Source organism: Serratia sp. ASV30, assembly GCF_016428815.1.
GTDB classification, from domain to species: Bacteria; Pseudomonadota; Gammaproteobacteria; order Enterobacterales; family Enterobacteriaceae; genus Chania; species Chania fonticola_C.
Map to the genome: position 1 here is coordinate 1 of NZ_JAELTL010000035.1, position 57,671 is coordinate 57,671.

47 protein-coding genes (1 of these 47 running past the window's edge) are annotated in these 57,671 nt (G+C 54.2%); 24 read left to right on the forward strand and 23 right to left on the reverse strand.

From position 1 onward, the window contains the following. Positions 1-334: 334 nt before the first annotated feature. On the reverse strand, positions 335-1,849 hold the full coding sequence (locus tag JHD74_RS15945) for a recombinase family protein (RefSeq protein ID WP_199063061.1): 1,515 nt from the start codon (positions 1,847-1,849) through the stop codon (positions 335-337). A gap of 38 nt (positions 1,850-1,887) precedes the next feature. On the opposite strand from JHD74_RS15945, the gene JHD74_RS15950 reads away from it, so the two are divergent. Continuing rightward, positions 1,888-3,480, forward strand: coding sequence for an ABC-F family ATPase (locus JHD74_RS15950; protein ID WP_199063062.1), 1,593 nt, complete (start codon positions 1,888-1,890; stop codon positions 3,478-3,480). A gap of 362 nt (positions 3,481-3,842) precedes the next feature. Here JHD74_RS15950 and moeB read toward each other — a convergent pair whose 3' ends face one another. After that, entirely contained in the window at positions 3,843-4,652 is an 810-nt protein-coding gene (gene moeB, locus JHD74_RS15955; RefSeq protein WP_199063063.1) for a molybdopterin-synthase adenylyltransferase MoeB, read from the reverse strand. A 2-nt stretch (positions 4,653-4,654) separates the two neighbouring features. Then, positions 4,655-5,893, reverse strand: coding sequence for a molybdopterin molybdotransferase MoeA (gene moeA, locus JHD74_RS15960; protein ID WP_199063064.1), 1,239 nt, complete (start codon positions 5,891-5,893; stop codon positions 4,655-4,657). A gap of 118 nt (positions 5,894-6,011) precedes the next feature. On the opposite strand from moeA, the gene JHD74_RS15965 reads away from it, so the two are divergent. The 6 genes from JHD74_RS15965 (at position 6,012) to gsiD (ending at position 13,309) form a co-directional block, all read left to right on the forward strand. Beyond that, a complete protein-coding gene (locus JHD74_RS15965) occupies positions 6,012-6,548 on the forward strand; it encodes a DUF924 family protein (RefSeq protein ID WP_199063065.1) in 537 nt (178 codons plus the stop codon). Positions 6,549-6,887: 339 nt separating this feature from the next. Beyond that, positions 6,888-7,847 carry an isoaspartyl peptidase/L-asparaginase family protein gene (locus tag JHD74_RS15970; protein ID WP_161739949.1) on the forward strand — a complete coding sequence of 320 codons (960 nt, stop codon included), beginning with the start codon at positions 6,888-6,890 and terminating at the stop codon, positions 7,845-7,847. Positions 7,848-7,866: 19 nt separating this feature from the next. Further along, positions 7,867-9,744 carry a dipeptide ABC transporter ATP-binding protein gene (locus JHD74_RS15975; RefSeq protein ID WP_199063066.1) on the forward strand — a complete coding sequence of 626 codons (1,878 nt, stop codon included), beginning with the start codon at positions 7,867-7,869 and terminating at the stop codon, positions 9,742-9,744. 25 nt (positions 9,745-9,769) lie between these two features. Next, on the forward strand, positions 9,770-11,305 hold the full coding sequence (gene gsiB / locus JHD74_RS15980) for a glutathione ABC transporter substrate-binding protein GsiB (RefSeq protein WP_024531261.1): 1,536 nt from the start codon (positions 9,770-9,772) through the stop codon (positions 11,303-11,305). A 165-nt stretch (positions 11,306-11,470) separates the two neighbouring features. Beyond that, positions 11,471-12,391, forward strand: coding sequence for a glutathione ABC transporter permease GsiC (gsiC, locus tag JHD74_RS15985; RefSeq protein ID WP_024531414.1), 921 nt, complete (start codon positions 11,471-11,473; stop codon positions 12,389-12,391). Positions 12,392-12,403: 12 nt separating this feature from the next. Next, positions 12,404-13,309 (forward strand): glutathione ABC transporter permease GsiD, encoded by a 906-nt coding sequence (gene gsiD, locus JHD74_RS15990; protein WP_025119541.1) that lies wholly within the window; start codon positions 12,404-12,406, stop codon positions 13,307-13,309. A 180-nt stretch (positions 13,310-13,489) separates the two neighbouring features. Here the strand turns inward: gsiD and fghA are convergent, their stop codons facing one another. Genes fghA through JHD74_RS16005 form a run of 3 tightly spaced genes read right to left on the reverse strand, consistent with a single transcriptional unit; the run spans position 13,490 to position 16,414 of the window. Further along, the gene (gene fghA, locus JHD74_RS15995; RefSeq protein ID WP_065686893.1) at positions 13,490-14,332 is read right to left on the reverse strand and encodes an S-formylglutathione hydrolase; all 843 of its coding nucleotides are present in this window, start codon (positions 14,330-14,332) and stop codon (positions 13,490-13,492) included. 15 nt (positions 14,333-14,347) lie between these two features. Further along, positions 14,348-15,472: an S-(hydroxymethyl)glutathione dehydrogenase/class III alcohol dehydrogenase gene (locus JHD74_RS16000; protein ID WP_024485753.1), complete on the reverse strand. Its 1,125-nt coding sequence runs from the start codon at positions 15,470-15,472 to the stop codon at positions 14,348-14,350. Positions 15,473-15,511: 39 nt separating this feature from the next. Continuing rightward, the gene (locus tag JHD74_RS16005) at positions 15,512-16,414 is read right to left on the reverse strand and encodes a LysR family transcriptional regulator (protein WP_024529303.1); all 903 of its coding nucleotides are present in this window, start codon (positions 16,412-16,414) and stop codon (positions 15,512-15,514) included. A gap of 105 nt (positions 16,415-16,519) precedes the next feature. Here JHD74_RS16005 and JHD74_RS16010 point away from each other — a divergent pair, with 105 nt between their 5' ends. From JHD74_RS16010 to mglC, 7 genes are all read left to right on the forward strand, one after another. Further along, positions 16,520-17,677, forward strand: coding sequence for a YbfB/YjiJ family MFS transporter (locus JHD74_RS16010; protein WP_199063067.1), 1,158 nt, complete (start codon positions 16,520-16,522; stop codon positions 17,675-17,677). Positions 17,678-17,950: 273 nt separating this feature from the next. Beyond that, positions 17,951-18,616, forward strand: coding sequence for a GTP cyclohydrolase I FolE (gene folE / locus JHD74_RS16015; protein WP_021180574.1), 666 nt, complete (start codon positions 17,951-17,953; stop codon positions 18,614-18,616). A 270-nt stretch (positions 18,617-18,886) separates the two neighbouring features. Next, on the forward strand, positions 18,887-20,068 hold the full coding sequence (gene yeiB / locus JHD74_RS16020; protein WP_024528552.1) for a DUF418 domain-containing protein YeiB: 1,182 nt from the start codon (positions 18,887-18,889) through the stop codon (positions 20,066-20,068). Positions 20,069-20,197: 129 nt separating this feature from the next. Next, positions 20,198-21,235, forward strand: coding sequence for an HTH-type transcriptional regulator GalS (gene galS / locus JHD74_RS16025; protein WP_024528553.1), 1,038 nt, complete (start codon positions 20,198-20,200; stop codon positions 21,233-21,235). 257 nt (positions 21,236-21,492) lie between these two features. Continuing rightward, entirely contained in the window at positions 21,493-22,485 is a 993-nt protein-coding gene (gene mglB, locus JHD74_RS16030) for a galactose/glucose ABC transporter substrate-binding protein MglB (protein WP_021180577.1), read from the forward strand. Positions 22,486-22,612: 127 nt separating this feature from the next. Next, positions 22,613-24,121 carry a galactose/methyl galactoside ABC transporter ATP-binding protein MglA gene (mglA, locus tag JHD74_RS16035; protein ID WP_024528554.1) on the forward strand — a complete coding sequence of 503 codons (1,509 nt, stop codon included), beginning with the start codon at positions 22,613-22,615 and terminating at the stop codon, positions 24,119-24,121. A gap of 11 nt (positions 24,122-24,132) precedes the next feature. Beyond that, positions 24,133-25,143, forward strand: a complete 1,011-nt coding sequence (gene mglC, locus JHD74_RS16040; protein WP_021805061.1) for a galactose/methyl galactoside ABC transporter permease MglC — start codon at positions 24,133-24,135, stop codon at positions 25,141-25,143. Between the two features lie 285 nt (positions 25,144-25,428). Here the strand turns inward: mglC and sanA are convergent, their stop codons facing one another. The 7 genes from sanA to JHD74_RS16075 form a co-directional block, all read right to left on the reverse strand. Continuing rightward, complete coding sequence (sanA, locus tag JHD74_RS16045; RefSeq protein WP_024485746.1) at positions 25,429-26,181, reverse strand: outer membrane permeability protein SanA; 753 nt, start codon at positions 26,179-26,181, stop codon at positions 25,429-25,431. Positions 26,182-26,346: 165 nt separating this feature from the next. Beyond that, on the reverse strand, positions 26,347-28,044 hold the full coding sequence (locus JHD74_RS16050; protein ID WP_199063068.1) for an NAD-dependent malic enzyme: 1,698 nt from the start codon (positions 28,042-28,044) through the stop codon (positions 26,347-26,349). Positions 28,045-28,199: 155 nt separating this feature from the next. After that, positions 28,200-29,084, reverse strand: a complete 885-nt coding sequence (cdd, locus tag JHD74_RS16055; RefSeq protein WP_024528556.1) for a cytidine deaminase — start codon at positions 29,082-29,084, stop codon at positions 28,200-28,202. A gap of 136 nt (positions 29,085-29,220) precedes the next feature. Then, a complete protein-coding gene (locus JHD74_RS16060) occupies positions 29,221-29,916 on the reverse strand; it encodes a CidB/LrgB family autolysis modulator (protein ID WP_021180583.1) in 696 nt (231 codons plus the stop codon). Beyond that, positions 29,913-30,320, reverse strand: a complete 408-nt coding sequence (locus JHD74_RS16065; protein ID WP_024528557.1) for a CidA/LrgA family protein — start codon at positions 30,318-30,320, stop codon at positions 29,913-29,915. Before JHD74_RS16065 ends, JHD74_RS16060 begins: the two co-directional genes overlap by 4 nt. Before the next feature lie 139 nt (positions 30,321-30,459). Next, positions 30,460-31,683 carry an MFS transporter gene (locus JHD74_RS16070; RefSeq protein WP_199063069.1) on the reverse strand — a complete coding sequence of 408 codons (1,224 nt, stop codon included), beginning with the start codon at positions 31,681-31,683 and terminating at the stop codon, positions 30,460-30,462. 135 nt (positions 31,684-31,818) lie between these two features. After that, a complete protein-coding gene (locus JHD74_RS16075; protein WP_199063070.1) occupies positions 31,819-32,892 on the reverse strand; it encodes a sugar ABC transporter substrate-binding protein in 1,074 nt (357 codons plus the stop codon). Positions 32,893-33,130: 238 nt separating this feature from the next. Between JHD74_RS16075 and JHD74_RS16080 the strand changes: the two genes are divergently transcribed. After that, a complete protein-coding gene (locus tag JHD74_RS16080) occupies positions 33,131-33,496 on the forward strand; it encodes an endonuclease domain-containing protein (protein ID WP_199063071.1) in 366 nt (121 codons plus the stop codon). Positions 33,497-33,744: 248 nt separating this feature from the next. On the opposite strand, the gene metG is transcribed toward JHD74_RS16080, so the two are convergent. Continuing rightward, positions 33,745-35,775, reverse strand: coding sequence for a methionine--tRNA ligase (metG, locus tag JHD74_RS16085; RefSeq protein WP_024528561.1), 2,031 nt, complete (start codon positions 35,773-35,775; stop codon positions 33,745-33,747). Between the two features lie 161 nt (positions 35,776-35,936). On the opposite strand from metG, the gene apbC reads away from it, so the two are divergent. After that, the gene (gene apbC, locus JHD74_RS16090; protein ID WP_024528562.1) at positions 35,937-37,049 is read left to right on the forward strand and encodes an iron-sulfur cluster carrier protein ApbC; all 1,113 of its coding nucleotides are present in this window, start codon (positions 35,937-35,939) and stop codon (positions 37,047-37,049) included. Between the two features lie 244 nt (positions 37,050-37,293). Here the strand turns inward: apbC and JHD74_RS16095 are convergent, their stop codons facing one another. Beyond that, positions 37,294-37,935, reverse strand: a complete 642-nt coding sequence (locus tag JHD74_RS16095) for a phosphatase PAP2 family protein (RefSeq protein WP_024528563.1) — start codon at positions 37,933-37,935, stop codon at positions 37,294-37,296. 243 nt (positions 37,936-38,178) lie between these two features. Between JHD74_RS16095 and udk the strand changes: the two genes are divergently transcribed. From udk to JHD74_RS16115, 4 genes are all read left to right on the forward strand, one after another. Then, on the forward strand, positions 38,179-38,820 hold the full coding sequence (udk, locus tag JHD74_RS16100) for a uridine kinase (protein ID WP_021180590.1): 642 nt from the start codon (positions 38,179-38,181) through the stop codon (positions 38,818-38,820). A gap of 126 nt (positions 38,821-38,946) precedes the next feature. Next, complete coding sequence (gene dcd, locus JHD74_RS16105) at positions 38,947-39,528, forward strand: dCTP deaminase (protein WP_024484888.1); 582 nt, start codon at positions 38,947-38,949, stop codon at positions 39,526-39,528. Between the two features lie 34 nt (positions 39,529-39,562). Beyond that, entirely contained in the window at positions 39,563-41,404 is a 1,842-nt protein-coding gene (gene asmA / locus JHD74_RS16110) for an outer membrane assembly protein AsmA (RefSeq protein ID WP_199063072.1), read from the forward strand. A gap of 156 nt (positions 41,405-41,560) precedes the next feature. Then, positions 41,561-42,565: a LacI family DNA-binding transcriptional regulator gene (locus JHD74_RS16115; protein WP_024528565.1), complete on the forward strand. Its 1,005-nt coding sequence runs from the start codon at positions 41,561-41,563 to the stop codon at positions 42,563-42,565. Positions 42,566-42,921: 356 nt separating this feature from the next. Here JHD74_RS16115 and araD read toward each other — a convergent pair whose 3' ends face one another. The 7 genes from araD to JHD74_RS16150 all read right to left on the reverse strand — a co-directional run bounded on the left by araD (position 42,922) and on the right by JHD74_RS16150 (position 50,761). Further along, complete coding sequence (araD, locus tag JHD74_RS16120; protein WP_024484885.1) at positions 42,922-43,614, reverse strand: L-ribulose-5-phosphate 4-epimerase; 693 nt, start codon at positions 43,612-43,614, stop codon at positions 42,922-42,924. After that, complete coding sequence (locus tag JHD74_RS16125; protein WP_199063073.1) at positions 43,608-44,477, reverse strand: L-ribulose-5-phosphate 3-epimerase; 870 nt, start codon at positions 44,475-44,477, stop codon at positions 43,608-43,610. Before JHD74_RS16125 ends, araD begins: the two co-directional genes overlap by 7 nt. After that, complete coding sequence (locus JHD74_RS16130) at positions 44,464-45,954, reverse strand: FGGY-family carbohydrate kinase (protein ID WP_199063074.1); 1,491 nt, start codon at positions 45,952-45,954, stop codon at positions 44,464-44,466. Before JHD74_RS16130 ends, JHD74_RS16125 begins: the two co-directional genes overlap by 14 nt. 16 nt (positions 45,955-45,970) lie before the next feature. After that, the gene (locus JHD74_RS16135; protein WP_024528569.1) at positions 45,971-46,960 is read right to left on the reverse strand and encodes an ABC transporter permease; all 990 of its coding nucleotides are present in this window, start codon (positions 46,958-46,960) and stop codon (positions 45,971-45,973) included. After that, positions 46,957-48,447 carry a sugar ABC transporter ATP-binding protein gene (locus JHD74_RS16140; RefSeq protein ID WP_199063075.1) on the reverse strand — a complete coding sequence of 497 codons (1,491 nt, stop codon included), beginning with the start codon at positions 48,445-48,447 and terminating at the stop codon, positions 46,957-46,959. The genes JHD74_RS16135 and JHD74_RS16140 overlap by 4 nt, the downstream gene beginning before the upstream one ends. A 195-nt stretch (positions 48,448-48,642) precedes the next feature. Continuing rightward, positions 48,643-49,560, reverse strand: a complete 918-nt coding sequence (locus JHD74_RS16145; protein WP_199063076.1) for a substrate-binding domain-containing protein — start codon at positions 49,558-49,560, stop codon at positions 48,643-48,645. Positions 49,561-49,693: 133 nt separating this feature from the next. Continuing rightward, positions 49,694-50,761: an alcohol dehydrogenase catalytic domain-containing protein gene (locus tag JHD74_RS16150; protein WP_024528572.1), complete on the reverse strand. Its 1,068-nt coding sequence runs from the start codon at positions 50,759-50,761 to the stop codon at positions 49,694-49,696. A 570-nt stretch (positions 50,762-51,331) separates the two neighbouring features. On the opposite strand from JHD74_RS16150, the gene dcuC reads away from it, so the two are divergent. Further along, a complete protein-coding gene (dcuC, locus tag JHD74_RS16155) occupies positions 51,332-52,687 on the forward strand; it encodes an anaerobic C4-dicarboxylate transporter DcuC (RefSeq protein WP_024528573.1) in 1,356 nt (451 codons plus the stop codon). Positions 52,688-52,766: 79 nt separating this feature from the next. On the opposite strand, the gene JHD74_RS16160 is transcribed toward dcuC, so the two are convergent. Continuing rightward, a complete protein-coding gene (locus JHD74_RS16160) occupies positions 52,767-54,353 on the reverse strand; it encodes a TerC family protein (RefSeq protein WP_199063077.1) in 1,587 nt (528 codons plus the stop codon). 668 nt (positions 54,354-55,021) lie between these two features. Between JHD74_RS16160 and galU (JHD74_RS16165) the strand changes: the two genes are divergently transcribed. The 3 genes from galU (JHD74_RS16165) to JHD74_RS16175 form a co-directional block, all read left to right on the forward strand. Continuing rightward, the gene (galU, locus tag JHD74_RS16165) at positions 55,022-55,921 is read left to right on the forward strand and encodes a UTP--glucose-1-phosphate uridylyltransferase GalU (protein ID WP_074028817.1); all 900 of its coding nucleotides are present in this window, start codon (positions 55,022-55,024) and stop codon (positions 55,919-55,921) included. Positions 55,922-55,967: 46 nt separating this feature from the next. After that, positions 55,968-56,864, forward strand: coding sequence for a UTP--glucose-1-phosphate uridylyltransferase GalU (gene galU, locus JHD74_RS16170; protein ID WP_199063078.1), 897 nt, complete (start codon positions 55,968-55,970; stop codon positions 56,862-56,864). A gap of 313 nt (positions 56,865-57,177) precedes the next feature. After that, positions 57,178-57,671 carry the 5' end (the start) of a polysaccharide export protein gene (locus tag JHD74_RS16175; protein WP_199063079.1) on the forward strand. 643 nt of this gene lie beyond the right edge of the window, so 494 of the gene's 1,137 nt are visible here — the first part of the coding sequence; the start codon lies at positions 57,178-57,180; its stop codon lies beyond the right edge, outside the window.

Below are 57,671 nucleotides of genomic sequence, written 5' to 3' on the forward strand. Positions count from 1 at the left end.
CCCCCCCCCCCCCCCCCCCCCCCCCCCCCCCCCCCCCCCCCCCCCCCCCCCTCCCCCATCCCACGCCGCCCACCGAGCTCTACACCCAGTTGGCATCGTCGGCAGCGTCAGATGTGTATAAGAGACAGCTGGAAAGGTATCGAACCTGAGATGTTAACATCAGAGTAAATGGTATCGATCTTTAACTGCGATTCAATAAGCGTGATTTGGTTATCGGTAGTGCCGGTTTCGTTATCGGCCTTGGATACTCTTGTATAAGCAAAAATTGTCATGTTTTCCTCCTTTCTGTAAATTATATCTTGCAGATAGGAGGAAATACATATTGTTAGTTAATTTATTTTGCTGTTTCTTCCTCTTCACGGAATCCAGCCAATAGCTTCTGTAGTGCAATGGTATCACTCATAAACTTGATTTCACCATCAACCATTAAGAAATTCTGCTTATGGCCTGAAAGGTGAAGAATTTTTACGACCCATCCGTTTCCTGAACGAGCGACAGTAATGTTTTTCAGTACCCTTTTTAGCAAAAGGTTTAGCTCTAAGCCATCAGTAATGCTAGAGAGTTTCTCATTTTGAACTGCGTCAATGCCACGCTGTTCTCGCGCATCTTTTGTAATCTGCTCGGTAATTTCCTTTACTCTATTTTCCATTGTACCGATGCTTTTGATTACAGACAGAGGAATGTTGTCCAGAGTTTGTAGCTTACTATTCAGATCGCTAATGCGCTTTTCAAGTAGTTGCCTTTCCTGATGGATTGACTGGTCGAGTGAAGGTTTTTTCTTGAACTCTAACCGACCAAGAATGGTAGTTAACGCACTATCTAATCCTTTGATTGAAATGTTTTGCGAGCACCGACCATCTTTAGCATTCAAGCATCCGTGATAAACGTACAGTTTTCCTTTTACGGTGTGTTTTCTTTTTATTAATGCGCCACCACATTCACAGCGTAATAGTCCGCTATAAGGGTTATCAGCACTACGGCGTCCCCGTTTGGATTTGCTTTGGTCTGATTGCAGTAACAGCCAATCCTCTTTGCTGATCAGGGAAGGGTAGTATCCTTCAACTAAATCAAGTTTGACTAGCTCCCTTTCTTTAGTCGTTTCACCCGTTTGATATGCACCATATAAAGCAGGGTTTTTTAACATTTTGGTTATTGATGCATGATTCCACTGAGAAGCACGGATGCCAGCAGTGCCTTGCTTATTAAGCGTTTTGGCAATCATGTTACTACCTTTGCCTTCCTGCTTGAGACGGACGATTTGCCTGGCAATCTCGGCTTTGTCGCCGAGTTCATACCCATCAGTAGTGCGTTGCAACCAAAAGGGCAAAACTTTATTGATGGGTTTACCAGCCAGTGCGGCTTGCCGTTGTTGGCCTTTGGTTTCTCTTAAACGTACAGCTTTTCGTTCCGATTCTTTGTGGGCGAGATCGGCAGCTACGGCGATACGGATAACGCTTTGTAGATCGTTAAGGCTGCTTTTGGTTAGTAGCAAACCATCAGACAGACTGACGACCTGAACTTCTTTGCGAAGAATTTCTTTGACCGTTTCCAGAGTGGCATCAATACCTCGTCTTGAAAGGCGATCTAGAGCTTCTATAATGATTGTTGAACCTGCGCTGATCTGGCCTTCTTCGATGGCTGCAAGCATGTCTACAAGAGAGGCACGTTTACCCTCACGAAAGGCACTGATACCAAGATCCTGAAAGTTTTTGCTGGAGAGTTTCAGGCCATTTTTGGTGGCGTAATCTTCAGCCATTTCCGTCTGTCTGCGCAGGCTGTCACCCAATTCTTGCCGCTTGCTTGAAAAGCGAACATAACTGTAGGCGATCCCGTTGTTCTGTTGTGGCATAATGTGTCCAAAATCACGTTTCTATAAGAGTATATCCTTTGCTATTAAGTAACAATATCACTATGCAGTTCGGCAGTAAGCCGTTGTTTGAAAACATCTCTGTCAAATTTGGCGGCGGTAACCGCTATGGTCTGATCGGAGCCAACGGCTGCGGTAAATCGACGTTCATGAAAATCCTCGGTGGCGATCTGGCGCCGAGCGGCGGTAACGTGTTCCTGGATCCGAATGAGCGCCTGGGTAAACTGCGCCAGGATCAGTTCGCTTTTGAACAGTTCAGCGTGCTGGACACCGTGATCATGGGCCACACCGAACTGTGGGCGGTGAAGGAAGAGCGCGACCGCATCTACGCCATGGCGGAGATGAGCGAAGAAGACGGCTATAAAGTGGCCGATCTGGAAGTGGCCTATGGCGAGATGGACGGCTACACCGCAGAAGCACGTGCCGGTGAGTTGCTGCTCGGCGTGGGGATCCCGGTAGAACAGCATTATGGCCCGATGAGCGAGATCGCTCCCGGCTTCAAACTGCGTGTCCTGTTGGCTCAGGCCCTGTTCTCCGATCCGGAAATCCTGCTGCTCGACGAACCAACGAACAACCTGGACATCGATACCATTCGCTGGCTGGAGCAGGTGCTGAACGAACGTAACAGCACCATGATCATCATTTCGCACGACCGTCACTTCCTGAACATGGTTTGTACTCACATGGCGGATCTGGACTACGGCGAACTGCGTGTCTACCCAGGTAACTACGACGAATACATGACGGCGGCTACCCAGGCTCGTGAGCGCCTGATGTCTGACAACGCCAAGAAGAAGGCGCAGATTAACGAATTGCAGTCCTTCGTTAGCCGCTTCAGTGCCAACGCATCCAAATCCAAGCAGGCTACCTCCCGTGCCCGCCAGATCGACAAGATCCAGTTGGAAGAGGTGAAAGCCTCTAGCCGTCAGAACCCGTTCATTCGTTTTGAACAGGACAAGAAACTGTTCCGTAACGCGCTGGAAGTGGAAGCGCTGGCCAAAGGCTTCGACAACGGCCCGCTGTTCAGCAAACTCAACCTGATGGTTGAAGTGGGCGAGAAAGTGGCGATCCTGGGTGCCAACGGTATCGGTAAATCTACTCTGCTGAAAACGCTGGTGGGTGACCTGCAACCGGATAACGGCACCGTGAAATGGTCCGAAAACGCCAAGATCGGTTACTACGCACAGGATCACGAATACGAGTTCGATGAAACCCTGAGCGTGTTCGACTGGATGAGCCAGTGGAAGCAGGAAAAGGACGATGAGCAGGCGGTGCGCAGCATTCTTGGCCGCCTGTTGTTCAGCCAGGACGATATCAAGAAGCGCGTAAAAGTGCTGTCCGGTGGTGAGAAGGGCCGTATGCTGTTCGGCAAGATCATGATGCAGCGCCCGAACATCCTGATCATGGATGAACCAACCAACCACATGGATATGGAATCCATCGAGTCACTGAACATGGCGTTGGAAATGTACGAAGGGACTTTGATCTTCGTTTCCCACGACCGTGAGTTCGTTAGCTCGCTGGCCACACGCGTTCTGGAAATGACCCCGAACAAGGTGATCGACTTTACCGGCAACTACGAGGACTACCTGCGTAGCCAGGGTATCAACTGATCCCTTCGAGTCGGCCCTCACCCCAACCCTCTCCCACAGGGAGAGGGAGCAGTCCAGAGTGCTTGGTTAGCCCGTACTGCTTCGGAACGTGATGAGTAGAGAAAGATAGGTATTACGCAGAAGAATTAACGAACTCAATCCGTTCCGTCTCCCATAAGGAGAGGGAGCAGTCCAGAGTGCTTGGTTAGCCCGTACTGCTTCGGAACGTGATGAGTAGAGAAAGATAGGTATTACGCAGAAGAATTAACGAAACTCAATCCGTTCCGTCTCCCATAAGGAGAGTGAGCAGTCCAGAGCGATTGGTTAGCTCGTACTGCTTCGGAACGTGATGAGTAGAGAACGATAGGTATTACGCAGAAGAATTAACGAACTCGATCTGTCCCCTCTCCCTGTGGGAGAGGGCTAGGGTGAGGGGCAGCATCTTTACCACACACCTCACACCGCGGATCCTTCGGCAGCTTCATCTCGCGAAACTGCATGCTCATCGCATCAAACATCAACAACTTCCCCACCAAAGGCTGGCCATAGTTTGCCAACAGCTTGATGGCTTCCATCGCCTGTAACGTACCGATAGTGCCGACTAAAGGGGCCATCACGCCAGCTTCAACACAGGTCAGCGCATTTTCCCCAAACAGCCTGCTCAGGCAGCGATAACAGGGCTGTTCCGGTTGATAGGTAAAGACGCTGAGCTGGCCCTCCATGCGGATAGCGGCCCCTGATACCAGAGGTTTACGCTGTGCATGGCACAGGCGGTTGAGCATATCGCGGGTCGCCACGTTATCGGTACAGTCCAGTACCACGTCGCAAGCGGCAATCTGCGCCGCCATTTGCTCGTCATCCAGCTGTGTGTCTAGGGTATCAATACGGATATGAGGATTGATGGCACTCAGCTCAATGCGGGCAGATTCGACCTTCGCCATACCAATGCGATCATCCCGGTGCAGGATCTGGCGCTGTAGATTGGAGAGGGAAACCGTGTCGAAATCAACCAGCGTCAGATGGCCGACGCCAGCGGCAGCCAAATAAGGCGCAGCCGCACAGCCCAGCCCGCCAAGCCCAACGATCAGCACGTGCGCCGCCTGCAGCTTTTCCTGACCGTCGAAGTCGAAACCCCGCAGTACGATCTGGCGGTTGTAGCGCAGCGCTTGTGCATCGGTTAATTCCGGCAGCATGTTCAGTTCCTCAGCAACGCATTGAAAGGTTCGATCTCTACTGTCTCACCAGCGGCCACCGAGCCACGTTCGCGCTCCAGCACGATAAAGCAGTTACCCTGGCTGAATGAGCTGAACACGTGGGAACCCTGATGGCCGGTGGTGCTCACTTCCAGCTCGCCTTGGGCATTGCTGGTGAAAATACCGCGCTGGAAATCGAGGCGACCCGGCGACTTTTTCAGTGGCGTCAGAGCGCGAGCTTTCAGGCGGGGTGGCAGTTGCCATTCGGTATGACCGGCCAGCTTGGCCAGCAGCGGTTGCACCAGTTGATAGAAAGTCAAAGCAGCAGAGACCGGGTTGCCAGGCAGGCCACAGAACCAGGCGTGCTGGAGCTTGCCGAAAGCAAAAGGTTTGCCCGGCTTGATGGCCAGCTTCCAGAAGCTGACTTTGCCCAGTTCATCCAGCATCTGCTTGGTGTAATCGGCTTCACCGACGGAAACGCCGCCGCTGCTGATCACCACGTCGGCCTCGCTATCCGCCTGGATAAAGGCCGCGCGTAATGCTTCCTGATTATCACGAATAATCCCCAGATCGATCACCGTGCAGCCGAGCTGTTCCAGCATCAGGCGTACGACAAAGCGGTTGGTGTCGTAGATCTGCCCGGCTTGCAGTGGCTGGCCGACCGGCTGCAATTCGTCACCGGTAGAGAATACCGCCACCTTCAATTTGCGCATCACCTGGACATCGGCCACGCCCAATGAGGCCAGTAATGGTAGCTGTGCTGCCCCCAGGGTGATCCCAGCGGGTAGCACGCTCGCCCCGCGCAGGATATCTTCCCCCGCCAAACGGATATTTTGCCCGGCGTTTACCGGGGCGTTGAAACGCACTCCAGCCTCGGTCACTTCAGCCTGCTCTTGCATGATCACCGCATCCGCACCGGCTGGAATGGGTGCTCCGGTCATGATGCGTACGCAGGTGTTAGCAGGCCAAGTATCCGTAAACGGAGCACCGGCAAAGGCTTTACCCGCTACCGGTAAAGGAGAGTTGCCGTTCAGGTCACTTAGACGTACTGCGTAGCCGTCCATTGCCGAGTTGGCGAAGGGCGGGACATCGATAGGGGAGACCACTGGGGCGGCGGTAATGCGCCCGGCTGCGCTGGTCAAGGCGATAGATTCGCTCTGTTGCAGTGGCGCGATCTGGGAGAGCATTTTCTCCAGTGCCTGCTCAAGAGAAATGAGGTCAGAAGTATGACAGTGATCCATAAACAAAACTCCGTAATCGGCGTGCGCGAATTTTTCGGCAAAGTAGGGCTATTATGGCAGATAACGCCGTGGTGGAGAAACCAGGTTAACGTATTGAAATCAATAACAGGAGACAGTTATGCACCAGCACGTACTGGATTTTTGGTTCGAAGAGATCGACCCAGTCATGTGGTTTAGAAAGGACGATGAGTTTGATCGTGTACTGCGCACCCGCTTTGGCCAACTGTGGCAGGCGGCGTCCCAAGGAGAACTGGCACATTGGCGTGCAACCATCAAAGGAAGACTGGCGGAAATCATCGTGCTCGATCAGTTCAGCCGTAATCTGTTCCGTAACACGCCACGCTCCTTTGCTTGTGACGGAATGGCGCTGGTGCTGGCTCAGGAAGCGATCGCCACTGGGCTATGTGAAAACCTGACGGTCGAGCAGCGCGGCTTCCTTTATTTACCTTTTATGCATTCCGAATCCGCGTTGATCCACCAGCAGGCGTTGGAGCTGTTTCGCCAATTAAATAATGGTGACCAGTTGGAGTTTGAAATACGTCATAAAGCCATAATCGAACGTTTTGGACGTTATCCCCATCGTAACGAGATATTAGGCCGGGAATCTACGCTTGAGGAGCAGGAATTTCTGCAACAACCGGGGTCGGGTTTCTAAATATTTTTCATTGGCGTGTAAGCGGGGAATAGCGGAGAAGGGCATGGCCACCGCTTATTAAACCTGAGCCAAATCGGGCTATTTCCTGACGCCGACAATAGGCCGGTTAAATCCGTCAGTGGTAAATGAAAAGCTAGATAACTCACTGTTTTTATAACATTTGGCTCTTTCAATGCACAAAATAGTCTAAGCAGGCTACGCTTAATGCTTGGCGACGAGTTTGTGCTTTACATCGATTGCCGGGCTAAATATAGTCGAAAAAGGCTAAATAATAATTTTCTCTCCATTTTCATGCGGTACCTGCTTGAATTACCGCGGATAGACACAGGTGTCAGGTCAATGAGCAAACCAGTGATTGCCATTCATGGTGGTGCGGGCGCAATTACCCGTGCGGCATTGAGTGCAGAGAAAGAACAAGATTATATCCAGGCGCTTTCCGACATTGTGGCTGCCGGGCAGGCTATTCTGGCCGCAGGCGGCAGCGCACTGGACGCGGTAACGGAGGCAGTCAGGCTGCTGGAAGAGTGCCCGCTGTTCAACGCAGGTAAAGGCTCGGTATTTACCCACCAAGGCACTCATGAGCTGGATGCCTGCGTGATGGATGGCCGTACCTGTGATGCCGGGGCGGTCGCCGGGGTCAGCCGGATACGTAACCCGGTACTTGCCGCGCGTACGGTGCTGGAAAACAGCACTCATGTGCTGTTTGGCGGGGAAGGGGCAGAAAGATTTGCCGCCAATCACGGCCTGGAAATGGTCGATCCCGATTTCTTCTTTACCCAGGAACGTTTTGACCAACTGCACCGTGCTCAGGCAGAGCAGGGCCGGGTGTTGCTCGATCACGACGGTGCGGCGGCGCTCAGCGGTGACCCACTGGATCCCGATCGCAAATTTGGCACTGTGGGGGCGGTAGCGCTGGATGCCTTGGGCAACTTGGCAGCGGCCACCTCAACCGGCGGCATGACCAATAAGGCGGCAGGGCGCATTGGCGATACGCCGATTATTGGCGCCGGTTGCTATGCCAACAACGCCACGGTGGCGGTCTCCAGCACCGGTACCGGCGAAATCTTTATGCGCACCGTCGCGGCCTACGACGTGTCTGCACTGATTGAATATGCCGGTCTAACCCTGCAACAGGCCTGCGATAAAGTGGTGATGGAAAAGCTGTTGGCACTGGGCGGTAGCGGCGGGCTGATTGCTATCGATCGTTTTGGCAACGTCGCACTGCCGTTTAACAGTGAAGGAATGTATCGCGGTTTCGGCTATGTCGGCGATGCCCCTTCCGTGGGTATCTACCGCTGAATGCTTGCCGGGAGGGCAAATGACCGATACGGCCATCCAGCCACAGGCAGAACGTGGGCTGATTTTACCGCCCGAGCGCGTCTTGGCGGTGAGCGATCTGTGCGTACAATTCCGCCAAGAAGGCGACGTCATTGAGGCGGTGCGCCATCTGGATTTCGACGTCGATCGTGGCGAAACTCTGGCAATCGTTGGAGAATCTGGTTCCGGCAAGTCGGTCACCTCACTGGCGTTGATGCGTCTGGTCGAGCAGGGCGGCGGTGAGTTGATCAGCGGCGCGATGCATTTTCGCCGGCGTAACGGTCAGGTGCTCGATCTGGCCAAGGCAAAACAGAGCACCTTGCGAACCTTACGCGGCGCCGATATGGCGATGATTTTTCAAGAACCGATGACCTCGCTCAACCCGGTGTTTCCGGTGGGGGAGCAGATCGCCGAATCTCTGCGTCTGCATCAGGGTATGGATCACCGCAGTGCCAAACGTGAAGCGCTGCGTATGCTCGATCTGGTGCGTATTCCCGAGGCCAAAAACGTCCTTGGCCGCTATCCGCATCAACTGTCTGGCGGGATGCGCCAGCGGGTGATGATTGCCATGGCGCTGTCGTGCAAACCGGCGCTGCTGATTGCCGATGAACCAACCACCGCGCTGGACGTCACCATTCAGGCGCAAATCCTGCAGCTGATCCGCGTGTTGCAGCAGGAAATGCACATGGGGGTGATCTTCATTACGCACGATATGGGCGTGGTGGCGGAGATTGCCGATCGGGTACTGGTGATGCACCAAGGCGAAAAGGTGGAACAAGGGGAGGTGCGCTCGTTGTTTGCCGCTCCGCAGCAGCCTTACACTCAAGCTTTGTTGGCCGCCGTACCGCAGCTGGGCGCGATGGCAGATAAAGACTTCCCGGCAAAATTTCCGTTAGCTGGCGTTGACGATAATGACCAGCCGCAAGACACCATACCCGCAGGAGCTACGCCGATCTTGCAGGTAGAAAATCTGGTCACGCGCTTCGATCTGCGCAGCGGCATTCTCAACCGCGTCACGCGCCGTGTGCATGCGGTGGAAAATATCAGCTTTGACCTCTATCCCGGCGAAACGCTGGGATTGGTCGGCGAATCTGGCTGTGGCAAATCCACCACTGGCCGTTCACTGTTGAAGCTGGTCGATAGCCAACGCGGCACCATTACCTTCAACGGCCAGCAGATCAACCGCTTGAAAGGCTCTGCCTTACAGCATTTACGCCGTGATATTCAGTTTATCTTTCAAGACCCTTACGCTTCCCTGGACCCACGGCTCACCGTTGGTTTCTCCATCATGGAGCCGTTGCTGGTACACAACGTCGCTCGCGGGGCGGAGGCCGAAAAACGGGTGGCCTGGTTATTGGAGCGGGTGGGGCTGAAGCCGGAACATGCGCGGCGTTATCCGCATGAGTTCTCCGGTGGTCAACGCCAACGTATTTGCATTGCCCGTGCGTTGGCACTCAACCCGAAAGTGGTGATTGCCGATGAGGCGGTCTCCGCGTTGGACGTATCGATCCAGGCGCAAATTGTCAATCTGCTGCTCGATTTACAGCGTGAATTGGGCATCGCATTTCTGTTTATTTCCCACGATATGGCGGTAGTGGAACGAGTCTGCCATCGCGTCGCGGTGATGTATCTGGGCCAGATTGTGGAGATCGGCCCACGCCGGGCGGTGTTTGAAAACCCGCAGCACGCCTATACCCGTAAGCTGATGGCCGCCGTGCCGGTGGCCGATCCCACCCATGCGCATAAACGCCAGCCGTTGCTGGTGGATGAAATACCCAGCCCGATCCGTGGGCTGGATGATGAACCCGTTACCGCACCTTTAGTGCAGGTAGGGCCAGGGCACTTTGTGGCCCGCCACCCTATTGCCGGTGCCTTTTAGCCTTGCCTCAGGAGAGTTAAGCACTATGACTAAGCACACATTCAAGCGTAATGTTTTGGCCGCCGTACTGCTGGCCGCCGCTGCTGGCCCGGCTTGGGCTGCCAAGGATGCGGTGATTGCCGTAGCGTCCAACTTCACCACGCTCGACCCGTACGATGCCAACGACACCTTGTCGCAGGCGGTCGCCAAATCCTTCTATCAGGGGCTGTTTGGCTTTGATAAGGATATGAAGCTGGTGAACGTATTGGCAGACAGCTACGACGTCAGCAAAGACGGCTTGACCTACACCATCAAGCTCCAGCCGGGGGTAAAATTCCACGACGGTAGCGCGTTCGATGCCGAAGCGGTCAAGGTTAACCTGGATCGCGCCAGTAACCCGGATAATCGCCTGAAACGCTACAACCTGTTCAAGATGATCGATAAAACCGAAGTGGTCGATCCCACCACGGTCAAGATCGTGCTGAAAGCGCCATTCTCGGCGTTTATCAATAACCTGGCGCACCCGGCTGCGGCGATGATTTCCCCGGCGGCCCTTAAGCAGTATGGCAAGGAGATCGGTTTCCATCCGGTGGGGACCGGCCCTTACCAGTTTGAAACCTGGAACCAGACCGACTATGTGAAAGTGAAGAAATTCGACGGTTACTGGAAAGCGGGCTTACCGAAGCTGGACAGCATCACCTGGCGGCCGGTAGTGGATAACAACACCCGTGCGGCGATGCTGCAAACCGGTGAAGCGACCTTTGCGTTCCCAATCCCTTATGAGCAAGCCAAGGTGCTGGAGAAGAACAGCAAGCTGGATCTGGTGGCCGCGCCGTCGATCCTGCAACGCTACATCAGCATGAACGTGACGCAGAAACCGTTCGATAACCCGAAGGTGCGCCAGGCACTGAACTATGCGATCAACAAGGACGCGCTGATTAAGGTGGCGTTCTCTGGGTTTGCCGTTCCGGCGGAAGGCCCGGTGCCTCCGGCCATTGATTTTGCTACCCGCTACAACGCTTGGCCATACGATCCAGCCAAGGCGCGTGAACTGCTGAAAGAAGCGGGCTATCCGAACGGGTTTACTACCACACTGTGGTCTTCCCATAACCACAGCACCGCGCAGAAAGTGTTGCAGTTTGCTCAGCAGCAGTTGGCGCAGGTTGGGGTCAAAGTGACCGTTACCGCGATGGATGCTGGCCAACGTGCGGCGCAGGTGGAGAGCGTGGGCGTGAAGGACACTGGCGTGCGTATGTTCTATACCGGCTGGTCTGCTTCGACCGGCGAAGCCGACTGGGCGCTGACGCCGTTATTTGCCACCCAATCCGCACCGCCTAAGCAGTTCAACACTGCGTTTTACAGCAATCCACAGGTCGACAAGGATCTGGCTGATGCGTTGGCCACCACCGATCGTGCCCAGAAGCAGGCTTTGTACCAAGATGCACAAGATCGCATTTGGGCCGATGCGCCTTGGATTTTCCTGGTGACGGAGCGCCTGCTGTCTGCCAACAACAAACAGCTGAGCGGTTTCTACGTGATGCCGGACACCTCGTTTAACTTTGATAACGCGGATTTGAAATAGGCCCTCACCCCAACCCTCTCCCACAGGGAGAGGGAGAAGTTGGGTGTTGTGAACAGTTACAGGCGTTAATTTATGGCACTGTTCCGGTGGTGAGGTTAGCAACGGAACTTAATCAGTAGCACATTCAGTCCCCTCTCCCTGTGGGAGAGGGTTAGGGTGAGGGGAATGCTTAATTATTTTCTAAAACGCCTGCTGGGCCTGATCCCGACGCTGCTGATCGTGGCCGTGCTGGTGTTCTTGTTTGTCCATATGCTGCCGGGCGATCCGGCGCGGTTGGCCGCGGGGCCGGAGGCAGACGAAGCCGTCGTCCAGTTGGTGCGTCAGGATCTGGGGCTGGACAAGCCGTTGCCACAGCAGTTTGTGCATTTCTTTGTCAATATTTTGCAGGGTGATTTCGGCACGTCGATGGTGTCCAAACGCCCGGTCAGTGCAGAGATCGCCTCGCGCTTTATGCCAACCTTCTGGCTGACCATCGCCAGCATGGTGTGGGCGGTGATTTTTGGCATGGCGATCGGCATGATTTCCGCCGTGTGGCGCAACCGCTGGCCGGACCGGGTGGGGATGACGCTGGCCGTGTCGGGTATCTCTTTCCCGGCCTTTGCGTTGGGGATGCTGTTGATGCAGGTGTTCTCAGTCAATCTCGGCTGGCTGCCGACGGTGGGAGCGGATACCTGGCAGCATTACATCCTGCCTTCAATCACGCTGGGTGCTGCGGTAGCGGCGGTGATGGCCCGCTTCACCCGCGCCTCGTTCGTTGAGGTGATGCAGGAAGATTACATGCGCACCGCTCGCGCCAAGGGCGTGCCGGAGTCTCTGGTGATCGTCAAACACGGGCTACGCAACGCCATGATCCCGGTGATCACCATGATGGGCCTACAGTTTGGTTTCCTGTTGGGGGGCTCAATCGTGGTCGAGAAGGTGTTTAACTGGCCGGGGTTGGGGCGCTTGCTGGTGGATTCGGTAGAAATGCGCGATTACCCGGTGATCCAGGCCGAAGTGCTGCTGTTCTCGCTGGAATTTATTCTGATTAATCTGTTGGTGGATATGCTGTATGCGGCCATCAACCCTTCGATTCGTTACCAATAGGCAGGCCGTATGATGAAGTATTGGCGGCGTAACGCCGCGCTCAAGGCAATGCCGGTGATTAATCCCAACGCGGTGCGTACGCCTTGGCATGAGTTCTGGCGGCGCTTTCGTCGCCAGCAGGTCGCAATGGTGGCCGGCGTGTTTGTGTTGCTGCTGGTGGCCGCAGCGCTGCTGGCACCGCATCTGGTGCCTTATGATGCGGAAAACTTCTTTGATTACGATCGGCTCAATGAAGGGCCTTCGCTGGTGCATTGGCTCGGGGTGGATTCGTTGGGCCGGGATATTTTCAGCCGTATTCTGATGGGCGCGCGGATCTCTTTGGCTGCCGGGGTGTTCTCGGTGCTGGTTGGCAGCGTGATTGGCACGGTGCTCGGGCTCTTGGCGGGCTATTACGAAGGCTGGTGGGATCGCATCGTAATGCGCATCAGCGACGTGCTGTTTGCCTTCCCTGGTATTCTGTTGGCGATTGGCGTGGTGGCGATCATGGGCAGCGGCATGGCGAACGTGATTGTCGCCGTGGCCATCTTCAGCATTCCGGCGTTTGCGCGCCTGGTGCGTGGCAATACTCTGGTGCTAAAGCATCTGACCTACATTGAATCGGCGCGCAGCATCGGTGCTTCGGACTGGACCATCATCCTGCGGCATATTTTGCCGGGCACCATCTCGTCGATCGTGGTCTATTTCACCATGCGTATTGGTACTTCAATCATTACCGCTGCCAGCCTGTCGTTCTTGGGATTGGGGGCGCAGCCACCAACGCCCGAATGGGGTGCGATGCTCAATGAAGCGCGGGCGGATATGGTGATAGCCCCGCATGTGGCGATCTTCCCCAGCCTGGCAATCTTCTTCACCGTATTGGCGTTTAACCTGCTAGGCGATGGGTTACGTGATGCATTGGATCCGAAACTGAAGGGATGACCCCTCACCCCAACCCTCTCCCACAGGAAGAGGGAGCTGCCCGGAGCCTTTGGTGGGATCGTGCTGCTTCGGTAAGTGTGTGGTAAGTAAAACGAAAGTCAGGGTATTACACAGAAAAAACAGCGAGTCCGATCGGTCCCCTCTCCCTGTGGGAGAGGGCTAGGGTGAGGGGCAAATCACTCAGCGGAACAGATGCTCGGCATGAAAACGCAGATGATCCTCAATAAAGGTAGCGATGGTGAAGTAGCTGTGGTCGTAACCCGGTTGAATGCGCAGGGTTAACGGCCAGTCACGCTGGCGTGCCAACTCCGCCAGCTTGGCCGGTTGCAGCTGATCCGCCAGAAACTGATCCCCATCTCCTTGGTCAATCAACATCGGCAACTGCTCCGCCCCGCTGGCCAGCAAATGGCAACTGTCATAGTGCAGCCACTGCGTTTCATCATCCCCCAGATAGGCCGCAAAGGCTTTACGGCCCCAAGGCACCTGGCAAGGGTTGACGATCGGTGCAAAGGCTGACGCCGAACGAAAACGCTGCGGGTTACGCATTGCCATCATTAACGCACCATGGCCGCCCATCGAGTGGCCCGCAATGGATTGCCGATCGCTGACGCTGAAATGCTGCTTGATCAGCGCTGGCAGCTCATCGCTGATGTAGTCATACATGCGAAAGTGTTGATCCCAAGGTGCCTGAGTGGCATTGAGGTAGAACCCCGCCCCCTGGCCCAGATCGTAACCTTCGTCATTCGGCACCTCATCGCCGCGCGGGCTGGTATCCGCCATCACCAGCACCAACCCTAATTCTGCGGCAATGCGCTGGGCACCGGCCTTCAACGTGAAGTTTTCATCATTACAGGTCAGCCCCGACAGCCAATACAGCACCGGCGGCGGGTTATCGTCGCGCGGTGGTGGCAGATAGATACTGAACGTCATGTTGCAATTCAGGCTCTGCGCCGCGTGACGGTAACGTTGTTGCCAACCACCGAACATGCGGTGCTCTTCGAGAAGTTCTAATGACATCGTCATCCTCTGCCTCCTGGCTTATTTATCGAAATGGATCACGGAACGGATCGATTTGCCTTCATGCATCAGATCGAATGCTTCGTTGATCTGCTCCAGCCCCATGGTATGAGTGATAAAGTCGTTCAGCGCGAACTCGCCGTCCAGATAACGCTGCACGATCCCCGGCAGTTGGCTGCGGCCTTTCACGCCACCAAAGGCGGAACCGCGCCAGACGCGGCCAGTCACCAGTTGGAACGGACGGGTCGCGATCTCTTCACCGGCACCGGCAACGCCGATAATGACCGATTCACCCCAACCCTTGTGGCAGCACTCCAGTGCAGAACGCATCACGTTGACGTTGCCGATACATTCAAAGGAGAAGTCGACGCCGCCGTCGGTCAGCTCGACGATCACGTCCTGGATAGGTTTATCGTAATCTTTTGGATTGATCAGATCGGTCGCGCCCAGCTTGCGAGCCAGCTCAAACTTGCTGGTGTTGAGATCGATACCGATGATGCGGCTGGCACCGGCCATCTGAGCCCCGATAATCGCCGATAGCCCGATGCCGCCCAGGCCGAAAATCGCCACGGTATCGCCAGCCTTGACCTTGGCGGTGTTGATCACCGCACCCATGCCGGTGGTGACGCCACAGCCAAGCAGACAAACTTCTTCCAACGGCGCTTCTTTGCTGATTTTTGCCAGTGAGATTTCTGGTACTACGGTGCGTTCAGCAAAGGTGGAGGTGCCCATGTAGTGGAAAATCGGCTTGCCGTCTTTAAAGAAGCGGGTGGTGCCATCTGGCATCAGGCCCTTGCCCTGGGTGGCGCGGATGGCCTGGCACAGGTTGGTTTTGCCGGATTTACAGAATTTGCACTCGCCGCATTCTGGGGTGTACAGCGGGATCACGTGGTCGCCGACGGCCACGCTGGTCACGCCTTCGCCGATCGCTTCTACTATGCCGCCGCCTTCGTGGCCCAGGATCGCCGGGAACACGCCTTCTGGATCTTTGCCTGACAGGGTATAGGCATCGGTATGGCAAACGCCGGTAGCGACGATGCGCACCAGCACTTCACCTTTCTGTGGTGGCATCAGATCGACTTCTTCAATCTTCAGCGGCTGGTTCGGGCCCCAAGCTACGGCAGCACGGGTTTTGATAAATTCCATGATTTTCTCCTCATTAAATTCTAGTGGTGCAGATTTTGGCTACTCTGTCAGGAGGATGGACTCTGCATCCATCTCCGTACTTTCAGCCTGTTCTATAATCAGTTGTTTTAACGCGCGGACGTTTGGCCCAAACGCATCACGCCGCCATAACAGCCAGGTGGCCGTTTCGGCAATGTCGGCAGGGAGTGAATGAACTTTGACCCGCTTGTAGCCGGGCAGCAGGTTGAGCACCGAATACGGGATCATCGCCAACCCGGCACCGCTGGCCACGCAGGCCAGCATGGAGTGATAAGACTGGATCTCCATGATGGTGCCTGGCAATGAACCGTCACGCTTGAACCAGGACTCCAGGCGCAGGCGATAAGAGCAGCTGGCGCGGAAGGCAAACAGGGTTTCCCCTTTGACATCCTGGGCGCTGTGAATGGGCGGATGATCCAGGCAGGTGATCACCACCATCCGCTCGGGGAAAGCGACGCAACCGTTCAGTTCATCATGCTGCAACGGGCCATCTACCAGGGCGGCAGCCAAGGTTCCCGCGCGTACACGCTCGATGATTTCTCCTGAGGTGCCGGTAGCCAGTGAAAGGGAAACCTGCGGGAATCGCTGATGATAAGCTGCCAGCAAGGTAGGTAGCCGGGTGGCGGCGGTGCTTTCCATCGAGCCAAGCGCAAAGTTACCGGCCGGTTCCCCGGCATGGGTGATGCTCATGGCTTCTTCACTCAGCGCCAGAATGCGGTGGGCGTAGCAGAGAAAATTATGGCCCATCGGCGAGAGGCGCAGGCGCTGTTTCTCACGGATAAACAGATCGGTGCCCAGTTCCTGCTCGAGCTGACGCAGACGCGTGGTCAAGTTTGACGGCACGCGGTGCAGTTGCTCGGCGGCACGGGCGACGGAGCCGGTTTCGGCCACGCAGCAGAACATGCGCAGTTGGGTGAGATCCATAACCTTCTCTTTTCGTGATGAACTTGATGAGTATTATTCAGTTTTTGTGAGTGTAATACTGCGGCATGCTAGCCGCAACTTTCTTTTAACAGGTTGGATACAGCGATGGCGCTAAAAATAGCCTTGAGTGGTTTTATTGCTTTGATCGTGGCGATGGGGATTGGCCGGTTTGCCTTTACCCCGCAGGTGCCGCTGATGATTGCTGAGCACCAGTTCACCCTGACCGGGGCCGGGCTGGTAGCGGCGGTCAACTACCTGGGCTACCTGTGCGGTGCCTATGATGCGATGCGTGCCAGCCGCCATGTGGAGCGCCGCCTGTGGCTTGGCGTATGGGGAGCGGTAGCGCTGACGCTGCTGTCTGCCTTGGTATCGGGGGAGTGGCTGCACGGTGCAGTGCGCTTTGCGATTGGCTGGGCCAGCGGTTGGTCGATGGTGCTGGTGGCGGCCTGGACTAACGAGCGGTTGGCGCACTATGGCCGTCCCGCGCTGAGTGCTGCGGTCTTTGCCGGACCTGGGGCCGGGATATTCATCAGCGGCATGCTGGCGGTGGCGATCAACAGCTGGGGGTTGAGCGCTTCACAGGCCTGGCTGGTGTATGGCGCATTGGCGTTGGTGTTAATTGCCGCGATCAGCATTAATTTGCCAAGGGCAGGGGAGCTGCATCGTCCCGATGTGAAGCCTGAGCCGCTGGTACTCACACCGGCATTGAAGCGCCTGGTGTGGAGCTACAGCCTGGCGGGCTTTGGCTATATCCTGCCTGCGACCTTCCTGTCACAGATGGCGGCGGCCCGTTTCCCTGATAGCCTGTTCGCCCAGTTTGTCTGGCCGATTTTTGGCGGTGCGGCGGTACTGGGGATTATCATCGGGATTGCAACCCGTCATCGGCTCACCACGCAGACCCGTTTGGCAGTCACGCTGTGGGTACAGGCACTGGGCGTGCTTTGTGCCGAGGTGGTGCCAGGTGTTACCGGTCTGGCATTAGGGGCCATGCTAACCGGTGGTGGGTTCCTCAGCGTGGTACAACTATCTATCCAGCACGGTAGGGAATTGGCTCCGAATCACGCACGTTATATGGCCGGGCTGTTGACCACGGGGTATGCCATCGGCCAGTTGGTTGGCCCGATGCTCTCGGCGGTGTCAACGGCGCTGACGCATCGCCTGGAACCCGCGCTGTATGTGGCGGTGCTGGGGCTGCTGATCGCCGGTGTGCTGGTGATCAATACCCCGGCGCGGGCCGCGGCCAGCAAGCCAACGTTATCTTGAGTAAAATACATACAAAAAATGTGGGATAGCCGCAGCCAGCCTGCTACGGGCTGGATGCGGATTTTTCATACCAGGATGAAACACAATCACTGGATAAACGTCTCACTCTCATCTAGAGTGGGGGAAAATATTGATCGGGTTCACGTTATCTATCCGTCGTCTTTCAAGCCGCAGCCAGCTCCTCCCCTGGATTGATAGGGGCGAGTAACCAGCAACTGCAATTTGAAAGACTACGGGGATATTGCCGGGGCCGCCTGCTGGAGAGAAATCGCCATGACATCGTTAAGTAATGAAGCTGCACTGGTGCACGCGGCGCTTGAAGCGCGCGGCCTGGAAACCCCGCTATGTGGGGAAGTGTTGGATCGCGAGACGCGCAAGCGCCGTATCAAAGAGCACATGACTGAAATCATGCAGCTGTTGAACCTCGATCTGTCCGACGACAGCCTGGCAGAAACGCCACACCGTATTGCGAAAATGTATGTCGATGAGATCTTCTCCGGCCTGGATTACGCCAACTTCCCGAAGATCACCGTCATCGAAAACAAGATGAAAGTGGACGAAATGGTGACGGTGCGTGATATTACCTTGACCAGCACCTGCGAACATCACTTCGTCACCATCGATGGTAAAGCCACCGTGGCGTATATTCCTAAAGACTCGGTGATTGGCCTGTCGAAAATCAACCGCATCGTGCAGTTCTTTGCCCGCCGCCCACAGGTACAGGAGCGGCTGACTCAGCAGATCCTGGTGGCGTTACAAACGCTGCTAGGCACCAACAACGTGGCGGTCTCGATCGATGCGGTGCATTACTGCGTCAAAGCTCGCGGTATTCGTGACGCTACCAGTGCTACCACCACTACGTCGCTGGGCGGGCTGTTCAAGTCCAGCCAGAATACGCGCCAGGAGTTCCTGCGTGCGGTGCGTCACCATCACGGTTGATAGCTGCCCCTCACCCCAACCCTCTCCCATAGGGAGAGGGAGCTGATAAGTCCCTGCTCTTTTGGAAGCAAAAGGGTCATATCAGCAAATGAATACGAGGCTGCTGCTTAATGGGGTTTCTACTTTTACTAGACTTGAATACAAACTCAATCAACCTCCTCATCGAAAGTGAATCACTCTAATTTCAAGCACACTCGATCGGTCCCCTCTTCTTGTGGGAGAGGGTTAGGGTGAGGGGGCTTGTTACTGATTGAAATACAGCGGAATAACATGAACGCTAACGAAACTCCCCGGCTACCACGCATTGCTACGCTGGACTGCGTACGCGGTATCGCCATCCTTGGCATTCTGTTGCTGAATATCAGCGCATTTGGCCTGCCGAAAGCTGCCTACCTCAACCCCGCCTATCTGGGGATGCCCTCCACACGCGATGTCTGGACCTGGGCACTGTTGGATCTGTTCGCTCAGGTCAAGTTCCTGGCCATGTTTGCTCTGCTGTTTGGTGCCGGTCTGCAACTGTTGCTACGGCGGGGCAAAGTCTGGATCCGCGCCCGGTTATCCTGGTTGGTTCTGATTGGCCTTGGGCACGCCATTTTCTTATGGGATGGAGACATCCTGCTGGCCTACGGGCTGATCGGCCTGGTGTGCTGGAGGATGATCCGTGACGCGCAGAATACCTTCACTCTGTTGAAAACCGGTGCGGTGCTGTATCTGATCGGCGTGGCGGTGTTGCTGCTGCTAGGGTTTATCTCTCACGGTGAACCGGGCAGTTTCTGGCAGCCGAGCGTGGCCGAATTGCAGTATGAGACGTTCTGGAAGCTGCAAGGTGGGCCGGAAGCCTGGCGCAGCCGCCTGGATCTGCTCTCTTCCAGCCTGATAGCCATCGGTGCGCAGTATGGCTGGCAACTGGCCGGGCTGATGCTGTTTGGTGCAGGCATGATGCGTAGCGGTTGGCTGCGTAACAGCTATTCACCTGCTTACTACCGCCGCCAGGCCGCCTGGCTGATACCGCTTTCATTGCTGATCCAGTTACCCGGTGTGCTGCTGCAGTGGCAGCTGAATTGGGAGTATCGCTGGAGTGGCTTTCTGCTGCAGGTGCCGCGTGAGTTGGGCTCGCCGCTGCAGGCCATTGGCTATCTGGCTCTGGTCTACGGTTTCTGGCCAACGCTTTCCCGCCTGCGTATCAGCCACTGGCTAACCCAGGTCGGGCGGATGGCGCTAAGTAATTACCTGCTACAAACCCTGATTTGCAGCACACTGTTCTTTCGTTTTGGCCTCTATCAACAACTCGACCGTTTGCAGCTATTGGCGGTCGTCCCCCTGGTGTGGCTGGCTAACCTGCTGTTTTCCACGCTGTGGCTGCGTTACTTCGCACAGGGCCCGATGGAATGGCTATGGCGCAAGCTGACTTCCCTTGCCGCGGGCGAAAGTCTCCGTCAGCCGACAAAATGAGATCTGGCGCAGGTAGGTTAAAAAATTGTATGTAAACGTTTTCTTTCCTGTGACGGAATTCACGCTGAGGAGGATGACAAACGGGGTAGGATAACGCCACTGTCTACTCTGTCGACCTCGGGACGTTTCATGAATTCTGTGCATTCAACCACCATTCGCGATGTGGCGAAGCGTGCGGGTGTGTCCGTCGCTACCGTTTCGCGAGTGCTGAACAACAGTGCCCTGACCAGCAAAGAGACCCGCGAACAGGTGCTGAAGGCGGTGGCGGAACTGGGTTATCGGCCAAACGCCAACGCGCAGGCATTGGCTACCCAGAGCAGTGAAACGCTGGGCGTGGTGGTGATGGATGTCTCCGATCCGTTCTTCGGCGCGTTAGTGAAAGCGGTAGACACGGTGGCGCAGCAAAACCATAAATATCTGCTGATCGGCAACAGTTACCATCAGGCGGACAAAGAGCGTCATGCCATCGAGGTGCTGATCCGTCAACGCTGCAATGCCTTGATTGTTCATGCAAAAGCGTTAGATGACGCAGAACTGATCGCCTTTATGGATCAGATCCCGGGCATGGTGTTAATTAACAGAATTGTAACGGGCTATGAGCACCGCTGCGTTGGTCTGAACAATGTGTTTGGTGCTGAAGTTGCCATGCGCTTGCTGCTCTCGCAGGGGCATCAGCGGATCGGTTATCTGGGCTCCGATCACCCTATCGAAGACGGCCCGCTGCGCCAGCAAGGCTATAGCCAGGCGATGGCCGCAGCCGGTTTTTCCCCACCGGATAGCTGGCGGGCCTACGGTTCACCGGACCTGCAAGGCGGTGAAGCGGCAATGGTTGAACTGCTGGGCCGCAACCTGCACCTGAGCGCCGTGTTCGCCTATAACGACGCCATGGCAGCTGGCGCCATGGCGGTGCTGAAAGAAAACGGTATCACGGTACCGCAGCATTTCTCGCTGGTGGGGTTTGATGATATCCCGATTGCCCGCTATACCAGCCCCAAGCTAACCACCATCCGTTATCCGATCGTTTCAATGGCCACCCTGGCTACCGAGCTGGCGCTTAAGGGCGCTGCCGGGCAGCTTGAGCCTCAGGCTTCACACCTGTTTATGCCGACGCTGGTACGCCGCCATTCTGTCGCGCCGTGGCAAAGTGAGGCTTCGGTCACTCTCTGAACATTTAATATTGTGTAACCGTTTTCAATCTGTGAGAAAATTCACAGATTATTAACATAGTGCCGTCTATGCTCTAGTCGTTTTCCAGCGCAAAGGCTCTTGCCAGCCAAGCTTTTAATCTGGCGCTGACACAGCATCACAGGAATAACAAGCAACACGGATGACAGGAATTCTTTTGAAACTGCCACGCCCAACTGTGTGCATTGTGGCTAAAGGCTTAATACCGAGTACGACCCTCTACAAACCGGAGACAGACAATGAATAAGAAGGTTTTCACCCTGGCCGCGCTGGCCGCAAGCATGATGTTTGGCGCAGCTGCGCATGCTGATACCCGCATTGGCGTCACGATTTACAAATATGACGACAACTTTATGTCGGTGGTGCGCAAGGCGATCGAGAAAGATGCCAAAGCTTCTCCGGATGTCACGCTGCTGATGAATGACTCACAGAATGACCAGTCCAAGCAGAATGACCAGATCGACGTACTGATTGCCAAAGGCGTAAAAGCGCTGGCAATCAACCTGGTGGACCCAGCCGCCGCACCGGTGGTGATTGACAAGGCACGTGCCAACGATATCCCGGTGGTGTTCTACAACAAAGAACCTTCCCGCAAGGCGTTGGATAGCTACGACAAAGCCTATTACGTTGGTACCGACTCTAAAGAGTCTGGCGTGATCCAGGGCGAACTGATTGCCAAACACTGGAAAGCCAACCCGGCCTGGGATCTGAACAAAGACGGCCAGATCCAATATGTGCTGTTGAAAGGTGAGCCGGGCCACCCGGATGCAGAAGCGCGTACCACCTACGTGATCAAAACGCTGAATGAAAAAGGCGATAAGACTCAGCAACTGCAGATGGACACCGCGATGTGGGATACCGCTCAGGCTAAAGACAAGATGGACGCCTGGTTATCTGGCCCTAATGCCAACAAGATCGAAGTGGTAATCGCCAACAACGATGCGATGGCCATGGGTGCGGTTGAAGCCCTGAAAGCTCATAACAAGAGCAGCATTCCGGTCTTTGGTGTCGATGCCCTGCCAGAAGCACTGGCAATGGTGAAATCCGGAGCGATGGCCGGTACCGTGCTGAACGATGCCGACAATCAGGCGAAGGCGACCTTCGATCTGGCGAAGAACCTGGCCGCGGGCAAACCTGCTGCCGACGGCACCCAATGGAAGATCGTCGATAAAATCGTGCGTATTCCTTACGTGGGTGTAGATAAAGATAACCTGTCTCAGTTCGTGAAATAAACCGAGATAGAGAGAAATGCCCCCACTGTTTTCTCAGTGGGGGAACTTATTAGAAGAACCCGTTAATTCTCCACTGCTGCAAGCCAGCTTGGGAGAGTGCTGGTTCCAGAATTAGCCAGGACTATTTATGGCCGAAAACTCTCGTGAGTGGCTACTGGAAATGACGGATATCAGTAAGTCGTTTCCTGGCGTAAAGGCATTAGACAAAGTGAATTTACGCGTACGTCCAAACTCCATTCATGCACTAATGGGGGAGAACGGCGCCGGAAAATCCACCTTATTAAAATGTCTGTTTGGCATTTATAAAAAAGACTCCGGCAGTATTCTGTTTCAGGGTCAGGAAGTCGATTTCAAAAGTTCCAAAGAGGCGTTGGAGCAGGGTGTTTCGATGGTGCACCAGGAACTGAACCTGGTGTTGCAACGTACCGTGATGGACAACATGTGGCTGGGGCGCTACCCCACCAAAGGGCTGTTTGTCGATCAGGACAAGATGTACAAAGACACCAAGGAAATTTTCGACGAGCTGGATATCGATATCGATCCCCGCGCCAAAGTCGGTACGCTGTCGGTATCCCAGATGCAGATGATCGAAATTGCCAAGGCGTTCTCCTACAACGCTAAAATTGTGATTATGGATGAGCCAACCTCTTCTCTGACCGAGAAGGAGGTTAATCATCTGTTCACCATTATCCGTAAGCTGAAAGAGCGTGGCTGCGGCATCGTGTATATCTCGCACAAGATGGAAGAGATCTTCCAGCTATGCGATGAAATCACCATTCTGCGCGACGGCCAATGGATCGCCACCCAGCCGCTGGAAGGGCTGGATATGGACAAGATTATCTCGATGATGGTTGGGCGTTCGCTGAGCCAGCGTTTCCCCGATCGTCAGAATACGCCGGGTGAGGTGATTTTAGAGGTGAAAGGCCTGACCTCGTTGCGCCAGCCTTCGATCCGCGATATCTCTTTCGATCTGCATCAGGGGGAGATCCTGGGCATTGCCGGGCTGGTGGGCGCCAAGCGTACCGACATTGTGGAAACCCTGTTTGGCATCCGCGAGAAGGTGGCTGGCACCATCAAGCTGCACGGTAAAAATATCAACAATAACAGTGCGAACGAAGCCATCAACCACGGTTTTGCCCTGGTGACGGAAGAACGTCGCTCCACCGGTATTTATGCCTATCTGGATATTGGCTTTAACTCGCTGATCTCCAATATCCGTCAATACAAAAACAAAATGGGCCTGCTGGATAACAGCCGGATGAAAAGCGACACCCAATGGGTGATCGATGCCATGCGGGTGAAAACGCCGGGCCACCATACCAATATCGGTTCGCTTTCCGGCGGTAATCAGCAAAAGGTGATCATTGGCCGCTGGTTGCTGACACAGCCGGAAATCCTGATGATGGATGAGCCAACGCGCGGTATCGACGTGGGGGCCAAGTTTGAAATCTACCAGTTAATGACCGAGTTGGCGAAGAAGGGCAAGGGGATCATTATAATCTCTTCCGAAATGCCGGAGCTTTTGGGAATTACCGACAGAATATTGGTGATGAGTAATGGTCAGGTTGCGGGCATTGTGAATACCAAACAGACCTCGCAAAATGAAATATTGCGGCTAGCCTCCTTGCATCTTTAAGGATCGTAATTATGAGCGCACTGAATAAAAAAACCTTGTTCACCTATTTTAAAGAAGGTGGCATTTATCTGGTCCTGTTGGTGTTACTGGCGATTATTATTATCCAGGACCCGACCTTTTTAAGCCTGATGAACCTGAGTAATATCCTGACCCAATCCTCGGTGCGTATTATCATTGCGCTGGGCGTGGCCGGGCTGATCGTCACGCAGGGGACAGACCTTTCCGCCGGGCGTCAGGTAGGGTTGGCAGCGGTAATTGCCGCGACCCTGCTGCAATCGATGGATAACGTCAACAAAGTGTTCCCGCATATGGAAACCTGGTCGATCCCGCTGGTGATCTTGCTGGTTTGCGCCGTGGGCGCGGTGATTGGCCTGGTCAACGGCTTGATTATCGCCTACCTCAACGTGACGCCGTTTATCACCACGTTGGGCACCATGATCATCGTTTATGGGATTAACTCCCTGTATTACGATTACGTGGGCGCTTCACCGGTGGCCGGTTTCGATCCGAAATTCTCCACCTTTGCCCAAGGGTTCTTGCGATTCGGTGACTTCAAGCTGTCATATATCACCTTCTACGCCATTATTGCGATCGCCTTTGTCTGGGTGCTGTGGAATAAAACCCGCTTCGGCAAGAATATCTTCGCCATCGGTGGTAACCCGGAAGCGGCGAAAGTCTCTGGCGTCAACGTCCCGCTGAACCTGATCATGATTTATGCGCTGTCCGGAGTGTTCTACGCCTTTGGCGGTTTACTGGAAGCGGGGCGTATCGGTAGCGCCACCAACAACCTCGGCTTTATGTATGAACTGGATGCTATCGCGGCCTGTGTGGTCGGCGGGGTGTCGTTCGCCGGTGGGGTAGGTACGGTGCTGGGCGTGGTGACCGGGGTGATCATCTTTACCGTCATCAACTATGGCCTGACCTATATCGGCGTGAACCCTTACTGGCAGTACATCATCAAGGGTAGCATTATCATCTTCGCGGTAGCGCTGGACTCCCTGAAGTACGCCAAGAAAAAATAAGTCTGTTTTATGCTTTACGATAACGGCCAGCATCTGCTGGCCGTTTGCTTTTGCTATGTCACACGGCAGAGATGCCATCTTATTGTTATTCCAGTCGTCGCTGTTCCCCCTCACCCCAGCCCTCTCCCCAAAAAGGAGAGGGGGCAGAATGGAGCTGCGTTCAGGGACAGGAGTTTATTTGTGGCCATGCTGCGCTCGCTTAAGCATTTGGTGTTGTAGTCAGACGCAGGGGGTTAATCTGTGGCACGTACGGTTCCCTCTCCCTTTGGGAGAGGGGCATTCACTTTAACTCTTCTTCTGCTGCTGAGCCTTAACCTTTTCTGCCGCCAGCTTGTGCTCCAGCTCCACCAACTGCTCCGGAGACACCGCCGGGTAACCCGGTGCATCTTCCGGCACCTTGTGCATCGCAGATATCGGGATTAATGGACCAAGGAAGCGGGGCTCACGCTTGAGGATATACAGATCGGTCAAGGCTCCCAGGCGGGCAAAGATCTCGCGCACGCGCACCGTCATCATATTTTTTGGCGAAGGTACCGCATAGCATTGCGCCTGGATGCCCATATGCAGGGCGATAAACAGGGCGCGCTCGCAGTGGAAACGCTGGGTGATGATGATGAAGTCGTTGGTATCGAACACCTTGCGCGTACGGACGATGGAATCGAGGGTACGGAAACCGGCATAGTCGAGCACGATATCGCTAGGCGCAACGCCAGCGGCCAGCAAATCGCGGCGCATGGTCATCGGTTCGTTGTAGCTTTGCTGGGCATTATCGCCGCTCAGCAGCAGGTACTTCACCTTACCGCTGTTATAGGCGTTGATCGCCCCTTGAATACGGTAGCGGTAATATTGGTTAAGCACGCCGGTACGGTAATATTTGGAGGTGCCAAGCACCACCCCCACCTGACGGTGTGGTAGCGTTTGCATTTCTTCGTAAATGTAAGGCGCGGTTTTCCAACTTATCCAGCGATCGAGCGCGATAGCCGACAGCATCAGCACCGAAATGATGATGAACAGGCTAATTATCAGGCGTTTCCACATGTTGATGCCTTGCGCGAACGAGGGCTAAAGTAAGACTCAAGGCTACTTTACCTGCTCGGCAGACGCAAGCGGCGTGCCGGTTAGCGCAGGTATTACGCTGCATTTTTCAGCAAAATCTGGTCTTGGCGTGATAACCGGGCCTGACTAACAGGCCCGGTGAGGAACTTAGAACGATGTCCGCTTGTAGATACGATACTGCGGGCGCCAGAAGTTGTGCTCAATGGCTTTAGACAACGCTTCTTCCGACGTCACCACTGCTACACCCTGCAACTGAGCGGCTTTGCCCACTTCCATCGCGATGCATTTGGATACGCCCTGAATATCATCGATATTCGGCAGCAGTGCGCCGTGGCCATCGGTAGCCAGCGGAGAGCAGTCGGCCAGGGCACGGCTGGCGGCCATCAGCATGGCATCGGTGACCCGTTTTGCCCCAGCAGCCAGTACGCCAAGGCCAATCCCCGGGAAGATATAGGAGTTGTTGCACTGGGCAATAGGGAACAGCTGGTCTTTATAGGTTACCGGTGAGAACGGGCTGCCGGTGGCGACCAGTGCGGCACCGTCGGTCCAGTTGATGATATCTTCTGGACGGGCTTCCACGCGAGAGGTTGGGTTGGACAACGGCATCACGATCGGGCGCGGGCAATGCTTGTGCATCTCACGGATCAGCTCTTCGGTAAACAGCCCCGGCTGGCCAGAGACGCCGATCAGCACGGTCGGCTTGGCGTTGCGCACCACTTCCAGCAGGGAGATCGCATCGCTCTCCACCTGCCATTGCTCCAGATTGGCACTTTTCTGCACCAGCTTGCTCTGGAAATCGAGCAGATTCGGCAACTTATCCGTCAGCAGGCCAAAACGGTCAACCATAAACACGCGAGAGCGGGCTTCTTCTTCGCTCAGCCCTTCGGACTTCATCTGGGCGATGATCTGCTCGGCAATCCCACAGCCTGCGGATCCCGCTCCCAGGAAGGCGACGGTTTGATCGCGCAGTTGGCTGCCAGCGGCACGGCTGGCGGCAATCAGGCTGCCCAGCGTCACGGCGGCGGTGCCTTGGATATCGTCGTTAAAGCAGCACAGTTCGTCACGATAGCGATTAAGCAGCGGCGTGGCGTTGTTCTGGGCGAAATCTTCAAACTGCAACAGCACGTTCGGCCAACGGCGTTTTACCGCCTGGATGAACTCTTCCACAAAGGCGTGATATTCATCACCAGATATACGCGGATGACGCCACCCCATATAGAGCGGATCGTTCAGGCGTTGCGGGTTGTTGGTGCCCACGTCCAGCACCACCGGCAAGGTATAGGCCGGGCTTATGCCGCCACAGGCGGTGTACAGGGAGAGTTTACCGATCGGAATACCCATGCCCCCGATGCCCTGGTCGCCCAGGCCAAGGATGCGTTCACCGTCGGTGACCACAATCACCTTAACGTTCTGCTTGGTGGCGTTTTGCAACATATCGTCGATGCGATCGCGGTTCGGGTAGGAGATAAACAGCCCACGTGCGCGGCGATAGATATCGGAGAAATGCTCACAGGCTTCACCCACGGTTGGCGTATAGATGATGGGCATCATCTCGCTCAGGTGCGAATCCAGCAGGCGATAGAACAGCGTTTCGTTGGTGTCCTGGATATTACGCAGGTAGATGTGCTTGTCGTTATCGTTCTTGAAATCCTGATACTGACGGTAAGCGCGTTCCACCTGTTCTTCGATGCTTTCTATCGCTTCCGGCAGCAAGCCGTGCAGGTTGAAGTTACTGCGTTCTTCTTCGGAAAAGGCGCTGCCTTTATTCAGCAACGGGAACTCCAACAGAATGGGGCCAGCGTAGGGGATGTAGAGAGGGCGTTTGCTTTCGTATTCCAGTTCCATCAGTTTTACTCTTTGCCTAGGGTAAGCTTATTACTGCCGATCCTAAGATATCGGCAAAATATGTACAGCATTTGTTAGTAAATAATGAGGAATTGTCGTTTGTTGCTGGTTTTTTAGCCGGATTGCGGCGGAGCACGATGGCTCCGCCTGAGGGATCAGAAGGTGATGCGTTGGACGTCTTGGCAACCCAAGGCCGCCAGGGTGGCCGTTGTAGCATCCCACTGGGTCAGAATTGCGCCTTCTGCTTCTGCCAATACGGCACGGTGGATTTTCTGGCAATCGCCACCGGAGACATTCATCAGGATCAGTGCGGCCTGCAATGGCGGCAGGCTAGGGTTGAATGCGGCGTTTTCTGCATAGCGGCCAGCGTAAACCTTGCCGTCTTCTGCTTCCAGCGCTACGCCGCTATGGGCGGTGCTGTAAGGGGCATGGCTGCGGTTGGCGGCATCCAGGGCAGCTTTCGCCAGTTCATCATCCAGCGTAAGTTGGAAACCGTGATCGACCGGATCCATCAGCAACTCGCTGATTTGCAGATCTTTCGGGCCGAAGGAGTAAGGCAGGTAATCACCCAGCGTGGCGGTCGCCCGTGCAGGCAAGTGGATCTCCAACTCGGTGCCGCTGTTAAGCTCATTCATAAACTGGCGGCAGTGGCCACAGGGTGAGTAGTTGACAGTGACCGCAACCAGTTTGGCTTCGCCACGCAACCAGGCATGAGTGACAGCACACTGTTCCGCGTGCACGGTTTGTTGCATAGGTGCACCACGGAATTCCATGTTGCCACCAAAATACCAGTTGCCACTGACGCCACGAGCGACAGCCCCAACGTGGAAATGCGAAATCGGCGTTAACGAGCAGGCCGCCGCCAATGGCAGCAGAGCAAAGGCCAGAGCATCGTCATCCAACCCGCACTGTTGCTTGATCGCCGCAATCTGCTCGGCCTTGAACATGGCGGCGAAATCAGGCGCATCTAAATAAGGCAGCAGGGCGGATTGCAGGGCCGTTGGCAATTCGCCGTAGGCAGTTTGAAAGCGCGAGTGCATAAGAAGTCTCTCTACAAGTTAACGGGTTAACATTCTAGGCAACCGGCCCACGATAAAGTGTGACTAATATCTATTTTTTAATGAAACAGATGCAATGAAACTTATAAATGCGAGATGTATCGCGGGTTTTTAGTCGTTAACCAAACAGCCGCAGCAGTATCGGGAACACGAACGGCGCAGTCAGCGAGGTAATAATCCCGCAGATAACCAGAGCCAGCGAACTGAAAGCGCCCTGTTGGTAATCCATTTCTACGCAGCGTGCGGTACCCAACGCATGCGAAGCGGTGCCCATCGCCAAACCGCGCGATGAATTGGTGTTGATCCGCAACAGGCTAAGCAGCGAATGGCCAAAAACCGCCCCCAGAATACCGACAAAAATCACGCACACCGCGCTGATGGCCGGGATGCCGCCAATCGACTCGGCTACCGCCATGGCTATCGGGGTTGTCACCGATTTTGGCAAGATCGAGGCGGCAATTTCGGGCTTGGCCCCCATCAGCAGGGCAATGGCACCGCCGCTGATCATCGCGGTCATGCTGCCAATAAAGCAGACGGTGATGATGGATTTCCAACGCGCGCGGATCTGATGGATCTGCTCGTATAGCGGAAAGGCAAGGGCGACCACCGCCGGTTGCAGCAGATCGTTGAGGATTTTGCTGCCTTGAAAATAGCGTTCATAAGGAATGCCGGTCAGCAACAGCAGCGGGATAATCACCGCCATCGAGACCAATAATGGGTTCAGCAACGGCATATGGAGCTTTTGCGCCAGCTTGCGTGCCGCGTAAAACACCACCAGGGTCAGCGGCAAGGACCACCAGATATTTTGCATCATTGCTCATCCCCCGCATCTTTTGCTTTACCGAGGATGGGACGCTCGCGGTGGAAGTAATGTGAAGTATAGCCAACCACCACAAACACCAGCAGCGTACTGATCAGGCAAGACACGATCAGCGGAGCCAGATCGTCAACTATCTGGTCGTAATACTTCATGATACCGACGCCGATTGGCACGAACAGCAGCACCATATAGCGGATAAACAGATGGCAGCCGGGCTTGACCCATTTGGCCGGGAGAATTTGTGAGGAGAGCAGGGCAAACAGGATCAACATTCCGATAATGCTGCCGGGGATGGCGATCGGCAGCAGCGCCGAAATGGCGTTACCGGCGAACAGGCTGAGGTAGATCAGCACGATCGCCCTGACATATTTCCAACACAGGTTAAATAGGTTGCCCATAGTGCATTCTCGTTGATGTTGACGCATTCATCATACAATTAAACTGTGAGCTACGCCACAAAACGCATCATGAATTCTCGCTATGCCTATCATGCCATTTTGGCAAGATTGTGGCCCGCTTTAAGTGTAGCGGGCCAGGCTAATCCGCGCTGCTCAGGCTGGCAAGCGGCTTTTGCTGTTCCGCCAACCGATGGCCGAGGAAGAAGAACAGCAGGCTGAACAACGCAGCGGCGATCAACACCAGGAACATTACCGGCGGTGGCGCATAGCTCAGCAGGAAGCCGCACATCACCGGGTTGATGGCTCCCCCCAGATTACTCAGGCTCTGCACGCCGTAATAGCTGCCTTTCAGCTGCGGCGGGGCGATAAAATCGATAAACATATATTCGACCGGAATGACGATGATTTCCCCCAGGGTAAAAATCGCCATGGCCAGCACCCATAGCCATATCGAAAGGCCTGCCAGCATAAAGCCGATCAGCCCCAGGACGAAGAACAGCGTGCCCAGCATCAGCCAGCGCAGCATATTGTCCTGGCGCATACCGCGGCTCAGTAGATACTGCAGGGCGATTACGATGCAGGCGTTGACGATCATCACCACGCCAATCACTTTGTATGCAAATTCGGCATCGCTAACGATGATCAGATACTGCGACAGATAGCCGGTAAATTGGCCAAACACCACCGCGCCTAACGTGCTGCCAAGGGTGAAATAAATCAGCCGCCGATCGCCGCGTAGCACATTCAACGTCTGGCGGAAGTTGAGAACCGACGGTGGAGTGTTGCCGGTGTCTTCTATCGGTGGCGATGGATAGTTGCGCAGGCGGAAGCTCAGTGTGATCACCGTCAGTAATGCCAACCCGCCGGACAGGTAGAATGGCAGCAGTGGGCTGTAACCGGCTACCATCACGCCCAATGATGAGCCGACGGCCCAGCCAACGTTCACCAGCGTATAGTTGATCGAGAAGGCCTTGATACGTTGGTTTACCGGCAGCCAACTGGCAAAGCAGGCCTTAATGGCGATGCTGAGCACCGCATAGGCGGTATGTAAGATGGCTAGCACCAAGATAACGCCAGCGGGGTGCGTGACCCATGGGATAGCAAAAAAGCTCAGCGAAAATAGCAGAATGGCGAGCAGGATCAGCGGATTTTTATTAAAGCGATCGACCAGATAGCCGCCATAAAAGCTGCTGATGATACCGATAGTCAGGCTGACGCCCAAGATAATGCCCACGCTTTTCGGCAGCAGGTGGAAGTGCTCGGTCAGGTAAATGGTGATAAAGGGCAGCGTGACGCCACGGCCTATGGTCAGCACCAGCGAACTTGCCAGCAATATCTTAATCAGTGGGGGGAATCCCTTCATAACCAAACCTGTTGATGCATACAGTTATTACGCCAGTGCAACTACAGTAGCTTATTTTGTGATGCAGAGAAGGGGGGAACGGAAAAATTGTTTAAAAAAAAGAGGCTACGTCTGTAGCCCCTCGGTAAAACAGCATTATTTACCGGATTTAGCCTGCAGGGTAGCAAACCAGGGTTGGATGAAATCTTCGCTGCTGCCCCAGCCTGGAATAATTTTACTCAGTGAAGCTACGTTGATCGGACCGGTCTGGCTGACCAGCAGGGCCTGCGGGATGGCGGCGGCTTTAAACTGATAGGTGGCAGGCGTTGGCTCACCCGCCAGCTTGTTGGCAATCAGGCGTAGGTTGACGGCCCCGATCAGCTTGGTATCTACCGCAACGCTGACCTTCCACGGGCTACCGGCTTCGCGCATCAGTTGCAGATCCTGGTTGGAGATATCGATGCTGTAGAGTTTGATCTCGGTGCGGCCATTTTCTTGCAGCGCCTTATAGGCTCCCTGGCTGAAGGCATCCCAGGTGCCCCAGATGGCATCAATTTTACCTTTCGGGTATTTGGCCAGCACCGCACCGACTTTATTGGCGGTATCGCCCTGGACGTCGGAAGATACCGCCCCGATCGATTCCAACTCATGAATACCCGGATTTTGCTTGAGTAACTGCTGGTAAGCGGCCTGGCGGCGCTCCATCGGCGGGAAGCCTGCAACCCACAGCTTGATAATGTTGGCCTTGCCATCGAAGTCTTTAATCAGCTGGCCGAAGGATTCATTGGCCAGCGAGACATCATCCTGTTGGGAAACGGTGACGCCGGGGATCTCGCCGCTAACGTCGGTATCAAAGGCCGATACCGCGATACCTGCCGCAGCGATGCGCTTGACCAGATCGGTGGAATAGGGCGCGCGACCTTGAGAAAGAATGATGCCGTCATACTTCTGGCTGATGGCCTGGTTAACGAAGTCCTGAAAACGCGCGTCATCACCGTTGCTCAGGAAGGTATCGACCTTGAAACCGAGCTTGCGCCCCTCCTGGATTGCTCCGGCCAAAAACTGGGTGGTGTTGTCATCGGAACCCAGGTTACGGATCACCGCGACGCGGATCTGCCCTTGATGCTGGGCAATAGCGTCAGGAACGGGGGCAAGCGTGGCTTCTGCGGCCAGCAGGGGCAGGGAGGTCAGCAGGCTGAGGGCGAGCAGTGAGGTCTTTATCATTTTCATTATTGGCTCCGAAGCAGGTGAAGAGTTCCCGGTAAAATTGGAAGTATGGCTGTCTTTATGTCTGGATGTCTATCCTGTGCGATGCAGCATCATAACCAGATGCCCGGCAATTGGGAATCCACCGGCTTATGAATTTTTCTCAGGTGTTATAACGATTGGTTTGGATGAGGTACGCAGTTTTGGTAGGAGGCTATGGTTGACCCTCTTTTGCAAGGGTAGCGTTGTTGCGGAGGTCGCTATGACAAAAACAACAACCTTAACCAAAGCCCGTCGATTGCGGGCTTGCATGACGGATGCCGAAAAATTTTTGTGGTTACAGCTGTGCGATCGCCGCTTGGCGGGGTTTAAGTTTCGACGGCAATTTCCGGTTGGGCCTTTCTTTGCCGATTTTGCGTGCTGGCAGGCGAAGCTGATTGTTGAGCTGGATGGTGGTCAGCATTCGGTGCAGGCGGCTTATGACCAGCAGCGCACAAGCTTTCTAAAACGCCAGGGATTTACCGTGATTCGTTTTTGGAACGATGAAGTATTGCGCAATTGGGAGGGGGTGAGGCAGGTGATTTTATGGAGTTTACAGCGCAAGATATCCCCTTATTCTAGCCGTTGAGATTGCCCCTCACCCCAACGCTCTCCCACAGGGAGAGGGAGCTGTCCGGAGCATATAGTTAGCCCGTGCTGCTTCGGAAAGTAAGGAGTAAATAGAAGCTAGGCATTACTAGATCGGAAAGAAATGAAGAAAGAAATGAATAAGAAGAAAGGTTGGGTATGACCCAGAGAAACCAGCGAACTCGATCAGTCCCCTCTCCCTGTGGGAGAGGGTTAGGGTGAGGGGACTTTGCTTGATATTACAAAAGTTTATTTAACCTGCATACCAGGCTGTGCGCCGCTGTCCGGGCTGAGCAGGAAGATCTCCTTGCCGCCAGGGCCAGCCGCCATCACCATCCCTTCGGAAACGCCAAAGCGCATTTTACGTGGCGCCAGGTTGGCTACCATAATCGTCAAACGCCCTTCCAGCAGTGAAGGATCAGGGTAGGCAGAGCGGATACCGGAGAAGATCTGGCGTGATTCACCGCCCAGATCCAACTGCAGCTTCAGCAGCTTGTCGGAACCTTCAACAAACTCGGCGCTCTTGATCAGCGCGATACGCATATCGACCTTGGCGAAATCGTCAAAGCTGATGGTGTCCTGAATCGGATCGTCTGCCAGCGGGCCGCTGACAACTTTCTGGCTGGCGGCCAGATCTTCTTTTGATGCATTTACCATTTCATTCACTTTGTCGAGATCGATACGGTTGAACAACGCCTTGAAGGTGCTCACCTGATGGCCCAGCAGTGGCTGCTCAATGCCATCCCAGCTCAGTTCGCAGTTGAGGAACGCTTCGGCACGTTCGGTCAACGCAGGCAGTACCGGCTTCAGGTAGGTCATCAGCACGCGGAACAGGTTGATGCCCATCGAACAGATAGCTTGCAGATCGGCGTCACGGCCTTCTTCTTTCGCTACTACCCAAGGGGCCTGCTCATCGACATAGCGGTTGGCCAGATCGGCCAGCGCCATGATTTCGCGGATCGCCCGGCTGGTTTCACGGCTGGCATAGGCCTGCGCAATGCTGGTGGCAGCATCAACAAAGGTCTGGTACAGCGCAGGGTCGGCCAGGTGGTCGGCTAACTGCCCGGCAAAACGCTTGTTGATAAAGCCAGCGTTACGGGAAGCCAGGTTGACCACTTTGTTCACGATATCCGCATTCACGCGCTGCACGAAGTCTTCCAGATTCAGGTCGATATCGTCGATGCGTGAAGAGAGCTTGGCGGCGTAGTAATAACGCAGGCAATCGGCATCCAGGTGCTTGAGGTAGGTGCCTGCTTTAATGAAGGTGCCGCGCGACTTGGACATCTTGGCGCCGTTCACCGTCACATAGCCGTGCACAAACAGGCTGGTAGGCTTGCGGAAATCGCTGCCTTCCAACATCGCCGGCCAGAACAGGCTGTGGAAGTAGACAATATCTTTACCGATGAAGTGATACAGCTCGGTAGTGGAGTCTTTACGCCAGAACTCGTCGAAATCCAGATCGCCGCGTTTGTCGCACAGGTTCTTGAACGAGCCCATGTAACCGATTGGCGCATCCAGCCAGACGTAGAAATACTTGCCTGGGGCATCCGGAATTTCGAAGCCGAAATACGGCGCATCGCGGGAGATATCCCACTGTTGCAGGCCGGACTCGAACCATTCCTGCATCTTGTTTGCCACCTGCTCTTGCAGCGCGCCGGAGCGAGTCCAGGCCTGCAACATGTCGCTGAAAGCGGGCAGGTCGAAGAAATAGTGCTCAGAATCACGCATTTCCGGGGTAGCGCCGGAAACCACGGATTTAGGGTCGATCAGCTCGGTTGGGCTGTAGGTTGCGCCACAAACTTCGCAGTTATCGCCATATTGATCCGGAGATTTACATTTCGGGCAGGTGCCCTTCACAAAACGATCCGGCAGGAACATGCCTTTCTCGGGATCGTAAAGCTGAGAAATGGTGCGTCGCTTGATATGGCCGTTCTCTTTCAAGCGGCCATAGATCACACCTGACAGTTCGCGGTTTTCTTCGCTATGGGTCGAATGATAATTCTCATAGCTGATGCCAAAACCGGCGAAATCCTGTTGGTGCTCGCGGCTCATTTCCGCGATCATCTCTTCTGGCGGGATACCCATCTGCTGCGCTTTGAGCATGATTGGCGTACCGTGCGCGTCATCCGCACAGATGAAATGAACTTCGTTGCCGCGCATTCGTTGGTAACGAACCCAGATATCTGCCTGGATGTGCTCGAGCATGTGGCCGAGATGGATGGAACCATTTGCGTACGGTAGCGCGCACGTCACCAATAATTTTTTCGCGACTTGAGCCATAATGAAAAGTTGCTTTCTTTAATGAGTGAAAAGGGTCTTTGATGTTACCCGATCGCGCTCTCTGCTGCTAGGGCGGTTTCTTTCGGGTTATACGAGCGAGTTACCCTGCAGTTCTGATATGCTTATCGGGTTGCTACCCATTACAAAATCAAGGAGCCGGGATGAACGCCAAATCCCCTGAGCAGACCAACCCTGAAGTTCTGCGCGCCCTGGTGACCGGAGTATTGGCCGCCTTCGAACACCCGACGTTAAAAAACAACCTGACCGCACTGAAAGCCATTCACCACTGCACGCTGCTGGACAATGTCCTGCATATCGAATTGGTCATGCCGTTTGCCTGGCAAAGCGGGTTTGAGGCGCTGAAAGAATCGGTAAGCGCCGAACTGCTGCGCGTGACCGGCGTTCAGGCTATCGAATGGAAGCTGAAACACGATATCACTACCTTGAAACGTGCCAACGACCAGGCCGGTGTAAAAGGCGTGCGTAACATTATTGCCGTCAGTTCAGGCAAAGGCGGGGTGGGTAAATCCAGCACCGCGGTCAACCTGGCACTGGCGCTGATCGCTGAAGGTGCCAAAGTGGGGATCCTGGATGCGGACATTTATGGCCCGTCGATCCCTAACATGCTGGGCACTGAACATGAGCGCCCAACCTCGCCGGACGGCCAGCATATGGCTCCGATCATGGCGCACGGTTTAGCGACCAACTCTATCGGCTACCTGGTGACCGACGACAACGCCATGGTGTGGCGTGGGCCGATGGCTAGCAAGGCGCTGCTGCAACTGTTGCAGGATACGCTGTGGCCGGATCTGGATTATCTGGTGCTGGATATGCCGCCAGGAACCGGGGATATCCAACTGACCCTGTCGCAGAATATCCCGGTGACCGGTGCGCTGGTGGTGACAACGCCCCAGGATATCGCCCTGCTTGATGCCGCCAAAGGCATTGTGATGTTTGAAAAGGTGCATGTGCCGGTATTGGGCATCGTTGAGAACATGAGCATGCATGTGTGCAGCAACTGTGGGCATCACGAGCCAATTTTCGGCACCGGTGGGGCAGAGAAGCTGGTGCAGAAATACCATAGCCGCCTGTTGGGGCAGATGCCGTTGCATATCTCGTTGCGAGAAGATCTGGATCGCGGGCAACCGACCGTGGTCAGCCGCCCGGACGGCGAGTTTGCCGAGATGTACCGTCAACTTGCGGGGCGTGTCGCGGCTCAGATGTACTGGCAAGGGGAAGCTATCCCTACCGAGATCTCCTTCCGCGCTCTGTGATTGCCCTGCATTAAATTGTTAGTTTAGTGCTCTCGTCTCCCCCTCACCCCAACCCTCTCCCACAGGGAGAGGGAGCTGATAGCCCCTGCTCTTTTGGAAGTAATAAGGTGATCAGGCAGCTCGACCGTCACTTTAACCAGGATGAGCAGGGTCAGTCAGCTGGTACTGATGAAGAATCACTACACTTTCAACCTAACTCGATCGGTTCCCTCTCCCTGTGGGAGAGGGTTAGGGTGAGGGGCCATTAACGGCTCTGAGGTGCTGAAACCTGTGGGTTTTTGTGCAAATCAGCCCGGACAAAAGGTTTTTCTACCGGCGCAATGGTCACGGCAATCCTTTCCAGTAACCCCTGGGTCGGTGCCGCAGTGCCGGAATTGATCAGGACAATGGGCAGCGCCAGCGTAACGGCGATTTTGCGGTAGGACAGCCGCGGTGGTTGCGTGCCACGTTGCAGCATCAAGAAGGTGCTGCTGACGATAAAGCCGAGCGCCAGACCCGTGATCACCTCAGAAGTGGAATGGGCGTGGATCACCAAACGTGAATAACCGACTACGGCGGCCAACAGATAGCCGACGATCACCGCAGTACGCCTGACTGGCGACGAGAAACGCCCACAGAGTAACCACAGCAAAACCGGCCAGATACTCGCAGACAGAGCTGAGTGGCCGCTGAACCCGGTAAAATCCCAGTGGCGGCTGCCGATGCCCCAGCCCATAAACGCCAGCTTCGATACGCAGACTACGGCACCCACGCCGCCAAACAGCAGCATCCATTGCCAGGTTGGTTTTCTGCTGGTAGGGGACAGGAGTAGAATAATAAAGACGATGGCTGCGCAGGGCAGCAGCAGCATGCTGTCACCAAAAAAAGTCAGAAAATGCCAGTTCATGTGCGGTTGTACTCTAAGAAATAGGATCGAAGACGGTCTTGATGATGGCGTGAATTGTACCCTGAGTCGCCGATTTGCAGTAGCGTAAAAAATCTTAAATCCCCCGGCCAAAGAAAATCTGAGCGTTAATCTGGGGATTATCTCCCGTCCTACCGTCTAAACGCTGGCGCCTGAGGCGCTAACTCCCTATAATTGGCGTGTTTTACACCCCTTTCCCCACATTGAAATCAGGTCTTTAATTTTATGACTGACAAGTCGCATCAGTGCGTCATTATTGGTATAGCTGGCGCATCAGCCTCCGGAAAAAGCCTTATTGCCAGTACGTTATACCGCGAACTCCGCGATCAGGTTGGCGATCAACATATCGGTGTGATCCCGGAAGACAGTTACTACAAAGACCAGACGCACCTGACCATGGAAGAGCGGGTCAAAACCAACTATGACCACCCCAGCGCCATGGATCACAATCTGCTGTTCCAGCATCTGCAAATGCTGAAATCCGGCCAGGCGATTGAGCTGCCGCTGTATAGCTACACCGAACATACGCGTAAGAAAGAGACGATCCATCTCGAACCCAAGAAAGTCATCATCCTGGAAGGGATCCTGTTATTGACGGATATCCGCCTGCGCCAGGAAATGAACTTCTCGATCTTTGTCGATACCCCGCTGGATATTTGCCTGATGCGCCGTATGAAGCGCGACGTGAATGAACGTGGCCGCTCCATGGATTCCGTGATGGCGCAGTATCAGAAAACCGTCCGCCCAATGTTCCTGCAGTTTATTGAGCCTTCAAAGCAATACGCCGATATTATCGTACCGCGCGGGGGTAAAAACCGTATCGCGATAGATATCCTGAAGGCAAAAATCAGCCAATTCTTTGAATAAGTCATTAACAGGCCAGCCTGTTTTTGCTGGCCTTTAACGAACTATTTGAGCCCCGACATAGACCTTGAGCCCGTTGTGTGGCAATTTTCGTATAAGTTTATGCGCCTTGATGGAATGGAGAAAATAATGAGACTGTGCGACCGCGATATCGAAGCCTGGCTGGATAACGGAAAACTGGTGATTTCACCGCGTCCTCCCATTGAGCGTATTAACGGGGCCACAGTGGATGTCCGTCTGGGCAATCAGTTCCGCGTGTTCCGTGGCCATACCGCTGCCTTTATCGATCTCAGTGGCCCAAAGGATGAAGTGAGTGCTGCCCTTGACCGCGTAATGAGCGATGAAATCGTGCTGCCGGAAGGCGAAGCCTTCTTCCTCCATCCGGGGGAACTGGCGCTGGCGGTGACGCTGGAGTCGGTCACTATCCCTAACGATCTGGTTGGCTGGCTTGATGGCCGCTCTTCGTTAGCCCGCCTGGGATTGATGGTGCACGTTACCGCACACCGTATCGATCCCGGTTGGCAAGGCTGTATTGTGCTGGAGTTCTATAATTCAGGTAAGCTGCCGTTGGCATTACGCCCTGGCATGTTGATCGGTGCGCTGAGTTTCGAACCGCTTTCCGGGCCTGCTGCACGGCCATACAATAGCCGCCAGGACGCGAAATACAGGGATCAGCAAGGGGCCGTGGCCAGTCGTATTGACAAGGATTAACAGCGAACCGGTATTACGCTGACACGAGGATGGCATGAGAAGACTACTGACGACTTTGGTGATTTTGCTGGTGGTGCTGGTGGCGGGAATGTCTGCCTTGGTGCTGTTGGTTAATCCGAATGATTTCCGCAGCTATATGATCAAGAAGGTTGAGCAGAGCAGTGGCTATCATCTGACGCTGGAAGGCGACCTTCGTTGGCATGTCTGGCCGCAATTGAGCATTCTTGCCGGGCGAATGACGCTGACGGCGCCTGGGGCAGCGGCTCCTGCGGTTAGCGCAGATAATATGCGTCTGGATGTCAAACTGCTGCCGCTCCTTTCCCACCAGCTTTACGTCAAGCAGGTGATGCTGAAAAATGCCGTCATCCGCCTGACCCCCGATAGCGCAGAGCAAAGCCAACCCGATGCCCCTATCGCCCCCGGTGGTAACCAGGCGGATGATAGCTCGGGATCCTTGTGGAAATTTGATATCGACAACCTGCGGGTGGTGGATAGCCTGCTTATCTGGCAGCGGGCCAACAACGAGCAGATTAACGTTCGCGATATCAATTTAGCTTTGCAGCAGAATGAAAAGCATCAGGCGCAAATAGAGCTTTCCAGCCGGGTGAATCGCGACCAACGCGATCTGAGCTTCAACCTGGCGGCCAATCTCGATCTGCAACAGTTTCCCCGCCAGATAGGCGCGCAGGTCACGCAGTTTAGCTACCAGCTTGAGGGGGCAGATATTCTTGCCGGTGCCATCAAGGGGGAAGGGAGCGTACAGGCGGTTTATCAGCAGGCTGAGCAGCAGATTGCCTTGAGCCAACTGATGCTCAGTGCCAATGATAGCCAGTTGACGGGGAGCGTCAGCGCGCAGTTGGGGCCAGTGCCTGCCTACATCCTGGATCTCGGTGCCACACAGCTCAATCTGGATACACTCTCCGGCTGGCAGACAAAAACCCCTGATGAGGAGAAGCTGTCGCAGCCGGTGACCGCATCCCCAGTGATCGCCAATCAGGCGGACGATCCGCAACAGAATTTACAGGTGTTACGTGACTTTAACGCGCAGCTCAAGCTGAAGGCGGATCAGGTCACTTATCGTGGGATGTCGATTAATCAGTTGGCGGTGCAGGCAAACAACCAACAGGGATTAATGACGGTGACTACGCTGTCTGGCAAGTTGGCTGGCGGTGATTTCTCCCTGCCTGGCTCGATGGATGTGCGGGCTGATAAACCGCTGATCAATCTGCAGCCGCAGTTACGGCACATAGAGCTGGGTGAGGTACTCAAGGCCTTCGACATGCCATTGGCGCTGACCGGCACGTTCAACATGCAGGGCGACTTGAGTGGCGATCGCCTCAACGCCACGGCGTTTGAGCGCCGCTGGCAAGGGACGGCGGAACTGTTCATGCAGAATGCGCAGCTTCATGGTTTGAATATTCAACAGCTTATCCAGCAAGCCGTGGCGCGTAATGACAGTAGCGTGCGCGGTGAGGATAACAACCAGCGCTACACCACGGTGCAACAAATGAGCGCCAAGGCCAGTTTGAGCAAGGGGCAGATCACGCTCAGCGAGTTACAGGCAGAGTCTCCGGTGATGAGCCTGACCGGGAGCGGTACGGTCAATATGCCTGGCAAACAGTGCGATTTAACCATGAACGTACGGGTCACGGGAGGTTGGCAGGGCAACAATGCGCTGATCGCACAGCTGCGCGAAACGCCGATCCCACTGCGCGTCTATGGCCCTTGGGAGCAGCTCAATTATCAACTGCAGGTCGATCAACTCTTGCGTAAAAAGCTGCAGGATCGTGCCAAAGACGCCTTGAACAAGTGGGCCGAGAAGAATAAAGGCTCCCAGGATGGCCAGGATCTGAAAAAGCTGCTCGATAAGTTGTAAACCTTATCAAACACTGCCCGCGCTCTCTTTAGGTTATGGTGAGCGCGGGTTTGCCCCCTCGAACAACAAAATCAATACCTTTGATATTCATCTGGCATACTGCTGATGGCTTCCCTACAATAATGGATCTGTTAATGAATAAAGCAAGGATTGACGGTGTCAAAAGCGAATTCTAATGCCACCATTGTGGATATTGCCCGCCGAGCCAACGTGACCAATATCACTGTCTCCCGCGCTTTTAATAAACCTGAACTGGTAAAGTCTGAAACGCTCGAGAAAATTCATGCTATTGCCAAAGAGCTTAATTATGTTCCCAATGCTTTCGCTCAGGGATTAAAGAAAAGCAGCAGCCAAATTATCGGCATTGTTACCAGCAGCATGTATAACCCCTTTTACTCTAACCTGATCCAAACCGTCTCGCGCATTGCCCGAATGCAGGGCTATCAGATTATGCTGTTTGATACCGACGGTAGCGAAGAGGCTGAAATGCAGGCGGTGCAGGCGCTGTTCGGTTATAAGGCGCGGGGCATCTTGCTCTCTGCGGTACGCGACGATCGGCATTATCAACCCGCCTACCTTGATCAGGCCGAGCGCTACCACACTCCGCTGATCCTGATCGACAGAGATATTTATAATCAACAGCTTAGCGGCGTATTTCTCAACAACCAAGAGATTGGCAAACTGGCCGGGAAATATTTGGCCGAGCAACCGGAAAGTAATATCCTGATCCTGGGTGGCCCGGCAGACTCGGAGATTACCTTGGCGCGAACCCAGGGGATTATTGATGCTCTGGAGGAGAAGGGGAGTAAAGTCACCATTATCAATGGTGACTATGATTTTATTTCACAGGCGGCACGGGTGAGAGAATATCTTGCCGATGAACAGCACCAACCGGATTATATCGTGGGCCTCAACGGTATTATCACGTTGGGTGCTATTTCTTTATGCCATCAGTTGGATATTTACCATCGGGTGAAATTCTTCTCGATCGATGAACCGCCCAAGGCGCGGGATTATGGGCAGCATATTGCCGGGGTTTATCACGATACGCAGGTGTTAGGGGAAATCGCGGCGGAGTTATTATTTAATGCGATTAAAAATAATCACAGCGATCAGCCGTTAAGGCGTGAATTCTTTACCGGGATGTTGCTTGTCGAGTGATGTGGCCCCTCACCCCAATCCTCTCCCACAGGGAGAGGGAGTTGCTCCGGCGATGTTATTGGGTACGGAAGCTAATCTGTGACCCCAAAAAAGGGTAGCCAGTCAGACTCAGGGGCTGTCTGTGGCCTAATTGGTGCCGAGCTAGGGGCTATGTTCTGGTCTAGCCAGAGTAGACACCCTAGATTAATTTGTGGCACTAAATTGGTGCCAAGCGGTGGTCAGGCGTAGGGACTATGTTCTGACCTAGCCAAAGTAGGCATCCTGGATTAATCTGTGGCACGTTCAGTCCCCTCTCCCTGTGGGAGAGGGTTAGGGTGAGGGGCAATTGGTTGAAATATCAGGCTAATCCCGCCCAATTACTGCCCGTAGTAAGCATTTTTACCGTGCTTGCGTAAAAAGTGTTTATCCAGCAGCGCGGGTTGCATTGGCGGGATCGTCGGAGTCAATTGCCGCGTGGCCATCGCCATGGCCGCCACTTCCTCCATCACCACCGCATTATGCACCGCATCCGCCGCCGTTTTTCCCCAGGCGAAAGGCCCGTGAGAATAGACCAACACCCCCGGCACCTGTTGCGGATCGCGCTTCGCCTGTTGGAACGTCTCGATAATCACCTGGCCGGTTTCCCGCTCATAGTCGCCAGCAATCTCGTCCTCACGCATGGGGCGGGTGCAGGGAATGTCACCATAAAAATAGTCGGCGTGGGTGGTGCCCAGTGCCGGGATCGCCTGGCCAGCCTGTGCCCAGATGGTGGCATTACGGCTATGGGTATGGACGATGCCGCCAATCGCAGGAAATGCACGATACAGAGCCAAATGGGTATCGGTATCCGAGGACGGTTTACGCTGCCCTTCTTGGATCACGCCGTCCAAATCCACCACCACCAGGTCATCCACCGTCATGACCTCATAGGCAATCCCCGAAGGTTTGATCACCACCAGCCCCTGTTGACGATCGATCGCCGACACGTTACCCCAGGTAAAGGTCACCAAACCATAACCCGGCAGGCTGAGATTGGCCGCCAACACCTGCTGCTTCAACTCGCTTAACATGTGATGCCTCCCTGTTTCATCTGCTGCTCGATCCAGCTCTTGGCCTGGGTGATATGCTGGATATCCTGGCCATCGTTGCGCGTCCACATTTCCAGCAGGAATGGGCCGCGATAGTTGAGCCGGTTTAACACGGCAAACGTATGGGCAAAGTCGACGCAGCCGCTGCCGAAAGGCACATCGCGGAATTGCCCTGTAGTGCCCGGCAGCACCGGCAGGGTATCTTTTAAATGGATGGCGGTGATCTTGTCGATGCCTTGCTCCAGCTCAAAATCGACGTCATTGCCCCAGGCGCTGAGGTTGCCGATATCGGGATAGACGGTAAACCACGGGCTTTCAATCTGCCTGGCAAACTCACGCCATTTGCTGATGCTGTTGATAAAGGTGGTATCCATGATCTCCACGGACAGCATCACCTGAGCCTTGGCCGCCAGCTCTACCGCCCATTGCATACCTTCGATAAAACGCTGGCGTGTATGGCGATCGGCAGTTTCGTAATAGACGTCATACCCCGCTAGCTGGATATTCCTGATCCCGACGTCGACGGCGAAATCCAACGCCTTTTCCATCAACGTGTGCGCCTGTTGGCGGATGGCGGCATCATGGCTGCCAAACGGATAACGGCGGTGGGCGGATAAGCACATGCTGGGCACCGTGATACCGCTGTCAAAACGGGCGTTGATCAGCGCCAGCCGTTGCTGACGATCCCAGTCCAGGCGCAGCTGGCGTTCCGGCTGCTCATCAATGGAGATCTCCATAAACTGGAAACCCAGCTCGCTGGCGATACCCAGGCGTTGTGCCCAATCAAGATCTGCCGGCAAGGCTTTTTCATACAGCCCAAGTGAGACATTATTAGTGGTTTGCATGCTGGTTGGCCTCATTTAATGCTTGGGCGATATTCAGGTAGCCTTCAAAGCGATCGCGTAAGCGTCGGTTAGCTGCCGCGTCGGGATAATAGGTATGTACTTCAGGCTGAATAACCTGCACGGCCTCGGTAAAGCTGCTGTACTCCCCGGCCCCCACGGCGGCACAGATCGCTGCGGCACGGCAGCCACTTTGCTGGATATTCACCACTTCCAGCGGCAAATTACCGGCGTTGGCAAACATCTGCATCCAAACGTCGGACTGCGTGGGGCCGCCGGTCATGCGAATACGTTCTACGCGTGGATTCAGCGCCACCAGGCGATCCTGATGAACCAGATGAGAGAACACGATGCCCTGATAGATCGCATGGACGATATCGGCCATGTCATGGTGCCCGCTCAGGCCAATCAGCCCGCCTGGCAGGTTGCTACCGAGGTTGGAGCCGAACAGGTAGGGCAGGAATGTGATGTCGCTCGGCTGCTTGCTGCGTTCTTGTACCCAACGATTGAACTGTGCATAGCGCTGATGATCGTTGTCGCAAAACTGCCGTAAGAACCAGGCCAGATTGCTCGCTGAGGTTGGGCTGCCTTCGTGAACAAAGTAGCGGCCCTCCATGCAATAACGACCCCAGGCAAAAGGATGGGAGGAGGGGATTAGGTTCTCCGTTACGCAGGTAGCGATCGACCAGGTACCCGCCACTGCGCTCAGGGTGCGATCGTCGACCACTCCCGAGCACAAGGCTGCACCAACCACATCGAACAGGCCGCCATACACCGCCGTTCCTGCCGGTAATCCGCATTGGGCAGCGGCAGTGGCGGTCACTTGCCCGGCAAGCTCGGCGGAACCAAGCAGCGGCGCGGTTTTATCGGCCACTTCCTCAATACCGAATGCCGCCATCAATACTGGGTCGTAGTCGGCCGTTTGCTGGTTGAACAGGTTGCTGCCGGAGATGTTGGTGATCTCCGCCGTCGCTTCGCCCGTCAGGCGGAAACGCAGGTAGTCATGAGCCATCAGCACCCGATCAATCGCCTCATATTGCGCGGGCTCATGCTGTTTCAACCAACGTAACAGCACTGCCGGATGGCTGTTCCAGATGGGTTGCAGGCTACGCGGGTAGGTGACGGCTTCGATACCTTGCTGCTGTAACTCAACCACCATCGCCCCGGCACGAGTATCCGAAGAAACGATGCCGTTGCGGACCGGCTGGCCCTTTTTATCAATGGCATATAGCCCTTTGCCGTGTGAAGAGAAGCTTACGCCACGCACCCGATCGCCGGTTATCTCCGCGAAGCTGAGTACCTGGCGAATGGTCTGGCAAAGGTCACGCCACAAGGGCTCCATCTCGCGTTCAGAGAAGCCAGGCTGTGGGGATACGGTTTCCCCATCACATTCCGCTACGGCAATTTCCTCACCGTTAGCCCGGTATAGCCCCGCCTTGATTAGCGTGCCGCCAATATCAATGCCCAGAAAATATCCCATATCGGTTCTCCCTAGCTTATTTACGGCGGCTGGAACTGAGGTAGATAGCGGCGAGGATAATGCCACCCTTGACCACGTTCTGGATGTAAGGCGATACGCTCATCAGGTTGAGGCCGTTATTCAGTACGCCAAGCATCATGGCGCCTACCAGAGTGCCGATAATGGCGCCTCTGCCTCCGGAGATGGCGGCCCCACCAAGCACTACGGCGGCGATGGCATCCAGTTCAAAACCTTCACCGGCGTTGGGCTGCCCGCTCATCAGGCGTGAAGTGAGTACCAAGCCAGCGAGTGCGGCGGTTGTTCCGCTCACCACATACACCAGGACTTTGTAGCGAGGTACGCGAATACCGCTCAGGCGCGCGGCCTCTTCGTTGCCGCCAATGGCGTAGACATAGCGGCCAAACGGCAGGTGGTTAAGCATCAGGTAGGCCAGAATATAAACGCCGACCATGATCAGCACCGGTACTTGAATACCCAATACGGAACCGCGGCCGAAGAAGGAGAACATGTCTGGTAAGCCAGAAATCGGATAGCCGCCGGTGTACAGCAACGCCAAACCACGGGCGATACCCATTGAGGCGAGGGTGACGATAATCGGTGGCATGCGCAGATAGGCAATGCAGGCACCGTTGGCCAGACCAAACAGGGCGCCAATCACCAACGCGGCAACCATCGCCAGTGGAATAGGGATGCCTCCCAGCATCAGGCCAGCGGCAATCGAACCGGACAATGCCATCACTGGCCCGACCGAGAGATCGATGCCCCCGGTCAGGATTGCGCAAGTCATGCCCACGGCAATAATGGCGTTGATCGACACCTGGCGTGCCACGTTGGTCAGGTTGTTGACCGTCAGGAAGCTGTCATTAAGCCCGCTCATCAGCAGGAACAGAATGGCGAAGCCGATAAAAGGCAGCATCGCGGGGTGGTGCAGCAACTTCTCCCAGCGCTTGCCGAGGCTCTGCTTCTGGGCCGCGTGGGTAGGTGGGGATTGTTCAATTCCGATCATAATGCACTCCCGGTTGCATGAAGCATGATGTTATGAGATTCGATTTCATCCCCTGCCAATTCGGCAACAATGTGGCCGCCACGGAACACCAGCACGCGATCGCAAACGCCGATAATTTCCGGTAATTCGGATGAAATCATGATGATAGAAATGCCTTTCTGCGTGAGTTGTTGCATCAGCTGATAGATTTCGGATTTGGCGCCGACGTCAATGCCACGGGTAGGCTCATCAAAAATAAGGATGTTGCAGTCATTGTTCAGCCAGCGGGCAATGACCACTTTTTGCTGGTTGCCGCCGCTCAGGGTGCTGACGGCGGTATCCGCATCCGGGGTTTTCACGCCTACCGCACGGATCAGCCGCTGAACGATATCGTCGTCCTTGCGGGCGTTAACGAATATCTTGCCGAACCGCTCATGGCGGTTGAGGGTGATGTTCTGCGCCACGGAAAAGGGCAGCACCAGCCCCTCGGTTTTACGGCTTTCCGGCAGCAGGCCAATGCCTTGCTTCAATGCCAAAGCCGGGTTACGCAGCGTGGTTGGTCGCCCACTAAGGCTGACCTGCTTGCGATAGCAGGTGCTGGCACCGATCAGCGCGGAGACCGTCTCGGTACGGCCCGAGCCCACTAATCCGGCAAATCCCAGGATCTCGCCTTTGAACAGGTGGAAGCGATCTTCCTGCTGATGCCTGGTGCGCTGAATGGTGGCTTCCAGCAGGCGAACTGAAGTATCGACAGGGTGCGACTTCACCGGGAAGGCATTTTCGATTTTGCGTCCGACCATCAGCTTCACGAGTTCATCCACGTTGGTATCGGCCGTGGGCAGCGTTTGCACATAGGTGCCGTCGCGCAAGACGGTGATCTGATCGCAGATGGTGAAGATTTCATCCAGGTGGTGCGAGATGAAAATCATGCCGACGCCCAGCAGTTTAAGATCGTTCATGACGCTGAACAGGTGATCGGCTTCACCCGGCGTCAGGGTGGCGGTAGGCTCATCCAGCACCAGCACGCGTGCGTCCAGTGACAGCGCCTTGGCAATCTCGACAAACTGTTGCTGCGCCACGCTCAATTGCGCCACCGGGCAATCCAGATCGATATTCACCGTCAGCCGTTTGAAAATAGCCTCGGCTTTTTTACGCATGGCTTTACGATCCAATAATCCCCAGCGGTTCTTGATTTCCCGGTTGAGGAAAATATTGTCCAGGGCGTTCATATAAGGAATAAGCGAGAATTCCTGAAATATGATCCCCACTCCGGCGTTAATGGCCTGCCGATAATTATCAAACTGGCGGCTGGTACCCTCCATGATTATTTCGCCAGAGTCCGGTTGGTGAATACCACACAGGATTTTCACCAACGTCGATTTACCGGCTCCGTTTTCCCCTAGCAAAGCGTGTATTTGGCCGTGTTGAATGGTGAGGTCAATACCGTCCAACGCCTTCACGCCCGGAAAGGACTTCTTGATCTGTTTTAATTCTAATAACGCCGTCACGGTTAACTCCTTCGGGTTTTATACCCACCGTTGCAAAATGGGTCGGGTACAAACCTCAACCGGCTCGTTGTGTTATAGGGGCGCCGTATTCTGCGCCCGCTTTGATAATCAATGCGTTGGTTTGGGGCAAACATATATTCGCCCCTACACATTCAGCAGCATTGCCGCGTGGTCATCAAACTCGAGGCCGGGCGTTTACCAGCTGAAACCTTTGGCGTTGCTGCTGTCGATCAGTTTCACTTTCACCGGAATGGTGCTCGGTACGTTGGCACCCCAATGGCGGGCCAGGGCAATCCCCAAGGCAATACGTGCCTGGTCGCGAGGGAACTGTGCTGAGGTGGCGATAAACGGTGAGCCAGGTTTCAGGATCTCCTTAATCGCTTCAGGCTGGCCATCGACGCTGACCAACTTGACCTTGGCACCGTTACTCTCAATGGCTGCCAATGCACCCAAGGCACCTACGTCGTTGACGCTGAAGATACCGGCCAGATCGGGAGTGGATTGCAGCATGTTTTCGGTTACGGTCAGTGCGGTATCACGCTCTTGCTTGCCGTTCTGCTTAGTGACAATCTGCATTTCTGGGTGTTTTTTAATGGCGTCTTCAAAACCACGTACGCGTTCCAGGATCGGCACTACCGGGATACCGTCCAGGATCGCCACTTTGCCCTTGTTGCCCAGAGATTTGGCCAGGTATTCACCCGCCTGGAAACCGGCATCATAGTTTTCCGAACCGACAAAGGAATCCAACGGGCCTTCGGCCTGGGCATCGATTGCCACGACTACCGCTCCGGCTTTGTGGGCCGAGATCACCGCCGACTGCACGCCAACCGAATCTGTCGGGTTAATCAGTAAAATATCGACTTTCTTTTGCAGCATATCTTCCACATCATTAATCTGCTTTGAGACGTCATGATGGGCATCCGCAATATACAGCTTGGCGCCAATATCACCGGCGGCCTGCTCTAATGCCTGTTTCATGGAGACAAAATAGTCGTTATTCATTTCCTGGAATGAAACGCCAATGGTGATCTGTTTGGCTAATGCCGATTGGCTGGCCAGCAGTATGCCACCGGCGAGCATTACGGGTAAGGTTTTCTTGAATAATGAAAACATAGTTTATTCTCCTGTTGTAGGGGCGATGTCTTTCTTTCAGTGTTATTTATAATAATTAGGTGGTTATCGGCCAGAAGTCGGCCTCGCTATAAAAGCGCGTTATCATTATTTGCTTAAAACTAATCACTCAATATTAAGGAACCAAAATAACCTTGATGGAATCCGTTGAATCAGCCAGGGCGAATGCCTGATCCCATTCGTTTAATGAATAACTGTGGGTTACTACACCTTTGGAGGTCACCAGACCGCGTTCAAAAAGGTCGATGGCAATTTCATAGCTGTAAGGTGCCAGGTGCGCACCGCGAATATCCAACTCTTTGCGATCGCCGATGATTGACCAGTCTACGGTGGTTTCTTTGCCAAATACGCTGAACTCGACAAAGCGGCCAAGCTTACGGATCATCTGCAATCCTTGGGTCACGCCGATCGGTGCGCCGGTCGCTTCGATGTAAACATCACAACCGTAGCCGTCGGTTAACGCCTTGACGATTTTATCGGCATCTTCCTTGAGCGGGTTGATGACCACGTCGGCACCGAACGCTTTTGCCAGTTCCAAACGTTCGTCGATGGCGTCGATCACGATCAGCTTTTTCGGCGTCTTCAACTTGGCAACTTGTACCATACACAGACCCAACGGCCCGGCACCGGCCAGTACCACAACGTCGTCTAGCTGGATATCCCCACGGGCAACGGTGTGAATGGCACAGGCCATCGGCTCGATCAGCACGGCATCTTCATGGCTGAGGCTTTCCGGGATTTTGTGCACGATGGCATTGGCGGAAAAACGCATGTATTCCGACATTCCCCCCTCGGCAACGTCCTTTTGGAAGCCGTAGATATTGTGCGTTTCGCACATCCAATAACTACCGGACTTACAGTAACGGCACTCCCAGCAGGGTACGATCTGCTCGGCAATGACGCGTTCGCCAATCTTGTACTTCTGCTCTGTGCCTTCCCCCATGGCAACAATGCGGCCATAAAATTCGTGGCCGGGCACGACCGGCGGTTTTACCCAAGGGTTTTCCCCCCAAAACATCTGGGCACCGTTTTTACATTTACAATCGCCGGCACAGATCCCGCAGCCTTCGACCTTGATCACCAACTCCTTGGCTTTAGGTAGTGGGGTAGGGACTTGTTCAAACCGGTAATCCTGCGGGCCATGGCAAACTACCGCGCTCATCTTTTCGGGTAACTGACTCATTTTCCTCTCCATTATCAGGCTAGATAGCGATACGAAACAAATGTTGACGTTGTCATTTTTTAGAAAATAAAAAGGTGTTTTTTTATTTAAGTTATATTATTCATTATGTTATGAATTTATTTTAACTCTTGGTTAAAAATGACAACGTGAACATTCGCGATCATATAACCAAACTAGAGAAAACATTTGTTTGATCAAACTCACACATCGTTAACATCTGGCGTAAAGATTCTACAAATTCAGATCATGATCACAATGTTATGTCGGTTGTATGTAAGATTGTGGGCGAGGTGAGTCATTTAATTTATTGAAATTAAATCAATTATTTTCCGTCTTGATGGCATGTTTGCCAGATCTGGACTGTCTGGCTGCGGCTTGCGGTATCTACTGGCCAGGAGGAAGGGGATCGCCAAAGCGAGCTGGCTTGGAATTTCACGATTTGTTGATAGTTTCCCCCCGTAACATTGATGAATGTCATAATATCTTGTAGTGCTTTTCGGCAGAGTGTGGCGTTATTCGGCTGCTATCGGGCGATGAGCTGAAGTAAAATAATTAAATCGAGGAATAACAATGGAACTTCTGATTGGAGCCTTGGTAGCGGTGTTCGTTGGCCGTTACATCATCAAGGGCTATTCTGCCACTGGGGTATTAATGGTTGGCGGCTTGGTGCTGCTGGCGGTGAGCGCATTTATGGGCAAAAATCTACTGCCCGCCAGTGCGACTTCGACCGGGTGGCGCGCCACCGATATTTTCGAATATGTCAAAATCCTGCTGATGAGCCGCGGTGGCGATCTCGGCATGATGATCATGATGCTGTGTGGCTTCGCCGCCTACATGACACACATTGGTGCCAATGACGTGGTGGTCAAGCTGGCCTCCCGCCCATTGCAGATGATCAACTCCCCGTATTTGCTGATGATTGCGGCCTACTTTGTTGCCTGCCTGATGTCACTGGCCGTCTCTTCGGCGACAGGGCTGGGCGTGCTACTGATGGCGACGCTGTTCCCGCTGATGGTTAACGTCGGGATCAGCCGTGGCGCGGCTGCGGCTATCTGTGCTTCTCCAGCAGCCATTATCCTTTCGCCCACTTCAGGTGATGTAGTGCTGGCAGCCAAGGCGGCCGAAATGCCGCTGGTGGATTTCGCCTTCAAAACCACTCTGCCGATCTCCATCGCCGCCATTATCTGTATGGCGATTGCCCACTTCTTCTGGCAGCGCTATCTCGACCGTAAAGCCAACGAACAGCACCACATCATGGACGTGAGTGAAATCACCACCAACGCCCCTGGCTTTTACGCCATCTTGCCGTTTACCCCGATCCTGGGGGTGCTGGTCTTTGATGGTAAATGGGGGCCGGAGCTGCACATCATTACCGTGTTGGTGATTTGTATGTTCATGGCCGCGGTGATCGAGTTTATCCGCAGCTTCAACGCCAAAACGGTGTTTGCTGGTTTAGAAGTGGCTTACCGTGGCATGGCCGATGCGTTTGCCAGCGTGGTGATGCTGCTGGTCGCGGCTGGGGTATTTGCCCAAGGCTTGAGCACCGTTGGCTTTATCAGCGGCTTGATCAGCCTGGCACAGTCGTTTGGCACCGGCGGCATCATCATGATGTTGGTGCTGGTGGTGATCACCATGCTGGCAGCGATGACGACCGGCTCTGGTAATGCGCCGTTCTATGCGTTTGTGGAGCTGATCCCGAAACTGGCGGCACAGATGGGGGTTAACCCGGCTTACCTGGTGATCCCGATGCTGCAAGCTTCCAACCTGGGCCGTACGCTCTCGCCGGTTTCTGGTGTAGTGGTGGCGGTTTCCGGCATGGCAAAAATCTCACCGTTCGAAGTGGTGAAACGCACCTCGGTACCGGTGATTGTCGGGCTGGTGGTGGTGATTGTGGCTACGGAGTTGCTGGTGCCTGTGCACCTTTAAGCTATGCAGGTAGGGGCGCAGCATGCTGTGCCCGTTTGACATCAATGCTGGGCACCTCAAGCGGGTGCCCAGCAAAGATTTACTCTTCGTCCTCTTCGTTAGGCGTCACTAACGGCGTGATCTTCACCTTCACGATGCGGTGGCTACTGATTTCCAACGGTTCAAACAGATAGTCGCCAATCTTCAGCTGTTCCCCTTCGCGTGGAATGCGCTGGCAATGCTCCATCAGCAATCCTGCCAAGGTATGATATTCCCGCTTTTCTTCTATCGGCAGTGGCACATACAGCACCAGATCTTCCAGCGGCATATGGCCATTGGCAATCCAGTAGCCTTCACTGGTTTGCTGGATATCATGGCGTGCATCAACCTCTTCATCGGCCTCTGGCAGATTACCGGCGATGGTTTCCATCACGTCGGTTAACGTCACCACACCTTCGACCGAACCAAACTCATCCACCACAAACGCAAAGTGGGTTTTGGCCTGGCGGAACTGCTCCAGCGCAGACAGCAACGTTAACTGCTCCGGGAAGATTAGCGGCTGGCGCACCAAGGCTCGCAAATCCAGCGGTGATTGCTGCAACTGCTGTTTCAGCACGTCGATGGTGTGGATCACGCCTAATGGCTCATCGCTGGCGCTATTTTCTGTTACCACGATGCGCGTATGCTGGTTTTTCTCCAACAGCTGCGTCAACTTATCCAGCGGGCCGTTAAGCCCAAGGTATTCCACATCGTGACGCGAAGTCATGATACTGCTGACGGTGCGCTGTGCCATGCCAAGCACCCGCTCGATCATATGGCGTTCCTGCTGGTTGAAGATTTCACCATTATCGTTATAGCTGTCTGCCAGCAGGTGTGCCGAATGGCTGTCAATCTCGGCCTCTTCGTGCTTGCCGCTCAACATGCGCAATACAGCTTCTGCGGTACGCTCACGTAAAGGCCGCACCTTGGAAAGGAAACGGCGGCGGTTAAACTGGGCAAACTGGTTCAAGGCTTCGATCATTACCGAGAAACCGATCGCCGCGTAGAGATAGCCCTTCGGAATGGCATAGCCAAAGCCTTCGGCCACCAGGCTGAAACCAATCATCAGCAAGAAGCTGAGGCACAGAATAACAATGGTAGGATGGGCATTCACAAAGCGCGTGAGCGGTTTGCTGGCCAGTAACATCAAACCAATGGCGATACACACCGCGATCATCATCACGGCCAGATGATCGACCATCCCGACTGCGGTGATCACCGAATCCAGCGAGAAGACGGCATCCAGCACCACAATTTGCGCGACCACCGGCCAGAAACGCGCCCCTTTGCGTGACCCATGGTGTTCATCGTCTTTACCCTCCAGCCGTTCGTTCAGCTCCATGGTGGCTTTAAACAGCAGGAAGATACCACCGACCAGCATTATCAGGTCGCGGCCACTGAAAGCGTGCCCCATGGCCACAAACAGCGGTTTGGTCAGGGTAGCTAGCCAGGATATTGAGGCAAGCAGCGCCAGGCGCATCACCAGCGCCAGTAAAAGACCGACAATGCGGGCTTTATCACGTTGTTTCTTAGGTAATTTCTCCGCCAAAATGGCGATAAAGATCAGGTTGTCAATGCCCAGTACGATTTCCAGTACAACCAGGGTGGCCAAGCCGGCCCAAATTGTTGGATCTGCGATCCATTCCATACGCCTAATTTCACCTTTTAGTTCGACGGCTTATGCCGCATTGAGAATGATGGACGCTGAAGGAGGGGATTTCAACACTAAATCCGCACTGAGTGCGGGTAATCCATGTTAGTAGAATATTTTAACTGTGCCAGGATCTTGTCATTAGGAGGCTAACACCAGAAAACAGAGAACAAATAGCTGCTTATAAATCCTGCACTTAGATAATTATGATTATAATCAATTTGTTATGGAGTAGTTAAACAAGTAAAATCTTAAAAACCGAGTATCCTTAGTAGTCTTATTCTGAAAAGGTCTTAATGAAGCCACTAAGACTTGTTTCACCGGGTCAATAGTATAAGAATCTTAGCATCCTATAAATGATAGCAAGACTGACCACTTGGCCAGGAAGGCACAGCCTTTTCCCTACTTTGCGACTTGCCTCTCATTAAATTCTGAGCAGAACCCAAGGTTCATCTACAGGCGTGGAGTCGATTGCACGCTTGTCAGTTCAAACATTGTCTACAGTGCATTGGTAGCTGCAAGCCAAGGGCGGTAGCGTGCCTAAAACGTTATTTTGTGATTTTAATTAATTGATTTTTAAAGTTAAAAATTCATTGAGACGTTAGGCTCAACCACTTTTCCTGGCTCTGTTACACTTACTTGTTATTTGTCGGTGGAAAAAATTTATGCAAAAAAGATTGAAGGCCGTGATCCCAGTAGCAGGTTTGGGCACCCGTATGCTGCCCGCAACCAAGGCGATCCCTAAAGAAATGCTGCCGGTGGTCGATAAGCCATTGATTCAGTATATCGTGAGCGAATGCGTTGCGGCTGGCATCAAGGATATCGTACTGGTTACGCACTCATCGAAAAACGCGATCGAAAACCACTTTGATACTTCCTTTGAGCTGGAAGCGACGTTGGAAGCTCGGGTAAAACGCCAACTGCTTGCCGAAGTTCAAAGTATCTGCCCGCCAGATGTAACGGTGATGCAGGTACGTCAAGGGCAAGCCAAAGGATTGGGGCACGCTGTGTTATGTGCTCAGCCGATGATTGGGGATAACCCATTTGTGGTGCTACTGCCGGACGTGTTATTGGATGACTCTACCGCCGATCTGCGGAAAGAAAACCTGGCCAAAATGATCCAGCGCTTCGAGCAAACCGGCTTTAGCCAGATTATGGTTGAGCCAGTGCCAGAAGAGGACGTTTCCAAATACGGTGTGGTCGATTGCGGCGGTGTGGCGTTAGCCGCTGGTGCAAGTACGCCAATGACCGCTGTGGTAGAGAAACCCGCGCGGGAAGATGCGCCATCTAACCTGGCCGTAGTGGGGCGCTATGTCCTCTCAGCCGATATCTGGCCGTTGCTGGAGAAAACGCCTCCGGGAGCTGGCGATGAAATCCAACTGACCGACGCCATTGCCATGCTGATGGAGCAGGAAACGGTAGAAGCTTTCCATATGAGCGGCAAATCCCACGACTGTGGTGACAAACTGGGCTATATGAAGGCGTTTGTACAGTATGCCCTACGCCACCCTTCCGAAGGCGAAAACTTCACCCAGTGGATGAAACAGACCCTGAACAGCAAGTAATTGCCCTAGCCGGTTAGCACGACCACAAGATTTTAAGAGGAACACCATGTCGAAGAAGTTGAAAGCCGTCATTCCTGTTGCTGGTCTGGGTATGCGCATGTTGCCTGCGACCAAGGCGATCCCGAAAGAGATGCTGCCGATCGTTGATAAGCCGTTGATCCAATATATCGTCAACGAATGCGTGGCCGCCGGGATCAAGGAAATCATTCTGGTTACCCACTCCTCAAAGAACGCGATCGAAAACCATTTCGACACGTCTTATGAGCTCGAGGCGATGCTTGAAGCGCGCGTGAAGCGTCAACTGCTGGATGAAGTTAAATCCATCACGCCGAAGGGCGTAACCTTGATGCACATCCGCCAAGGGCAACCGAAAGGATTGGGGCATGCAGTACTTTGTGCCAAACCACTGGTAGGTGATTCACCTTTCGTGGTGGTGCTGCCGGACGTGCTACTGGATGACGCCAAGGCGGATATGCACAAAGACAACCTGGCGCATATGATTGCCCGCTTCGAAAATAACGGGCTGAGCCAAGTACTGGTGCAGCCTGCGGATGAAAATGTGTTGTATGACTACTCTGTGGCGGAATGTGAGACCACTACCCTGCAACCAGGGGAAAGCTCGCGTATGACGTCGATCATTGAGAAGCCAAGCCGTGAAGTGAAATTGAAGTCCAACTATTCCGCTGTAGGCCGTTATGTGCTTTCTGCCGACATCTGGCCGATTTTGGAAAAAACTCAGCCAGGCGCCTGGGGCCGAATTCAACTGACCGATGCGATTGCCGACCTGATGAAACAACAGACGGTAGAAGCGATGGAACTGGTGGGAGAATCGTTCAACTGCGGTGAAAAACTAGGCTATCTTCAGGCCTTTGTGACCTATGGGCTACGCCACCCGACGCAGGGCAAAGCTTTCCGCGAATGGGCCGAGCAGCTAAAACTGTAGTAATTTGTACTGAAAAAGAGCGGAAAAATCTTTATAGTTATAGGCCTGCGGAAATCTCGGCGGGCCTTTTGACTTATCCGAGATCGTTCGCACATGAAAACACTCCTGGTGCATGCGCCACTGACTACGAGTCTGAGAGACATCTTAGCAAACCCAGACTCAACGTTTGCTCAATGAGTGCTTTCATGCGTGTATCGCAGGACTGCCGTACATAGCGCAAACAAAAAATTTTGCTAAACCCACCCCAGGTGGCCACGGTTGGCCAGGTGTTTAGCGTTGCAAGTTTACTTACTTTGAAAGTGATGAAAATTCGATGGCAAAGAAACAATGGAAGCTGATACCGCTCCTGGTATCGATCAGTGTGATCAGCGGTTGTACCGTGGTCCCTGGCACCCACCTCTCTACCAGCGGGAAAAACGTTGTTAAGCAGGAAGACAGCAATTTTGACTTGGACAAATTGGTGAATATTTACCCAATGACGCCGAGTTTGGTTGATAAGATGCGGCCAAAACCCGTTACCGCACAAAACAACCCGGCCCTTGAACGTGATCTACAGAGCTATGAATACCGTATCGGTGTTGGCGATGTACTGATGGTAACCGTTTGGGATCATCCCGAACTGACTACCCCAGCTGGACAGTATCGTAGTGCTAGTGACACAGGTAACTGGGTGAATGCCGATGGCACTATCTTCTATCCTTATATTGGTAAGGTGAAAGTAGCAGGGAAAACAGCTAGCCAGGTGCGAAACGATATCGCCGGACGTCTTGCTCAGTATATCGAAAGCCCTCAGGTAGATGTCAGTAT

Excerpts from the sequence above, each read along its gene's own strand:
- JHD74_RS15945 (WP_199063061.1), bottom strand. The coding sequence starts at position 1,849 with ATGCCACAACAGAACAACGGGATCGCCTACAGTTATGTTCGCTTTTCA.
- moeB (WP_199063063.1), bottom strand. The coding sequence starts at position 4,652 with ATGCTGCCGGAATTAACCGATGCACAAGCGCTGCGCTACAACCGCCAG.
- moeA (WP_199063064.1), bottom strand. The coding sequence starts at position 5,893 with ATGGATCACTGTCATACTTCTGACCTCATTTCTCTTGAGCAGGCACTG.
- JHD74_RS15965 (WP_199063065.1), top strand. The coding sequence starts at position 6,012 with ATGCACCAGCACGTACTGGATTTTTGGTTCGAAGAGATCGACCCAGTC.
- JHD74_RS15970 (WP_161739949.1), top strand. The coding sequence starts at position 6,888 with ATGAGCAAACCAGTGATTGCCATTCATGGTGGTGCGGGCGCAATTACC.
- JHD74_RS15975 (WP_199063066.1), top strand. The coding sequence starts at position 7,867 with ATGACCGATACGGCCATCCAGCCACAGGCAGAACGTGGGCTGATTTTA.
- gsiB (WP_024531261.1), top strand. The coding sequence starts at position 9,770 with ATGACTAAGCACACATTCAAGCGTAATGTTTTGGCCGCCGTACTGCTG.
- gsiC (WP_024531414.1), top strand. The coding sequence starts at position 11,471 with ATGCTTAATTATTTTCTAAAACGCCTGCTGGGCCTGATCCCGACGCTG.
- gsiD (WP_025119541.1), top strand. The coding sequence starts at position 12,404 with ATGAAGTATTGGCGGCGTAACGCCGCGCTCAAGGCAATGCCGGTGATT.
- fghA (WP_065686893.1), bottom strand. The coding sequence starts at position 14,332 with ATGACGATGTCATTAGAACTTCTCGAAGAGCACCGCATGTTCGGTGGT.
- JHD74_RS16000 (WP_024485753.1), bottom strand. The coding sequence starts at position 15,472 with ATGGAATTTATCAAAACCCGTGCTGCCGTAGCTTGGGGCCCGAACCAG.
- JHD74_RS16005 (WP_024529303.1), bottom strand. The coding sequence starts at position 16,414 with ATGGATCTCACCCAACTGCGCATGTTCTGCTGCGTGGCCGAAACCGGC.
- JHD74_RS16010 (WP_199063067.1), top strand. The coding sequence starts at position 16,520 with ATGGCGCTAAAAATAGCCTTGAGTGGTTTTATTGCTTTGATCGTGGCG.
- folE (WP_021180574.1), top strand. The coding sequence starts at position 17,951 with ATGACATCGTTAAGTAATGAAGCTGCACTGGTGCACGCGGCGCTTGAA.
- yeiB (WP_024528552.1), top strand. The coding sequence starts at position 18,887 with ATGAACGCTAACGAAACTCCCCGGCTACCACGCATTGCTACGCTGGAC.
- galS (WP_024528553.1), top strand. The coding sequence starts at position 20,198 with ATGAATTCTGTGCATTCAACCACCATTCGCGATGTGGCGAAGCGTGCG.
- mglB (WP_021180577.1), top strand. The coding sequence starts at position 21,493 with ATGAATAAGAAGGTTTTCACCCTGGCCGCGCTGGCCGCAAGCATGATG.
- mglA (WP_024528554.1), top strand. The coding sequence starts at position 22,613 with ATGGCCGAAAACTCTCGTGAGTGGCTACTGGAAATGACGGATATCAGT.
- mglC (WP_021805061.1), top strand. The coding sequence starts at position 24,133 with ATGAGCGCACTGAATAAAAAAACCTTGTTCACCTATTTTAAAGAAGGT.
- sanA (WP_024485746.1), bottom strand. The coding sequence starts at position 26,181 with ATGTGGAAACGCCTGATAATTAGCCTGTTCATCATCATTTCGGTGCTG.
- JHD74_RS16050 (WP_199063068.1), bottom strand. The coding sequence starts at position 28,044 with ATGGAACTGGAATACGAAAGCAAACGCCCTCTCTACATCCCCTACGCT.
- cdd (WP_024528556.1), bottom strand. The coding sequence starts at position 29,084 with ATGCACTCGCGCTTTCAAACTGCCTACGGCGAATTGCCAACGGCCCTG.
- JHD74_RS16060 (WP_021180583.1), bottom strand. The coding sequence starts at position 29,916 with ATGATGCAAAATATCTGGTGGTCCTTGCCGCTGACCCTGGTGGTGTTT.
- JHD74_RS16065 (WP_024528557.1), bottom strand. The coding sequence starts at position 30,320 with ATGGGCAACCTATTTAACCTGTGTTGGAAATATGTCAGGGCGATCGTG.
- JHD74_RS16070 (WP_199063069.1), bottom strand. The coding sequence starts at position 31,683 with ATGAAGGGATTCCCCCCACTGATTAAGATATTGCTGGCAAGTTCGCTG.
- JHD74_RS16075 (WP_199063070.1), bottom strand. The coding sequence starts at position 32,892 with ATGAAAATGATAAAGACCTCACTGCTCGCCCTCAGCCTGCTGACCTCC.
- JHD74_RS16080 (WP_199063071.1), top strand. The coding sequence starts at position 33,131 with ATGACAAAAACAACAACCTTAACCAAAGCCCGTCGATTGCGGGCTTGC.
- metG (WP_024528561.1), bottom strand. The coding sequence starts at position 35,775 with ATGGCTCAAGTCGCGAAAAAATTATTGGTGACGTGCGCGCTACCGTAC.
- apbC (WP_024528562.1), top strand. The coding sequence starts at position 35,937 with ATGAACGCCAAATCCCCTGAGCAGACCAACCCTGAAGTTCTGCGCGCC.
- JHD74_RS16095 (WP_024528563.1), bottom strand. The coding sequence starts at position 37,935 with ATGAACTGGCATTTTCTGACTTTTTTTGGTGACAGCATGCTGCTGCTG.
- udk (WP_021180590.1), top strand. The coding sequence starts at position 38,179 with ATGACTGACAAGTCGCATCAGTGCGTCATTATTGGTATAGCTGGCGCA.
- dcd (WP_024484888.1), top strand. The coding sequence starts at position 38,947 with ATGAGACTGTGCGACCGCGATATCGAAGCCTGGCTGGATAACGGAAAA.
- asmA (WP_199063072.1), top strand. The coding sequence starts at position 39,563 with ATGAGAAGACTACTGACGACTTTGGTGATTTTGCTGGTGGTGCTGGTG.
- araD (WP_024484885.1), bottom strand. The coding sequence starts at position 43,614 with ATGTTAAGCGAGTTGAAGCAGCAGGTGTTGGCGGCCAATCTCAGCCTG.
- JHD74_RS16125 (WP_199063073.1), bottom strand. The coding sequence starts at position 44,477 with ATGCAAACCACTAATAATGTCTCACTTGGGCTGTATGAAAAAGCCTTG.
- JHD74_RS16130 (WP_199063074.1), bottom strand. The coding sequence starts at position 45,954 with ATGGGATATTTTCTGGGCATTGATATTGGCGGCACGCTAATCAAGGCG.
- JHD74_RS16135 (WP_024528569.1), bottom strand. The coding sequence starts at position 46,960 with ATGATCGGAATTGAACAATCCCCACCTACCCACGCGGCCCAGAAGCAG.
- JHD74_RS16145 (WP_199063076.1), bottom strand. The coding sequence starts at position 49,560 with ATGTTTTCATTATTCAAGAAAACCTTACCCGTAATGCTCGCCGGTGGC.
- JHD74_RS16150 (WP_024528572.1), bottom strand. The coding sequence starts at position 50,761 with ATGAGTCAGTTACCCGAAAAGATGAGCGCGGTAGTTTGCCATGGCCCG.
- dcuC (WP_024528573.1), top strand. The coding sequence starts at position 51,332 with ATGGAACTTCTGATTGGAGCCTTGGTAGCGGTGTTCGTTGGCCGTTAC.
- JHD74_RS16160 (WP_199063077.1), bottom strand. The coding sequence starts at position 54,353 with ATGGAATGGATCGCAGATCCAACAATTTGGGCCGGCTTGGCCACCCTG.
- galU (WP_074028817.1), top strand. The coding sequence starts at position 55,022 with ATGCAAAAAAGATTGAAGGCCGTGATCCCAGTAGCAGGTTTGGGCACC.
- galU (WP_199063078.1), top strand. The coding sequence starts at position 55,968 with ATGTCGAAGAAGTTGAAAGCCGTCATTCCTGTTGCTGGTCTGGGTATG.